Source organism: Ruminococcus sp. 1001713B170207_170306_F1, from assembly GCF_015668065.1.
Lineage (GTDB): Bacteria > Bacillota > Clostridia > Lachnospirales > Lachnospiraceae > Blautia_A > Blautia_A faecis.
Genome location: NZ_JADPEX010000030.1, coordinates 1 through 56,792 on the forward strand (window position 1 = coordinate 1; position 56,792 = coordinate 56,792).

Annotated in this window: 65 protein-coding genes, 6 pseudogenes and 1 riboswitch (1 of these 72 running past the window's edge); of the genes and pseudogenes, 60 read left to right on the top strand and 11 right to left on the bottom strand. The window is 39.6% G+C overall.

The window, feature by feature from the left end; genetic code table 11:
* Positions 1–142 precede the first annotated feature (142 nt).
* Positions 143–709, bottom strand: coding sequence for a flavin reductase family protein (locus tag I4V84_RS16025; protein ID WP_117499816.1), 567 nt, complete (start codon positions 707–709; stop codon positions 143–145).
* A gap of 120 nt (positions 710–829) precedes the next feature.
* On the opposite strand from I4V84_RS16025, the gene I4V84_RS16030 reads away from it, so the two are divergent.
* The 5 genes from I4V84_RS16030 (at position 830) to I4V84_RS16050 (ending at position 5,380) form a co-directional block, all read left to right on the top strand.
* Positions 830–1,171, top strand: a complete 342-nt coding sequence (locus I4V84_RS16030) for a helix-turn-helix domain-containing protein (protein ID WP_117499815.1) — start codon at positions 830–832, stop codon at positions 1,169–1,171.
* 255 nt (positions 1,172–1,426) lie between these two features.
* Positions 1,427–1,603, top strand: coding sequence for a helix-turn-helix domain-containing protein (locus tag I4V84_RS16035; protein ID WP_003864535.1), 177 nt, complete (start codon positions 1,427–1,429; stop codon positions 1,601–1,603).
* 120 nt (positions 1,604–1,723) lie between these two features.
* On the top strand, positions 1,724–2,713 hold the full coding sequence (locus I4V84_RS16040; RefSeq protein ID WP_118565762.1) for a helix-turn-helix domain-containing protein: 990 nt from the start codon (positions 1,724–1,726) through the stop codon (positions 2,711–2,713).
* Between the two features lies 1 nt (position 2,714).
* On the top strand, positions 2,715–4,106 hold the full coding sequence (locus tag I4V84_RS16045; protein ID WP_195992920.1) for a tyrosine-type recombinase/integrase: 1,392 nt from the start codon (positions 2,715–2,717) through the stop codon (positions 4,104–4,106).
* Positions 4,107–5,170: 1,064 nt separating this feature from the next.
* Positions 5,171–5,380, top strand: a complete 210-nt coding sequence (locus tag I4V84_RS16050; protein WP_195478764.1) for a stage 0 sporulation protein J — start codon at positions 5,171–5,173, stop codon at positions 5,378–5,380.
* 386 nt (positions 5,381–5,766) lie between these two features.
* Here the strand turns inward: I4V84_RS16050 and I4V84_RS16055 are convergent, their stop codons facing one another.
* From I4V84_RS16055 to I4V84_RS16080, 6 genes are all read right to left on the bottom strand, one after another.
* Positions 5,767–6,444: an ABC transporter ATP-binding protein gene (locus I4V84_RS16055; RefSeq protein ID WP_117510587.1), complete on the bottom strand. Its 678-nt coding sequence runs from the start codon at positions 6,442–6,444 to the stop codon at positions 5,767–5,769.
* An 11-nt stretch (positions 6,445–6,455) separates the two neighbouring features.
* On the bottom strand, positions 6,456–7,955 hold the full coding sequence (locus tag I4V84_RS16060) for a hypothetical protein (protein ID WP_118577815.1): 1,500 nt from the start codon (positions 7,953–7,955) through the stop codon (positions 6,456–6,458).
* Between the two features lie 9 nt (positions 7,956–7,964).
* Positions 7,965–8,708, bottom strand: a complete 744-nt coding sequence (locus tag I4V84_RS16065) for a hypothetical protein (RefSeq protein WP_272113540.1) — start codon at positions 8,706–8,708, stop codon at positions 7,965–7,967.
* A 146-nt stretch (positions 8,709–8,854) separates the two neighbouring features.
* Entirely contained in the window at positions 8,855–10,177 is a 1,323-nt protein-coding gene (locus tag I4V84_RS16070) for a GHKL domain-containing protein (RefSeq protein WP_226815829.1), read from the bottom strand.
* Positions 10,178–10,179: 2 nt separating this feature from the next.
* Entirely contained in the window at positions 10,180–10,893 is a 714-nt protein-coding gene (locus I4V84_RS16075) for a LytTR family DNA-binding domain-containing protein (RefSeq protein WP_118577817.1), read from the bottom strand.
* A 1-nt stretch (position 10,894) separates the two neighbouring features.
* On the bottom strand, positions 10,895–11,083 hold the full coding sequence (locus I4V84_RS16080; protein WP_117524900.1) for a helix-turn-helix domain-containing protein: 189 nt from the start codon (positions 11,081–11,083) through the stop codon (positions 10,895–10,897).
* Positions 11,084–11,241: 158 nt separating this feature from the next.
* Between I4V84_RS16080 and I4V84_RS16085 the strand changes: the two genes are divergently transcribed.
* The 6 genes and pseudogenes from I4V84_RS16085 (at position 11,242) to I4V84_RS16110 (ending at position 14,575) form a co-directional block, all read left to right on the top strand.
* Entirely contained in the window at positions 11,242–11,598 is a 357-nt protein-coding gene (locus I4V84_RS16085) for a helix-turn-helix transcriptional regulator (protein WP_118577818.1), read from the top strand.
* A 218-nt stretch (positions 11,599–11,816) separates the two neighbouring features.
* Positions 11,817–12,146 (top strand): MobC family plasmid mobilization relaxosome protein, encoded by a 330-nt coding sequence (locus I4V84_RS16090; protein WP_117854901.1) that lies wholly within the window; start codon positions 11,817–11,819, stop codon positions 12,144–12,146.
* Positions 12,107–12,454 (top strand): annotated as a pseudogene (locus I4V84_RS16095) (relaxase/mobilization nuclease domain-containing protein); the annotation flags it as partial. The gene I4V84_RS16090 and the pseudogene I4V84_RS16095, both read left to right, overlap by 40 nt.
* 107 nt (positions 12,455–12,561) lie before the next feature.
* Positions 12,562–12,993, top strand: a complete 432-nt coding sequence (locus I4V84_RS16100) for a radical SAM mobile pair system MarR family transcriptional regulator (protein ID WP_118577819.1) — start codon at positions 12,562–12,564, stop codon at positions 12,991–12,993.
* Complete coding sequence (locus tag I4V84_RS16105; RefSeq protein ID WP_118577820.1) at positions 12,990–13,679, top strand: radical SAM mobile pair protein A; 690 nt, start codon at positions 12,990–12,992, stop codon at positions 13,677–13,679. The genes I4V84_RS16100 and I4V84_RS16105 overlap by 4 nt, the downstream gene beginning before the upstream one ends.
* A complete protein-coding gene (locus I4V84_RS16110) occupies positions 13,667–14,575 on the top strand; it encodes a radical SAM mobile pair protein B (RefSeq protein WP_118577821.1) in 909 nt (302 codons plus the stop codon). Before I4V84_RS16105 ends, I4V84_RS16110 begins: the two co-directional genes overlap by 13 nt.
* A 166-nt stretch (positions 14,576–14,741) precedes the next feature.
* On the opposite strand, the gene I4V84_RS16115 is transcribed toward I4V84_RS16110, so the two are convergent.
* A complete protein-coding gene (locus I4V84_RS16115) occupies positions 14,742–15,095 on the bottom strand; it encodes a cupin domain-containing protein (RefSeq protein WP_195992924.1) in 354 nt (117 codons plus the stop codon).
* A 142-nt stretch (positions 15,096–15,237) separates the two neighbouring features.
* Between I4V84_RS16115 and I4V84_RS16120 the strand changes: the two genes are divergently transcribed.
* Together I4V84_RS16120 and I4V84_RS16125 are read left to right on the top strand one after the other, a co-directional pair.
* Positions 15,238–15,570 carry a helix-turn-helix domain-containing protein gene (locus I4V84_RS16120; RefSeq protein ID WP_195478761.1) on the top strand — a complete coding sequence of 111 codons (333 nt, stop codon included), beginning with the start codon at positions 15,238–15,240 and terminating at the stop codon, positions 15,568–15,570.
* A gap of 55 nt (positions 15,571–15,625) precedes the next feature.
* On the top strand, positions 15,626–16,162 hold the full coding sequence (locus I4V84_RS16125; RefSeq protein WP_107001131.1) for a TIGR00730 family Rossman fold protein: 537 nt from the start codon (positions 15,626–15,628) through the stop codon (positions 16,160–16,162).
* An 80-nt stretch (positions 16,163–16,242) separates the two neighbouring features.
* On the opposite strand, the gene I4V84_RS16130 is transcribed toward I4V84_RS16125, so the two are convergent.
* A complete protein-coding gene (locus tag I4V84_RS16130) occupies positions 16,243–16,680 on the bottom strand; it encodes a MerR family transcriptional regulator (RefSeq protein WP_195992925.1) in 438 nt (145 codons plus the stop codon).
* Positions 16,681–16,798: 118 nt separating this feature from the next.
* Here I4V84_RS16130 and I4V84_RS16135 point away from each other — a divergent pair, with 118 nt between their 5' ends.
* The 18 genes and pseudogenes from I4V84_RS16135 to I4V84_RS16215 all read left to right on the top strand — a co-directional run bounded on the left by I4V84_RS16135 (position 16,799) and on the right by I4V84_RS16215 (position 30,166).
* A complete protein-coding gene (locus tag I4V84_RS16135; RefSeq protein ID WP_195992927.1) occupies positions 16,799–17,797 on the top strand; it encodes an alpha/beta hydrolase in 999 nt (332 codons plus the stop codon).
* 2 nt (positions 17,798–17,799) lie between these two features.
* A complete protein-coding gene (locus I4V84_RS16140) occupies positions 17,800–18,249 on the top strand; it encodes a helix-turn-helix transcriptional regulator (protein ID WP_243284131.1) in 450 nt (149 codons plus the stop codon).
* A gap of 133 nt (positions 18,250–18,382) precedes the next feature.
* Positions 18,383–18,458: riboswitch (cyclic di-GMP riboswitch) on the top strand.
* 163 nt (positions 18,459–18,621) lie between these two features.
* Positions 18,622–21,495 (top strand): transporter substrate-binding domain-containing protein, encoded by a 2,874-nt coding sequence (locus tag I4V84_RS16145; RefSeq protein ID WP_195992929.1) that lies wholly within the window; start codon positions 18,622–18,624, stop codon positions 21,493–21,495.
* An 80-nt stretch (positions 21,496–21,575) separates the two neighbouring features.
* Positions 21,576–22,994, top strand: coding sequence for a histidine kinase dimerization/phospho-acceptor domain-containing protein (locus tag I4V84_RS16150; protein ID WP_195992931.1), 1,419 nt, complete (start codon positions 21,576–21,578; stop codon positions 22,992–22,994).
* Positions 22,979–23,770, top strand: a complete 792-nt coding sequence (locus I4V84_RS16155) for a response regulator (protein ID WP_195992933.1) — start codon at positions 22,979–22,981, stop codon at positions 23,768–23,770. Before I4V84_RS16150 ends, I4V84_RS16155 begins: the two co-directional genes overlap by 16 nt.
* 636 nt (positions 23,771–24,406) lie before the next feature.
* Positions 24,407–24,604 (top strand): hypothetical protein, encoded by a 198-nt coding sequence (locus I4V84_RS16160; protein WP_227199271.1) that lies wholly within the window; start codon positions 24,407–24,409, stop codon positions 24,602–24,604.
* Positions 24,605–24,999: 395 nt separating this feature from the next.
* Positions 25,000–25,626: a GNAT family N-acetyltransferase gene (locus tag I4V84_RS16165; RefSeq protein WP_306797052.1), complete on the top strand. Its 627-nt coding sequence runs from the start codon at positions 25,000–25,002 to the stop codon at positions 25,624–25,626.
* 39 nt (positions 25,627–25,665) lie between these two features.
* Positions 25,666–26,136: an LURP-one-related family protein gene (locus I4V84_RS16170; protein ID WP_173716680.1), complete on the top strand. Its 471-nt coding sequence runs from the start codon at positions 25,666–25,668 to the stop codon at positions 26,134–26,136.
* A gap of 39 nt (positions 26,137–26,175) precedes the next feature.
* On the top strand, positions 26,176–26,394 hold the full coding sequence (locus I4V84_RS16175) for an aspartate dehydrogenase (RefSeq protein WP_118577832.1): 219 nt from the start codon (positions 26,176–26,178) through the stop codon (positions 26,392–26,394).
* A 26-nt stretch (positions 26,395–26,420) separates the two neighbouring features.
* Positions 26,421–26,597 (top strand): YccF domain-containing protein, encoded by a 177-nt coding sequence (locus I4V84_RS16180; protein ID WP_117845440.1) that lies wholly within the window; start codon positions 26,421–26,423, stop codon positions 26,595–26,597.
* A gap of 308 nt (positions 26,598–26,905) precedes the next feature.
* The gene (locus I4V84_RS16185; RefSeq protein ID WP_195379373.1) at positions 26,906–27,199 is read left to right on the top strand and encodes a type II toxin-antitoxin system RelB/DinJ family antitoxin; all 294 of its coding nucleotides are present in this window, start codon (positions 26,906–26,908) and stop codon (positions 27,197–27,199) included.
* Complete coding sequence (locus tag I4V84_RS16190) at positions 27,189–27,503, top strand: type II toxin-antitoxin system RelE/ParE family toxin (protein WP_118577834.1); 315 nt, start codon at positions 27,189–27,191, stop codon at positions 27,501–27,503. Before I4V84_RS16185 ends, I4V84_RS16190 begins: the two co-directional genes overlap by 11 nt.
* 211 nt (positions 27,504–27,714) lie before the next feature.
* Positions 27,715–27,921, top strand: a pseudogene (locus I4V84_RS20870) (AAA family ATPase); the annotation flags it as partial.
* A gap of 70 nt (positions 27,922–27,991) precedes the next feature.
* Positions 27,992–28,403: pseudogene (locus I4V84_RS16200) on the top strand (DUF188 domain-containing protein).
* Position 28,404: 1 nt separating this feature from the next.
* Positions 28,405–28,701, top strand: coding sequence for an ArsC/Spx/MgsR family protein (locus tag I4V84_RS16205; protein WP_195699304.1), 297 nt, complete (start codon positions 28,405–28,407; stop codon positions 28,699–28,701).
* 572 nt (positions 28,702–29,273) lie between these two features.
* A complete protein-coding gene (locus tag I4V84_RS19705) occupies positions 29,274–29,474 on the top strand; it encodes a hypothetical protein (protein ID WP_187565428.1) in 201 nt (66 codons plus the stop codon).
* A gap of 38 nt (positions 29,475–29,512) precedes the next feature.
* Positions 29,513–29,728 carry a hypothetical protein gene (locus I4V84_RS16210; RefSeq protein WP_118577954.1) on the top strand — a complete coding sequence of 72 codons (216 nt, stop codon included), beginning with the start codon at positions 29,513–29,515 and terminating at the stop codon, positions 29,726–29,728.
* Between the two features lie 21 nt (positions 29,729–29,749).
* Positions 29,750–30,166, top strand: a complete 417-nt coding sequence (locus I4V84_RS16215; RefSeq protein WP_118568242.1) for a hypothetical protein — start codon at positions 29,750–29,752, stop codon at positions 30,164–30,166.
* Between the two features lie 52 nt (positions 30,167–30,218).
* Here the strand turns inward: I4V84_RS16215 and I4V84_RS16220 are convergent, their stop codons facing one another.
* Entirely contained in the window at positions 30,219–30,734 is a 516-nt protein-coding gene (locus I4V84_RS16220) for a helix-turn-helix transcriptional regulator (RefSeq protein ID WP_173717405.1), read from the bottom strand.
* 372 nt (positions 30,735–31,106) lie between these two features.
* Between I4V84_RS16220 and I4V84_RS16225 the strand changes: the two genes are divergently transcribed.
* The 25 genes and pseudogenes from I4V84_RS16225 (at position 31,107) to I4V84_RS20190 (ending at position 51,004) form a co-directional block, all read left to right on the top strand.
* The gene (locus I4V84_RS16225; protein ID WP_195992935.1) at positions 31,107–31,358 is read left to right on the top strand and encodes a hypothetical protein; all 252 of its coding nucleotides are present in this window, start codon (positions 31,107–31,109) and stop codon (positions 31,356–31,358) included.
* A 293-nt stretch (positions 31,359–31,651) separates the two neighbouring features.
* Complete coding sequence (locus I4V84_RS16230) at positions 31,652–31,867, top strand: hypothetical protein (RefSeq protein WP_195992937.1); 216 nt, start codon at positions 31,652–31,654, stop codon at positions 31,865–31,867.
* Positions 31,868–31,887: 20 nt separating this feature from the next.
* On the top strand, positions 31,888–32,298 hold the full coding sequence (locus I4V84_RS16235) for a peptide deformylase (protein WP_195992939.1): 411 nt from the start codon (positions 31,888–31,890) through the stop codon (positions 32,296–32,298).
* A gap of 67 nt (positions 32,299–32,365) precedes the next feature.
* Positions 32,366–32,707: an arsenate reductase family protein gene (locus tag I4V84_RS16240; protein ID WP_118577843.1), complete on the top strand. Its 342-nt coding sequence runs from the start codon at positions 32,366–32,368 to the stop codon at positions 32,705–32,707.
* Between the two features lie 98 nt (positions 32,708–32,805).
* Positions 32,806–33,073, top strand: a pseudogene (locus I4V84_RS16245) (SDR family oxidoreductase); the annotation flags it as partial.
* Between the two features lie 168 nt (positions 33,074–33,241).
* Complete coding sequence (locus I4V84_RS16250) at positions 33,242–34,495, top strand: ATP-binding protein (RefSeq protein ID WP_148463136.1); 1,254 nt, start codon at positions 33,242–33,244, stop codon at positions 34,493–34,495.
* Between the two features lie 135 nt (positions 34,496–34,630).
* Positions 34,631–34,900: a metalloregulator ArsR/SmtB family transcription factor gene (locus I4V84_RS16255; RefSeq protein ID WP_148463117.1), complete on the top strand. Its 270-nt coding sequence runs from the start codon at positions 34,631–34,633 to the stop codon at positions 34,898–34,900.
* A gap of 14 nt (positions 34,901–34,914) precedes the next feature.
* On the top strand, positions 34,915–35,640 hold the full coding sequence (locus I4V84_RS16260) for an AraC family transcriptional regulator (RefSeq protein WP_195992941.1): 726 nt from the start codon (positions 34,915–34,917) through the stop codon (positions 35,638–35,640).
* Positions 35,641–35,730: 90 nt separating this feature from the next.
* Positions 35,731–35,940, top strand: coding sequence for a DHHA1 domain-containing protein (locus tag I4V84_RS16265; protein ID WP_195992943.1), 210 nt, complete (start codon positions 35,731–35,733; stop codon positions 35,938–35,940).
* Between the two features lie 42 nt (positions 35,941–35,982).
* Complete coding sequence (locus I4V84_RS16270; protein ID WP_195992975.1) at positions 35,983–37,509, top strand: DNA methylase; 1,527 nt, start codon at positions 35,983–35,985, stop codon at positions 37,507–37,509.
* Between the two features lie 15 nt (positions 37,510–37,524).
* Entirely contained in the window at positions 37,525–37,938 is a 414-nt protein-coding gene (locus I4V84_RS16275; RefSeq protein WP_195992945.1) for a hypothetical protein, read from the top strand.
* Between the two features lie 212 nt (positions 37,939–38,150).
* A pseudogene (locus I4V84_RS20025) lies at positions 38,151–38,255 on the top strand (GNAT family N-acetyltransferase); the annotation flags it as partial.
* A pseudogene (locus tag I4V84_RS16285) lies at positions 38,230–38,415 on the top strand (SDR family oxidoreductase); the annotation flags it as partial. The pseudogenes I4V84_RS20025 and I4V84_RS16285, both read left to right, overlap by 26 nt.
* 210 nt (positions 38,416–38,625) lie before the next feature.
* On the top strand, positions 38,626–39,369 hold the full coding sequence (locus I4V84_RS16290; protein ID WP_334286136.1) for a FadR/GntR family transcriptional regulator: 744 nt from the start codon (positions 38,626–38,628) through the stop codon (positions 39,367–39,369).
* Between the two features lie 134 nt (positions 39,370–39,503).
* Positions 39,504–40,634 (top strand): Ldh family oxidoreductase, encoded by a 1,131-nt coding sequence (locus tag I4V84_RS16295; protein WP_195992947.1) that lies wholly within the window; start codon positions 39,504–39,506, stop codon positions 40,632–40,634.
* Positions 40,635–40,724: 90 nt separating this feature from the next.
* Complete coding sequence (locus I4V84_RS16300; protein ID WP_118577849.1) at positions 40,725–41,900, top strand: malic enzyme-like NAD(P)-binding protein; 1,176 nt, start codon at positions 40,725–40,727, stop codon at positions 41,898–41,900.
* Between the two features lie 295 nt (positions 41,901–42,195).
* Positions 42,196–43,128, top strand: a complete 933-nt coding sequence (locus I4V84_RS16305; RefSeq protein ID WP_195992949.1) for an AEC family transporter — start codon at positions 42,196–42,198, stop codon at positions 43,126–43,128.
* Between the two features lie 704 nt (positions 43,129–43,832).
* A complete protein-coding gene (locus tag I4V84_RS16310; protein ID WP_195992951.1) occupies positions 43,833–44,909 on the top strand; it encodes a M42 family peptidase in 1,077 nt (358 codons plus the stop codon).
* Positions 44,910–45,285: 376 nt separating this feature from the next.
* The gene (locus I4V84_RS16315) at positions 45,286–45,459 is read left to right on the top strand and encodes a hypothetical protein (protein WP_173717180.1); all 174 of its coding nucleotides are present in this window, start codon (positions 45,286–45,288) and stop codon (positions 45,457–45,459) included.
* Between the two features lie 36 nt (positions 45,460–45,495).
* A complete protein-coding gene (locus tag I4V84_RS16320; RefSeq protein ID WP_195992953.1) occupies positions 45,496–47,556 on the top strand; it encodes an ATP-binding protein in 2,061 nt (686 codons plus the stop codon).
* Positions 47,557–47,856: 300 nt separating this feature from the next.
* Positions 47,857–49,179, top strand: coding sequence for an MATE family efflux transporter (locus I4V84_RS16325; RefSeq protein WP_195992955.1), 1,323 nt, complete (start codon positions 47,857–47,859; stop codon positions 49,177–49,179).
* 116 nt (positions 49,180–49,295) lie between these two features.
* Positions 49,296–49,982, top strand: coding sequence for an MBL fold metallo-hydrolase (locus tag I4V84_RS16330; protein ID WP_195992957.1), 687 nt, complete (start codon positions 49,296–49,298; stop codon positions 49,980–49,982).
* Positions 49,979–50,335 (top strand): VOC family protein, encoded by a 357-nt coding sequence (locus I4V84_RS16335; protein ID WP_148463109.1) that lies wholly within the window; start codon positions 49,979–49,981, stop codon positions 50,333–50,335. Before I4V84_RS16330 ends, I4V84_RS16335 begins: the two co-directional genes overlap by 4 nt.
* Before the next feature lie 55 nt (positions 50,336–50,390).
* Positions 50,391–50,849, top strand: a complete 459-nt coding sequence (locus I4V84_RS16340) for an Lrp/AsnC family transcriptional regulator (RefSeq protein ID WP_195992959.1) — start codon at positions 50,391–50,393, stop codon at positions 50,847–50,849.
* Between the two features lie 23 nt (positions 50,850–50,872).
* Entirely contained in the window at positions 50,873–51,004 is a 132-nt protein-coding gene (locus I4V84_RS20190) for a hypothetical protein (RefSeq protein ID WP_264295735.1), read from the top strand.
* A 32-nt stretch (positions 51,005–51,036) separates the two neighbouring features.
* On the opposite strand, the gene I4V84_RS16345 is transcribed toward I4V84_RS20190, so the two are convergent.
* On the bottom strand, positions 51,037–52,179 hold the full coding sequence (locus I4V84_RS16345) for a GntR family transcriptional regulator (protein WP_195589513.1): 1,143 nt from the start codon (positions 52,177–52,179) through the stop codon (positions 51,037–51,039).
* A gap of 292 nt (positions 52,180–52,471) precedes the next feature.
* Here I4V84_RS16345 and I4V84_RS16350 point away from each other — a divergent pair, with 292 nt between their 5' ends.
* The 4 genes from I4V84_RS16350 to I4V84_RS16365 all read left to right on the top strand — a co-directional run.
* Entirely contained in the window at positions 52,472–53,887 is a 1,416-nt protein-coding gene (locus I4V84_RS16350) for an L-fucose/L-arabinose isomerase family protein (RefSeq protein ID WP_195992961.1), read from the top strand.
* Positions 53,888–53,934: 47 nt separating this feature from the next.
* The gene (locus tag I4V84_RS16355; RefSeq protein ID WP_195992963.1) at positions 53,935–54,915 is read left to right on the top strand and encodes an ABC transporter permease; all 981 of its coding nucleotides are present in this window, start codon (positions 53,935–53,937) and stop codon (positions 54,913–54,915) included.
* 83 nt (positions 54,916–54,998) lie between these two features.
* Positions 54,999–56,042 carry a sugar ABC transporter substrate-binding protein gene (locus tag I4V84_RS16360; RefSeq protein ID WP_195992965.1) on the top strand — a complete coding sequence of 348 codons (1,044 nt, stop codon included), beginning with the start codon at positions 54,999–55,001 and terminating at the stop codon, positions 56,040–56,042.
* A gap of 72 nt (positions 56,043–56,114) precedes the next feature.
* Positions 56,115–56,792 carry the 5' end (the start) of a sugar ABC transporter ATP-binding protein gene (locus I4V84_RS16365; RefSeq protein WP_195982857.1) on the top strand. Its footprint extends 834 nt past the window's final position, so 678 of the gene's 1,512 nt are visible here — the first part of the coding sequence; it begins with the start codon at positions 56,115–56,117; its stop codon lies off the right edge, out of view.

Genomic DNA, 56,792 nt, shown 5'->3' on the forward strand with positions numbered 1-56,792 from the left:
CCACTGCTTTTTTAATAAAAATAAAACTGCGCCACAGCCTTGGCAGGCCATCGCGCAGCGATTTTGTTCAATCGGAATTTGTGAAATCCACATATTTTAAGAAGGAGCCTTCGCTTATGCGAAAGCTCCTTTTCTGCATACCTTACTTTTTCAGCTTTAAGCCATCCCGGAATGCTTCGCCCACACGCTCAGTGACTTTATAATAGCCGTGGGTGTAGGGGTCAAATGCGATGGCGTTGACCTTAGACATATCAATTTTTCCATCCACCATAACGCTCTCATCGGCAGTGACATTGACCACCTTGCCGATGACGCCACATCCGTATTCATTGTTCTGATACTCGATAAACCTGCACTCCAGGCAGATCGGGAACTCGTTGATGACAGGGGCATCTACTGTTTCTGCTTTGCTGGCGGTCAGACCGCTGCGGGCAAATTTATCGGCGACTTTATTTCCGGACTCTACGCCGAAATAGTCTGCTTCCACTATGTGGGCAGCATCGGCAATGCTGACGGTGAATGCTCCCCGTGCCTTGATGTTCTGTACAGTCTTGTGTGTCTCGGTAAGGTTCAGAACAACGGTGTCCCGCTCCTGCATAGTGCCCCATGCGGCGTTCATGACATTGACGCTGCCGTCCTCGTTGTAAGTTGCAACCATCAGAACAGGCATGGGGAAAATGCCTTCGGTAATTTTCAGTTTTGTTCTCATGATAACTCCTCCTTGTGATCATATTGACAGGACTATTCATCCTGCTTATAATTATATCCATGCAAATTATAAATTCAAGTACTGATAATTATGATAGGTACTATCTTAGGAGAAAGTGAAATGATAAAAAATTATATTGAGAACGCCAATTTCGAGGACACCGGCTTTGCCTACACACTGTCGCTGATCTCCGGCAAGCACAAGATGGTCATTCTTTACTGCCTGATGGAGTTTGAGACGGTGCGATTCAATGAACTGAAACGGTATCTGAAAACCATTTCCGACAAGACTCTCAGCACGAATCTCAAGGAACTGGAAGCAGATAGACTGATTATCCGTACCGAGTATCCGCAGATTCCACCGAAAGTGGAGTACTCCTTGTCTAAACGTGGAAAGTCGCTGATGAAGGTGCTGGATCAGCTCTGTGTCTGGGGCGAGGAAAATCGACTGACAGAGAGATAACTTCAAGTTTGTTGAATTAAAAATGAAATAAAGTTCCAGTAATCATAGAGTGTATGGATTCAATTCCATATGCTCTTTTTCTTTACTTAATTTCATGAAAAATGTAAAAATCTAATGTTACGAGTTGCATTAAAGAAAACTCGTAAGAAAAAAGTAAAAAAATTTGCTTTTGACCACTGTAAAACATGCTCTGAGCGTTTCGTTATATGAAGGGATAATTTTTCTTTCATATTTCAAAGAAAAGAGGATAAAGAAATGTCAGAAAAAAGATGTTATACAGTTCAAGAGTTACAGGAAATCTTAGGAGTCAGCAGACCTACTATTTATAACCTTTTAAAGAAAAAGGAATTCCGATGGATCCAGTTGGATGGCGGAAAGTATCGCATCTCTAAGAAGAGTTTCGATGACTGGCTCGATAACTTGGAACAATAAAAAACAGGGTGTTGATCAGGCAGATTTTGTCTGCAATCGACATCCTAAATTTTTATCTGGATTTGAGATATGATATAAGAAAAAACACTAACACTAAAAAAGACAGGAAGTGAAGAATAAATGGCAACAGCAATTATGAAACAAAAAGAAGTTCCGGAAATGGACGATGTTGAAGAGATCATTTCAAAGATATCAGAAGACAGTCCTTACAAACGGCGTCCGACACAAAAGAGAACCTGGATGACCGTGCCGGAAATGGGAAAGCTGCTGGGATTAAAAAAGACAGATCGATACTGGCTGGTGCATAAAAATGTTTTTGAATCTAAAGAGATTGCTGGAAAGATACGAATCAATATTGCCAGCTTTGAAAAATGGTACGCCAATCAGATTAAATACCATAAAGTTACCGGAGAAGAACCAGGGAAAGAATTGAAATCCTGGTCCTATTCCGTTAAGGAAGTTGCGGATCTGTTGGGTGTTGATGAGTATCTTGTTTATGATTTACTCAAGAAAAATCAAATGGAAGCTGTTATTGTCGATTACTGGAAACGAATACCAAAAGAATCTTTTCAGAACTGGTATAAAAGCCAGTCCCGGTATCGAACAAAGGAAGACAGAAAAAAAGACGCTCTTCTGGAAGATGCAACAATTACGATGCCTGAGATGGCACAGCTGCTTGGAACAACCAGAAGCGCAGTATATACAATTCTTGATAATCCAAAGTATAATCATTTTTTTGAATTCATTGTGATTGCAGAAAAGAAAAGGATCACAAAAGAGAGTTTTCGAAAATTCCTGGAAGGTCAGGATCGGTATAAGCTGGATCCATCGAATGATTATGAAGAACTTGCACAGGAACAAAATATTGCCCTGGCTAATTTCCGGCGGAAGAAATTATCACAGACCGGAATACGAGGAAGCAATGGAAATATAAAGTATCTTACTTTTGATGAAGCTTCCTATCTGGCAAAGGTCAGCAGAAGCATGATCAACAAGTGGGCGGATAAAGGGAAGTTCACAGTAATAAAAGTTGGCAGTCGAGTTAGGATCCTTCGGGATGAATTTGAGGACTGGATGGAACAAAGAGATTTGGAAAGGAGCATGCAATAATATGGCATCAATAAGAGAACGAAACGGAAAATTCAATGTAATCTATTCCTATACGAATGAAAAAGGCGAGAGAAAACAGAAATGGGAAACCTATGAAACAAAAGCCGAAGCAAAGAGAAGAAAAAAAGAAATTGAATATAAAAAAGAGATGGGATCATTTGTCGTTCGTAAATGCAAAACACTGGATGAGCTTATTACAGAATATGTTGCATTGTATGGAAAAGAAAACTGGGCACTTTCTACATATGAAGGAAATGTCTCTCTTATCAATAACTATATTCTTCCGGTTATTGGTGATGCAAAGCTGTCAGAGATTAATACCAGATTTATCGAAAGATATTATCAGAGTCTTTTAAAGAAGCGTGCTGTTATCAATCCATTAAATAAAACCAGTCGAAATGAATTTGTATCGTCCAGTACGGTCAGGGATGTTAATAAGCTACTTAGGAACTGTTTTGAGCAGGCAGTGAAATGGGAATTGATGGAGAAGAATCCCTGTACTCATGCAACTGTACCAAAACATAAATCACAAAAAAGAGACATCTGGACAGCGGATACATTGATGTATGCGCTCAGTGTCTGTGAAGATGAACGATTAAAGCTCGCAATTAATCTATCTTTCTCATGTTCCCTGCGACTTGGTGAGCTGCTTGGTCTTACCTGGGATTGTGTAGATATTTCTCATGAGGCAATTGAAGAAAACCGTGCATATGTCTTCATCAACAAAGAATCACAGCGTATAAGAAAAGAATCTTTAAATGCATTGGATGGAAAAGATGTGTTGTTGGTATTTCCGACAAATCATAAGAAGAATTCTACGGTCCGTATTCTGAAAACACCGAAGACAGAAAGCAGTGTGCGTAAAATATTCTTACCGAAGAGCGTTGCTAATATGCTGGTAGACTGGAAAGCTGAGCAAGATGAAATGAAAGAAATTCTTGGTGATGAATATATGGACTATAACCTGGTTATGGCAAGTACCTTTGGGCTTCCTCTCGGAGATGGAGCAATCCGTGGTCCTTTAAAAAAACTGATCGAGGACTATAATCTCCCACCGGTTGTATTTCACAGTTTCCGTCATAGCAGCGTTACTTATAAGCTGAAATTGAATGGTGGAGACATCAAGGCGGTACAGGGTGATTCCGGCCATGCTCAGGTCAATATGGTTACGGATGTGTACTCTCATATTCTGGATGATGACCGAAGGAAAAATGCAGAGCTTTTTGAAGAAGCATTTTATGAGAAGAAGAATCTGGATCCACAGATGCATGTACAGCAGGAAAATAATAATGCAACTGTTGCTGATGAAATCGATCCGGAACTTCTGGCAAAAGTGTTGGCAAATCCAGAGATGCGGGCATTGCTCAATTCACTGGCGAAGACGATGAAGTAATGAAAAATAGTGAAAAAATAGTGTAATTTTAGTGAAAAAACGATTCGCAACGATATAAGAAATAAGTATCGGAATAATAATACAAATAAAGCTTCAAATGAATCAATAAATGAATCTTTAAATTCAAATAGTTGGTAGCATACACGAACACAAGGCAGACAGGAATTATTTCTCGAAGCCAATGTAGATGAACAGAAAAGACTTTTAGAAGTTCTTCGATTCCGTTACAGAAAAGGTTACAGAAATTTTTAATGAATAAAATTTGCCAGTCAAAAACGCATGGACAAACCGTCTCGTATGCGGTATATTAATTGTAGACAAGAAAATATCTTGTGCTTTCGATAGGAAGTTTAATTGAATACTGTTTACCATGATCGAACGTACGAAGCATGGTGGTCATATAACAGATGTCGATGGTAATATCAAGGCATTCCCCGATTATTAGCTGGAGCAAACAATCAGCTAACTTTCAGAGCTTTACAGAGCTTGACAGAGGGGGTATTCAGAATAACTCAAATTGAATCGGAAACAGTTTTTAATAGTGTCCCATATGGGTTTACCTTACCTCAGATTGACAGAGAGTGACAATAGGTTGGAGCTCTCCTAAGCGAGGGGTCGGAGGTTCAAATCCTCTTGGCGACGGGCTTCAAAGCGTTCGAAAATGTTAGCTGGATTAGCTGACAACGAACGCTTTTGTTATTTTCAAATCACGTTCGTGACACAAAATTCCATTCAAAATGATCAATTTCCAGCTAACGCAATCCGATTTTTGTTAGCTGACAGCTAATCAAAATTACCGGTTTGCAAACATGGGTTTTAAGAAGTCCAGCTAACATTTGGGTTCCGCTCCGTTATCACCCTTTATTCGGGGATGTAAATCAGAGAAAAGGCGGGAAAAGAAACAATCTCTCCCAAACCTGCAAACATGAATTAGCTGAAACAGTATTCAATTCTATTAGCTACAGCTAATGGTCAAACAGCAATGTCTGTTTGGAACTTTACTATCTATAAAAGTTCCAGGCAGGCATTTTTTATTTCCTGAATCCTGGAGAAAAGGAGTCAAGATGACTGAGCCAAACAGACAATCAGGAGAAAACGAAGAAAGAATCATAGAAATTGAGATTGAGCGTCTTCGTCCATTCAAAGAGCATCCGTTTCAAGTGAAAGATGATAAGGAAATGTTTCTTCTGCAGGAAAGCATTGAGAAGTATGGCATTTTAAATCCGCTAAGGCTTGCGATTTTGGCAACCGCAGAGGGAAGAAAGTTTTTATGAAAGGCTTCCCTACATGGAGAAGGCTCACATAAACAGCAAAAAGCGCCTGCCTGCAAAACGCAGACAGGCGCAGAGGAATTATAAAATCTATTTACATGATTTTTATGTTCATACTCATGCCCAGAATACCCCCATGGAGGATATGAGCTTTTTTTGACCGTAAAATATTAGGCAGATTGTTGAAGGCAAAAATGAACACGGCAATATTACCTCCTATTGGCTACCGTGTCCCTGTAGGTCGTCATTGGTTTGTGCAAGCGCAAAGAAACGGCGGCTCTGAAATTCAAAGCCGCCGTTTCTTATAGGCGTGTTGATAGGACTGCTGGACGACGACTTTTTTTCTTTGCCGCCGTCCGGCAGCTACCTTTCTTATTGCTTTTAACGGGTTATTCCATCTCTCTATAGCGGGCAGCAATTTCCTCCGTAATCGGAATTAGTCTGCAATCTTCAATCGAGTACACCTGATCGCATAGCTGTTCAATGTCTTTGAAATGGTGTGAAGTCAGAAAAATGGTCTTGCCTTCCGCTTTCAGCATACGGATGATGGCCTTTACATCCTCATAGGTTTTGTAGTCCAATGCGTTAAAAGGCTCATCCAAAATCAGAATATCCTGCCCCTCCATAATTGCCTGTGCAATCCCCAGTTTCTGCTTCATACCAAGAGAATAATTGTCTACTTTCGTTTTATTATCAGGGTCAAGCCCCACTTTGCCCATGGCCTGTCGGATTTCTTTTTCTCCAATTTTCCCTTGAATGTCCGCAAGAAATTTCAGATTTTGAAAACCACTGTAAATGCCAATAAACCCGGGGGAATTGATAAATACTCCCAAACTTTCGGGGAAGTCGCGGCCATTTTTACCAAGCTGTTTTCCGCGCACATAAACACTGCCCCGATCAGGCTTCTCGAAACCGCATAAAATCTTGAACAGCACCGACTTTCCGCTGCCGTTAGCGCCAACCAAACCAACAGCTGTTCCCTGTTCTATGGACAGTGAAACGTCTTGAAGAATTGCCTTGCCACCAAAACTTTTTGATACATTTTTCACTTCAATATATGAACTCATATTCTGTCCTCCTAATTCAATATTTTCTTGTAGCCACACATAAGGATTCCTGCAATCATCAGCGTTAAAATAGCGGCCTCTATCCCAAAGGCGGACACAGCGGAAATTCCAATTCCCGGTTCCACAACAGAAATTCTTGTCAGGCTGGAAAGGCCAAAAGGCGAATAAGCTACCCAATTCCCCGGAAGGACACAGAGCAGATTTCCCGCCACTAACACAAGGAAACCGATTGTAACCTGTCTTGTGGCAATGTAGATGCCGAGCATAATCAGATATTGCGCCAATATATCAAGGCACTTCATCAAAACCGCATAGAGCAGGAATCTGAAAGAAACGATTGTTAATCCAGTGCTGAATAGGGATGCCCCTATAAGGCCAGCCATAAGCCAAAAGATTGCATATACCATGAGAAACTTTATGCTGACCAATAAAATGCTCTTCATCAAATGCCTGCGGCCCTTCGAGCGCACAGAAACAAATATAGATTGCCCGTTCACTGTTTGCTCCACAAAAGCGGCAAGCAGGTAAAGGGGCACACCGCCGGTAATCAGCAGTTCAAGAAAAGGTAAAACTTGAAAATATCCGGTTCCATGTCCTGCAAACAGGGCATAAATCCATTCCAATCCTGATAGGGCGGTGCCATTGCCTAAGCCTTTGTAAATCGAAACTCCCAACACAACACCTAAAAGAATCAGCAGATTACGAGGGATCATGAGCGCATGGAAATAGTAGCCAGCTATACCACGGTGGGACAACGGTATATGCGGCAACTGTCCCCGCCACGCAAACCGAATAGATATAGCAATTATCAAAACAATGAGCAGCAAAGTAAAGGCAGTTATCTCTAAACGATGGGGCACGCCCAAATTGTGGTGTAAAATCAGCAAATGATTAAAACTCGTCAGCGGAATATTTTGAATTGCCGGAAGCTTGATCCACACAGCCGAGAGGACATAAAGAACGATTACAATTCGAATCGTCCACTTTCTCCCAGTGAAATGTCCAATCCACATACAGATTCCAAATATGAGCCAACTTCCAATAAGCTGATAGAGGGTAAAACAGACAAACGCCTGCAAGGGACTGGCAAAAAGCTGTTCCAGAGTGGAAAATAACTCGGCTTCCGTTGCACCCGCAGCAAGGTTCCATTCGTTGCCTAAAGGTAATCCTATACCAGACAGAAGAATTGCCCCAGTTTGAACAGCCGTCAGAATGACTGCAATCAAACCGACCCCAATCCATTTTTTCAGAAAATAAGAATGGTAACTTTGAAACCGTAAGATTACTGGCTCTCCGTCGTCATCAATAAAGGAAAAGCAGCTTAACAGTACAATCGGCAGCACAAAATAGGTCAGATAGTAATGGTCTGATACCGCCGACAAGATGTGCCGCTCGTATGCAATACCTCCGTTTAACCTCCCGCTGATGGAAAAAAGTATACATCCGGCAAATAGGGCAAGCGACTTTCCATATCCCCACAAACGGAGATTTTTTCTGATAAGCGCAATCATAACGGACTCCTAAATGGTTACGATAGCATTTTTCTTAGAAAGGAGAAACGCTGTCAGGCCAATCACAATGCTTAAAACGATTGGGCCAAAGAGGAAAGAGGAGATCGATACGACCTTTGGATCGACTGTTGTGGGATCAAAAGCTACGACCAGCCGCAGTCTCTCCAAGCGGAGAATCGCCAGAACGAAGTTTTCTAAAATGGAATACATAAACGGCCCGGTAAGGATCACAAAAATGTTCTTGCAGTATAAAGCGAGGACAAAACCGAAGGTCATTACAAAAAGGCTGACGATGCCTCTCCAAAGGGACAGGACAACTGCATATAACAGCGGGGTCTTTATAAACGCGTTTTCAAATACATGGCGAAACGGATTTTCAACGAAAGGAACCACGGGCGTTTTTACATAGAGGGCAAACACCGCCGATAGTATATAAGGGATTACAATAATACAAAGGGTTCCCAGTGCATACGCAATCCATTTGGCAGTCAGGTACTTCTTAATTTTCACTCGCGGCATGACATAGAGCAGGAAGTTGTTTTTGCGCTCGTAATACAAATTCCAGCATAGCGGCACCACAACAAACAGCGGATAAAGCAGAGAAAACAGCTCTGTTCCAACTTCCCATGCCTCTAAATCGTAGTGTAGTGTATAGTTTTGATAAATTGTGCAGGACAACACACTCATGGCGATTGCCAGAAGAACTGTTGTCAATAGCACCGGCAGAAAAACTTTTTTCCACTCATTTCTCACAAGGCCTATCATATTCATTCATCCCTTTCTTTGTTTTTTCCAGTATATCGAACTCTTTTAGGCGCTTCAATAGCCCGGAAACAAGAGAGGGTTTTAAGGGAACAAGATAAATTTCGTTCCCTTAAAACCCTCGTTCATACCCTTTTTTATGGCATGAGTACGCCAAAGACAACATAATTTTCATTCAAAATGGATTCGTTACGGGTCAGGATTTTTCCATGATACCGTTCCGTCATGCGTAGGATGTTATACAGGCCAAAGCCGTGGCCGTCCCGATTTGCCTTTGTAGTTACACCTTTTCCAAACAAGGCCATAAATTCAGTATTTGACAGCGGCGGAGCCGGATTGGAAACTGTCAACTCCAGAAAGTCCCCCTGTTTCTTACTGGATAAAAAAACCGTACTTCCTTTCGGTGAAGCCTCGATTGCATTGTCCAATAAAATTCCAATGGCCTCGATCCATTCTGTTTCCGGGGTGACGGTTTTCTTGAAAAGACCGTGTAAGGATAATTCTATGTGAAGATTTGCCACTTCTGCCTGCTTTATTTTTCCAAACAGCATCCCGGCAATCATTTTGCTGTCGCATGAGAGCAGTTCCCGATCATTAAGACTGATTCCAATACTTCCTGTAAGATCTGCTACTTCTTTCCGGGCTTCTTCTAAAGTATCAGCAGAGGCAACGGCAGCTTCAATCGCCATCATCCGGTTATTAAATTCATGCTGCCTTGCCCTAACCTGTGAGATCAATTCTTCTACAATAGGCACATACTGCTCAATCATGTGGATTCGCTTTTGCTCCTGCGTCCGACGCTGATGTAGGAACAGCAATATACTGTCCAGCAGCAACACCGCAAGGATCAGAATTATAATCACCCACAGATGGGAAAGAATTCTATCCACATCAAAAGAGAGGATAGAAAGCACTGCCATGAGAAGGACAGAGATATTGGCAGATACGATCAGAACTGTGAAATCGCTTCTTTGGACGAGCTGATGGATCAAGCCGAAAAGTGGCGTGAACTCCAGTACGACTATAAGGCACAACGCCGCTATACGGCTGCCCAACAGGAGTAAAATATCCGTAGCTCCGCAGACAGCAAAAAGAACCGCGCACAGGCATTTGACGAACAGGAAAATGGAGAAGGCCGCCATTGTGCCGCAGAAAACCGTTCCGCTGGATTTGGAGCCGAAGAAAATACTGCTCAACAACAATACTGCAAAAATCAAAAACAGCAATCCAACAATATTGTCTGCTGGTAGTATTTCAAAGCCTTCACTGCGGAAAGATGCCGTCATATTTGCTCCGACAGAAAAATCCACTCTCGGTACAACACAAAGAACAAGAAGAATGGGAAAAATGAGAAAATCTTTTGCCTTTATTTCTGATTTTTGCCGGAAAACGGCTTCACAGCAGAGAGCCAGTATTCCCACATCCAATCCTAACTGTATCAGATTCATTAGAAAGTTCATGTTTACCCCCATAATTCGGCCTGATATTTATTTCCGATGGGGATTGTATCTGTAAATCCTTTCAGAAAAATCTTCCGCTCGGATTTGTCAATTTTCTCAATATGGGATTTGTTCACGACATAACTCTTATGGCACTGAACAAATGCTGGATCATCAAGCAACGCCAATAAACCAGACAAAGTGTACCCGGAAATCGTATCTTCTTTGATGCCGGACAGACGGCTACTGGTATGGATCACAAGTTTTTTTCCAAAGGCTTCGATATAGGCAATATCCTGTGTAACATATTCTAAGATAAATTGCTTTTGCTCAATCTGAATGGTTTTTGCTTGTTGGCTCATCTGTTTAGACAATCCCAACGCGTCACGAAATGCCGTTACAAATTCTTCTTCGCCAAATGGCTTTACAAGAAAACTGTAACACTTCACATCTCGATAAGCTGAAAGTTCTTCTCCTGCCAATGCCGTTTCAAAAATAATCGGCGTATATTTATATTCCGGCAATTCGCGGAGCTGCTTTGCTAAGCTGGTTCCTTTATAGTCCTCTAACTGAATATCAAGGATAAAAAGGGAAACATCGTTCGCTTTTGCATATTGCAAAGCTTCTCCGGCCTCGGAAACAGAATGTACCTCAAGATCGGCAGATATATTGTCAATATAACGCACAATTTTCTTTACTGCACTTGTATTATCTTCTACTAATAGCACCTTACTCATGTTACAATTTCTCGCCGCCTTTCTTTTGTTTTTGCCGTTTATCTACTGGCTTATCTGCTGCCTTTGGTATAAGCCACATATAACCGATTTTTGAAATGCCAGGTATGCGGGCATCCTCACAAAGCCGCTGTACCCGCCTTTCAGAAATGCCCCACTTTTTCGCTGCTTCGGGACAGGACATATACTCCATCTTCATCCGCCCTTTCTCTAAACTCTATCAGTATAATTATGTACGGAAATCCGTATAATATCAAGGCTAAAATATGAATTATTTTAGCTAATAACGGGAACTATAAAGACATATCCAGAAAGAAAGATGAACTGTAAAATGTAGTTTGGTGAATGAATATGGCAAAGAGACCAGTACAGAAAATTGACTTTCGCCCTTATGGGGCAGCAATAAAAGCAGCACGGACGGGGCAAAAAGAGTCCCGCAACAAAGTGGGGGACGAGATATATCTTTCTCCCCGCTATCTCGCCAATATTGAGAACAAGAGGCGACATCCGAGCCTCCAAATCTTTTTTGAGCTCATGTCCCGCTATCACATCTCCGTGGATCAACTTCTCTTTGGGGATACGGCAGATGGGAAATCCACGGCGCGCCGGCAGCTTGACGTCCTGGCAGATGAATTGACCGATCGGGAGATCGGGATCATCATTGCCACCGTACAGGCCGTGTTGGGCGCCAGAGAAAAGGGGGAGTGACCATGCTCCCGGCACAACTGAATAGGAACTAACAGACGCTATGAACGGATAAAGTTTGTAGCGTTTTTTTCTTTGCGTTTTGGTAGCAAAAGTGAAGGTTTTGGTATTACTTAGGTACGAGAAAAGAAACGATAGCAAGCACAGCAAGTGAGTACCCACTTGCGAAATTTCTGCTTGTTGGGATAATCCCAAACCCTTATAAAGAACGGAGGCGGCGCATGGCAAATCGAAAGCGAAATATTCAGATGAAGTTTTATGTCACGGAGGAAGAAAAACGCCTCATTGACAAGAAGATGGCCCAGCTCCCCACCCGGCGCTATGGCGCCTACCTGCGGAAGATGGCGATTGACGGATATATCATCTACACCGACACCACGGAGATCAAAGCGTTTACCTCGGAACTTTCCGCCATCGGCCGGAATATCAACCAGATTGCCAAGCGGATCAATGCCGGAGGCCCTGCGTATCAGGCCGACATGGAGGAGATACGGGAAAGGCTGGATGAGATATGGCAGTTACAAAGACGCATCCTATCAAGTCAACGCTGAAAGCGGCCATTGACTATATCTGCAACCCAGAAAAGACGGATGGAAAGCTGCTTGTATCCGCCCATGGCTGCGCCGCCGAAACCGCGGATATCGAATTTTCCTGGACCCGCCGCCACGCCATCGACAAGGGAACGAACCTGGGCCGCCACCTGATCCAAGCCTTTCAACCTGGGGAGGTCACGCCGGAGCAGGCCCATGAGATCGGCATGGAGCTTGCAAAAGAAATCCTGGGCGGCAAGTATGAGTTTGTGCTTACCACCCATATAGACAAAGAACATGTTCATAACCACCTGATTTTTAATGCGGTTGAGGTGCAAATCGGTATTTACTTCTACTTAGACATACAAACTGTTGACAGTAAAACTCCTATATAGTATTATTTGATAATATACTATATAGGAGTTTTTGTGCGAAAATGAATGGCGGATTTCTTGTTACCAAAATAAAACAACTTGGAGATCGAATCTTTGAGAAGATTCTCAGCGAAAAGAATATTGATGCGTTTAACGGAGCCCAAGGGCGTATTCTTTATGTACTGTGGCAGGAAGATGGAATCTCAATCAGGTCACTCTCGATTAAATGTGGATTAGCGATAACTTCTCTTACTACGATGCTGGAAAGAATGGAAAAACAAGGGCTGATAAGCCGTGTTCAGTCTGAAACGGACAAAAGGAAAACACTCCTGTTTCTGACTGAGAAAGCACATGCCTTAAAGGGCGAGTACGATTCTGTATCTGATGAGATGGGCAGTATTTACTACAAAGGTTTTTCAGAGGAAGAAATTACCCGGTTTGAGGAATGCCTCGACCGCATCAGAAAGAATCTTGAGGAGTGGCAGAAGTCATGAGTATTTGTATCAAAGATCAGATTCAGAACATGAATATCGTCATTGGCTGCACAGTGGGGTGTGCATATTGCTATGCCCGCAACAACGTGAAACGCTGGCATATGATTGATGACTTCGCTGACCCTGAATTCTTTCCGGGTAAGCTCAAGATGATGGAAAAGAAACGTCCGCAGAACTTTCTTCTTACCGGCATGAGCGATCTCTCCGGATGGAAGCCGGAATGGAGAGACGAGGTATTTGCAAAGATCCGTGAAAATCCACAGCATCAGTTCCTGTTCCTTACCAAGCGACCTGATTTGCTGGATTTTGATACCGATCTGGAAAACGCATGGTTTGGCGTTACGGTGACGAGGAAAGCAGAACTGTGGCGTATCGACGCCCTTCGGAAAAACGTCAGAGCAAAACATTACCATGTTACCTTTGAGCCGTTATTCGATGATCCCGGCACAGTTGACCTTTCCGGAATCAATTGGATCGTTGTCGGCACCATGACCGGAGCTCAGAGCAGGAAGATTCATACGGAGCCGGAATGGGCATGGTCTCTGACGGACCAGGCACATAAGCTCGGCATTCCGGTGTTTATGAAGGAAGACCTTGTCCCTATCATAGGGGATGAAAATATGATTCAGGAAATGCCGGAAGAATTTAATAAAGTGTTAGAGGTACAGAAATCATGGAAGAAGTAATGAATGGAATCCTCATTCGTGAGGTGGAAACAAAGAACATCATGACTAAGTCTAGTCTGCCGGTAGGCGGTTACTCGGTCAATCCCTATGTGGGCTGTACACATGCCTGCAAGTATTGCTATGCTTCTTTTATGAAGCGCTTTACCGGGCACAAGGAGGAATGGGGCACTTTCCTTGATGTGAAGCATTGGCCAGAAATTAAAAATCCGAAGAAATATGCCGGACAGCGGGTGGTCATCGGTTCTGTGACAGATGGCTACAATCCACAGGAGGAGCAATTCGGGAATACCAGAAAACTTCTGGAGCAGCTGATCGGCAGTGACGCAGATATTCTGATCTGCACAAAGTCGGATCTTGTGGTACGGGATATTGATCTGTTGAAGAAGCTTGGACGTGTAACCGTTTCATGGTCGATCAACACACTAGATGAAAATTTCAAGAACGATATGGATTCTGCTTCGAGCATTGAGCACCGTATCGCTGCTATGAAGCAGGTATATGAGGCAGGTATCCGTACAGTCTGTTTCGTATCCCCGGTATTCCCCGGTATCACGGATTTTGAAGCAATCTTTGAGCGGGTAAAGGATCAGTGCGATCTGTTCTGGCTCGAAAATCTCAATCTTCGAGGCGGTTTCAAAAAGACAATTATGGATTATATTGCCGGAAAATATCCTGATCTTGTACCCCTTTACGACGAGATCTATAACAAGCATAACCGCAGCTACTTTGAAGCACTTGAAGTAAAAGCTGAGGAAATGGCTAAGAAGTATGATTGCCCATTTGTGGATAATGAAATGCCTTATGGCAGAGTCCCGCAGGGACATCCGGTGATCGTAGATTATTTCTATCATGAGGAAATCCGAGGGACAGAGAATACAGGAAAAAGAAATCGTTAATCTAAATGAAAATTAAACTGATGATGGTGGAGAGATTTATTTATCGCCATTTGAAATCGAGAAATTCTTGTTTGAAAAATAGAGAAATTGTAAAATTGAAGAAAAAAGAAATGCACAGTTCTTAGCTTATCGAGAACTGTGCATTTTTGTAAATAAATACTTTTAATTAGCCGATTACGGCGTCCTCTGCTGTAAAATGTTCCAGAGAATTTTCTTTTACCTGAATGCAGATATAAGTAATTCCGGAAATATCGGATGCAAAAAACTGACGCTTTGCAGCAGGTGCAATCTTTAGCCAGTCTCCAGTTGAAAGGCTGATTTCTTCTCCATCAATTATGGCTTTGCCGTTACCTGAAAGAATTCCATAGATTTCTTCATTTTCTTTATGAGAATGAACAAATGGGACATTTGCTCCTGAAGGTAGTTCGTTTAAACTGATTTCTGCACCTGTTAAAGACAACTTTTCATGTAGCTCAATTCGGTTTTCCTTTCCAATAGTTGTTTTTGTGTAATTTGCCATAATAGTACCTCCATAGTTAATTTGTAGTTTCTGGTTGCTTGGTATTAGTATAGTGTGAGACACATACAAAAACAAGTACGCACCTTTTTGTAACTGTACACTCAAAAATGAATGTGTTACAATAGACTCGGAGGTGAGAATTATGCGAGCAAAAGAAGAATTACCGGAATGCCCAGTTGCAACAGCAGTATCTCTTATCGGAGGAAAATGGAAACTGCTGATTTTGCGTAACTTGAAAGAGCGCCCATGGAGATTCAATGAGCTACAACGAAGTATAGATGGTATTTCACAAAAGGTTTTGACAGATAGTTTAAGGCAAATGATGAATGATGGACTGGCATATCGCCACGATTACCATGAGCAGCCACCGAGAGTTGAATACGGATTAACGGAACTCGGAACAAAAATGCTTCCAATTGTTAATTCACTTGCTGACTTTGGTAACTACTATAAATCACTTATTGAACAGAATTAAGTACGTTAGTATTTGAAAAGCTCGAACAATCGGAAGTTGTAGGAGAAAATTTTTAATGAATATAACAGTTTATCTTGGGGCAAACGAAGGAAATGACCCATGCTTACGAAAAGCAGTTGAGGAATTGGGGGCATGGATTGGAAACAGTGGAAATGCACTTGTTTACGGTGGTTCTAAAGGTGGTTTAATGGGAGCATTGGCAGACAGTGTATTGAAGGCAGGCGGTGATGTTACGGGTGTTGAGCCGAATTTTTTTATTGAAAATGAGTTTCAACATGATGGACTGACAAAACTGATTGTGACTAAGGATATGTCTGAGAGAAAAAACAAAATGATTGAGTTAGGAGAAGCCTTTATTGCCTTCCCGGGCGGCACGGGAACATTGGAGGAAATTGCAGAGGTAATGTCGAAGGTGTCTTTGAAACATCTGGAGGCACCCTGCATTCTCTACAACCTGAACGGTTACTACGATGATTTGAAAGCACTTCTAAATCATATGATTGAAAAAGGATTATCTTCTAACGAGCGACAGGAGGGAATCTTTTTTGTTGAAAATCTGGATGATATAAAGCGAATCTTGAGACGGGCATAACTTATGTTTGCACAGTAAAATGGAGTTGCATTAGCGAAAGACAGAGCACGATCAATTCCAGCTTGAAGAAGAAACAAAAATCATTCATGTCCTTTGTCATATAGTTTCTGTATATTTTTTGGAAGTTTATCAGGTAACATGGCATTTATCGTATCTTCATTACCATCTTTCATTGCTGTTTCATAATACCAGCACTTAAATTTTAAGAGGGAGAGAGTTTTTTGAAGTTCCTGGATTTCAGTTTCAACAGCTGATTTTCTGGCTTCAAATAATTCTTTCCTTTTTTCATAGCTGGCGCTGCCTTCAGATACCCAGATAAAAAATTGCTTTATATCTTTGATCTCAAGCCCAGATTTCTTCAGACATTCAATGATACGAAGCGCTTCCAACTCATTATCGCTGAAATAACGGATGTTTCCTTTACGCTCCAGATTAGGGAAAAAACCTTCCTTGTCATAATATCTTAAGGTAGAAACAGGGAGACCAAACATTGCAGAGACCTGACCGATTGTATACATAAAAAACCTTCTTTCAAAATATGCTTGACCTAAAGTTAACTTTAGGTTGTATGATATTTATATCATATACTATTGTTAGTATAATTACAAGAAATTTTGCATATGGAGGATGTTGAATATGTTAAAAACAGAAGAATTAAAGTTGGTATCTGAATGGGATAAAACTTTTCCACAGAGTGAAAAAGTAGATCATAAGAAAGTGACATTTGTAAATCGTTATGGAATCACACTTGCTGCAGATCTGTATAAGCCGAAAAATGTGTCAGGGAAATATCCTGCGATTGCCGTAAGCGGACCATTTGGTGCAATCAAAGAACAGTGTTCCGGATTATATGCGCAGACGATGGCTGAAAAAGGATATTTAACGATTGCATTTGATCCTTCTTTTACGGGGGAAAGTGGAGGCAATCCAAGATTCATGGCTTCTCCGGATATTAATACAGAAGATTTCATGGCTGCTGTTGATTTTCTTTCTGTTCGGGAAGATGTGGATACGGATAAAATAGGAATCATTGGAATCTGCGGATGGGGTGGAATGGCTCTTAACGCAACTGCATTGGATATAAGAATAAAAGCAACTGTAGCATCTACCATGTATGATATGACAAGGGTAAATGCAAATGGGTACTTTGATTCTGAGGACAGTGAAGAAGCACGTTATGCAAAGAAACAGTCACTGAATGCCCTCAGAACACAAGAATACCGTAAAGGCGAGTATTCCAGAAGCGGTGGTTGTGTTCCACTTCCGGTTCCCGAAGATGCCCCTCTCTTCGTAAAAGATTATAGTGAGTATTATAAAGGCAGATGTTATCATAAAAGGAGCCTGAATTCCAATGGGGGCTGGAACAGTATTGGATGTATGTCATTTATGAATCAGCCAATATTAAAGTACTGTAATGAAATCAGAAGTGCAGTCCTTATCGTTCATGGAGAAAAAGCGCACAGTTATTATTTTGGAAAAGATGCTTATGAAAATATGATCAAGGACAGCAAGTACACATCCAATAAAGAGCTGCTGACAATTCCAGGGGCTGTTCATACAGATCTTTACGATAATCTGGATGTAATCCCATTTGATAAAATCCAGAAATTTTTTAAAGAAAACGGGGTTGGTTAATCATGACATTTGAAGAATATTTGAGTAATATGAAGCCCGGATATACTGTAGACGGTGGAAGTGAAGACCATCTGATCATGCATGAGCTGTCTCAAAGGGCATTAAAAATAACGATGGAGTTGAATAACAAATATCATACAAAAGAAGAAATTGTACAGCTTGCTTTGCCATATGAGATCCTCCTTCAGCATGCCTCTATTGTATCATGCTTATGTGTATTTGGAATTTCCCAGTCATCACTGGGAAGAATCATGGCGCAGGAAAACCTGCCGTCGCTGATCACACTTGAAAAAATATGTACAGCTTTGGGTGTGACATTATCACATTTTTTTCAGGAAGGTAATTCAGAGAATCTGACAGAAAAACAGAAAGAAGTTTTAAGGATATGGAATAATCTGAGTACAAATGAGCAGGAAACAGTGATGTCAATGCTACGTGGTCTTCGGAAGTAGAAGAATAGTTCGAGTATATGTATCGGCTGTTCTTTTTTTATTTTTGTCGTTAAAACGGTAATGTTTTCTTGTGTATACTAGAGCATTAAAGTATAATGAAATCAGTTTTTTTGCATAAGTATTAAAGCTATAATAAGGAAATCGGCAAACCAGATGAAAGTCTGGGACGCAAAGCTACAGGGCCTGTAAAATGGCAGCCAGTTGCATGAAATGAGGTTGCACTGTCTGTTTGGCAGTGCTTTTTTATGGTAGAGCACTTGAATAAGTAATACAGAAGCTGTTTGGAAAAATAGCGGGGAGGTTATTGACAATTAATGAATGTAAAATTAAAATCTGGAAGCAAGCAACTGTAGCCTAGAGGAGGGGAGAAAGATGAAGAAGTGCAAATTAGTACAGAATATAATGAATTTCAAATTTTGTTACATTATATTTTGCACAATTATATGTTTTATTGTTTTATCCGTTCCTACATTTGCCAAAGAAAACTCTGACAATGTTATCCGGGTAGGATCTTTTGAAGAAACTTATAATACCGTCAATGAAAAGGGAGAAAGAAGCGGCTATGGTTATGAGTATCTTCAAGATATTGCAGGTTATGCAGGATGGACATATAAATACATAACAAGTGATTGGAAAAACTGCTTTACACAGTTGGAAAATGGAGAGATTGATATTCTTGGTGACATTTCCTATACAGACGAACGTGCTGAAAATATGCTTTTTTCCGATATGCCTATGGGGGAAGAGAAATATTACATCTATACGGATGCATCCAATATGGATCTTACAGCAGGAAATTTGGATTCTTTTGAGGGAAAAAATATTGGTGTGTCTAAAGATAATATAGTGGAGGATGTGCTTAATGAATGGGAATCAAAATATGGTCTGCATACGAAGCATATCAATGTTTCTACAACCACAGAAATTATGGACAAACTGTCGAAACATGAAATTGACTGCTTCGTTTCGGTAGAAGAATCCCGTTGGGAAGAATCGGATATTTCACCGCTTACAAGTATTGGAGAGACAGAAATCTATTTCGCTATAAATCCAGAACGTCCGGATATCAAAGAAGCACTGGATAGTGCTATGCGCAGAATCAAGGATGACAACCCATTTTACACAGATGATCTCTACAGGCGTTATCTTTCTGCACAGAGCAGCTCGTTTCTTTCAAAAGAAGAAAGTGAGTGGATCGGGCAGCATGGTGCAATCCGGATAGGGTATCTGAATCAGGATGGAGGTATCAGCAGTGTAGATCCATCAACAGGTAAACTGACAGGTGTTATTACAGATTATGTGGATCTTGCAGAAAATTGTCTGCAAGGTCAGACTCTGGAATTTGAATTAAATGGATATGAGACAAGAAGTGAACTGCTTCAGGCATTGCAGGATGGAAAAATAGACCTGATTTTTCATGCAAACCAGAATCCATACTTTGCAGAAACAAATGGATTTGCTTTGTCGGATACGCTGTTGACTCTCAATATGGCAGCAATTACGGCAAAGGATTCTTTTGATGAAAATAAAGAGAATATAGTTGCCGTTGAAAAAGATGATTTTGCATTGAAAGCATATCTTTCATACAATTATCCGCAATGGAAGGTTGTGGAATATGAAACATCAGATGCAGCAGTAAAAGCAATGCAGAAGGGGGAGACGGATTGTATTGTAAGCAATTCAGGTACTGTTTCAGACTATTTGAAAAATAATAAGCTTCATAGTGTTTTCCTGACAAAAGAAGCTGATGTTCCATTTGCTATTCTGCAGGGAGAACCGGTTCTTTTGTCCATTCTGAATAAAACACTGACATCTATACCTACAACTCAATTTTCAGGTGCAGTAGTTTCGTATAATGCTTCCTTACGAAAAGTTACAGCGAAGGATTTTATTCAGGACAATTTACTGACAGTTTCACTTATCGCTGGAATTTCTTTTTTCGTTGTTCTGTGTATAATTCTTAATTCTTTGAAAAAATCAAAACGTGCGGAAGAAAAATCCAAGAAGTCTGCTGAGCAGGCATTGAAGCTGAATCAGGAGCTTGAAGAAAAACAGCAGGAATTACAAAATGCACTTGTAGAAGCACAGAGTGCCAATAAGGCTAAGACTTCCTTTTTAAATAACATGTCTCATGATATCAGAACACCGATCAATGGTATTATTGGCATGCTTACGATTCTTGAGAAAAGCGGAAATGATGCTGAGCGGGCAAAGGATTGCATGAATAAAATACATGAGTCATCGAAACTGCTACTATCATTGATAAATGATGTTTTAGATATGGCAAAGTTAGAATCAGATACAATGGTTTTTGGTGATGAATCCATCAATCTGGATCAGGTATGTCAGGAAATCACGGAGTCACTATCTTTTCAGGCAGAAGAAAAAGGACTTCATGTTATAGGAGAACATGATGATTACAGTGGTATATATGTTTGGAGCAATGCAGTTCATCTGAAAAAAATATTGATGAATCTGTTTACAAACAGTATGAAGTACAATAAGGTGAATGGTTTTATTTACATGAGTATGAGAACGATTGAAAGATTAGAAGATCACATGACATGTGAATTTAAAATAAAAGATAATGGAATTGGAATGTCAGAAGAATTTATAAAAAATGAATTGTTTACTCCATTTGTACAGGCAGATAATTCCCCACGTTCTGATTATAATGGGACAGGTCTGGGAATGCCTATTGTGAAACAACTTGTAGAAAAGATGGGCGGAACCATAACAGTTGAAAGCAAGCTTGGTGAAGGAAGCTGTTTTACTGTAATACTTCCATTTAAAATTGATACGAATGCACGGCCAGAAGAAAAAGAAGATTTTGATGCAGATATATCAGATATCCGGGTATTGCTGGTTGAAGATAATGAGCTGAATGTGGAAATAGCAGAATTTATGCTGACGGAAAATGGGGCTAAAGTAGAAACAGTGAACAATGGGTTAGAAGCTGTTCAGCATTTTGAAGCTTCCGAACCGGGAACATACGATGTTATTTTAATGGATATTATGATGCCGGTGATGGATGGTCTTACTGCTGCAAGAACAATAAGAGACCTGGAACGGCAGGATGCAAAAATAATCCCTATCATTGCTATGACTGCAAATGCATTTAGGGAAGATGCAGAAAAGTGTATGGAAGCAGGAATGAACGCACATCTCGCAAAGCCGCTGGATGCGGAAAAAATTAAGCAGACCATAAGCGAAGAGTTGAGAAAGCAAAATGCCTGTCATAAATGATTATGAGGCAACCGCAGCAATCAGGAGCCTTCCAGATGCATGGGAAAAGCAGACAGGAAACATAGAGAGAGGATTTTGTTATGACAGAAATTAATTTATTTCCGAAGCAACCGCAGTCTGTGACTGTTTTGGTTTTTATAACTGTGCTGATCGTTCTGCTTCTTATCCTGACTGTAATGGTACATATGAGGAACAGAAAACTGAAAAGTACGTTGGAAGAACAGATGGCGGAAAGACGGCTTTTGGATAAGATATGTGCAGATTTTACGGCTGTCTATTATGTTGAATTAAATACCGGTTCCTTTGAAATTCTCCATATAAACGATGGAACCAACGTAAAAAAAATGAATCTGAAACAGGGTGATAATTTCAATTCTTCTGCTGACCAATATGCGGTTCAATATCTGTATGAGAAAGAAAGACAGGAATTTAAGGACTGGATTTCGACAGGGCATCTAAAGGAACAGCTTTCCCGGAAGGAGCGCATTACATACCATTATAGAAGTAAACCGAATCCGAACCAGCATGAATTTTTTGAGGCACAGGCAGCCAAAATATACGAGGATGAGAAACATTTTTTCGCACTGGTGGGTTTTCGGCATATTGATGATATCATGGAAAAAGAAACTACGATCCAGAATCAATTAAAGCAGGCACTGGATGAAGCACGGCTGAGTAATGAAATAATCTCAGCAATTGCTAAGAGTTACTGTTCTATCTACAGGATTGATGTGCAGAAAGATTTTTTTGAAGAGATATCAAATGACTGTGAAATACACAAACTGACAGGAAACAGAGGCAGTGCATCGGAGAAACTGTATCAGCTTTGTGATACAATGGTTGCATCTGAATACCGTTCGCTGATCCGTCCATTTCTGGATGTCTCTACACTTTCAGCAAGATTGAAGACGGAAGAATGTATTTCTACAGAATACAGAATGTGTGATGGCAGTTGGCACAGGATGCTTTTTACTGTAAAAAAACGGGATGGGTCTGGAAATGTAACCCATGTTTTATGTACAGTCCGTAGTATCAGCGATTCCAAGAGACGTGAAGAGGATCTTAACTTTGCTGCGGAAGCAGCAAAGCGGGAAGCCGAAATGAAAACAAGGTTTCTGGCAACGATGAGTCATGATATCCGTACACCACTGAACGGTATTATCGGTATGGTAAATATGGGAAATCAGTACGCAGATGATCCACAGATGCAGCAGAAGATCAGAGAAAAGGTAATGGAATCCCTGAAATATCTGGTGTCTCTGGTAAATGATGTGTTGGATATGAATAAACTACAGAGCGGGGATTTGAAGGACCAGCAGCTTTTATTTGATCTGACAGAGGTACTGCAGGAACTGAATCAGATTTATGATGAGCGGGCTGCCAAGAAAGGCATCGGTATGAGATTGACTGGAAAAATGGTACATACAGTCACAGCACTCTGGTTGGAAACCCGATATATCTTGGAAGGATTCTGTCGAATATTATGGACAATGCCATAAAATTCAGTCAGTCGGGTAGTGTGCTCACGTTCGGGGTTAAGGAAGAAACTCTGGATGATGACAGAGCAAATTTCACTTTCTACTGTAAAGACCAGGGTGTGGGTATGAGTGAAGATTTTATTGCACATGCTTTTGATATGTTCTCTCAGGAAAGCGAAACAAGCAGATCCAGGTATGAAGGCACCGGACTGGGGCTTGCAATTACGAAGCAACTCGTGGACAGAATGGATGGAAGTATTGAACTGAAGAGCAAAGCAGGTGTCGGGACAACAGTTATTGTAAAAATTCCGTTCAAAATTGGCACACAGGATAAAAACAGTAATTTATCAGATAAGCCAGTAAGCCTTGATGATTATTCGGTAGAAGGCATGCGGGCATTGGTTGTGGAAGACAATGAGTTGAACATGGAAATTTCCAGATGTATACTGGAAGACAGCGGTATGGAAGTTACATGTGCAGTAGACGGGCAGGAAGCAGTTGAAATCTTCGAGAAATCTGCACCGGATTATTTTGGGGTAATTTATATGGATATTATGATGCCGAGGATGAATGGTCTGGATGCGGCAAGGACAATCAGGGAAATGAAAAGAAGGGATGCCAGGAGGGTTCCGATCATTGCAATGTCCGCGAATTCTTTTGCAGAAGACATTATCAACAGCCGGCTGGCTGGAATGAATGTTCATCTTGCAAAGCCACTGGATGCGGAAAAAATGATCATTGCCTTAAAACAATGCATGGCAGATAATAGCGATGTAAAACTGCACGAAGATTTGTAGGAATAAAAAGACAGAGCATATAAAGTTGTTATATGGTCTGTTTTTTAATTCCTTAGAAGAAGCAGGCTGTGAAAATTCATATGTCTTTTTGGGACTGAAATAATTACTTAAATGAAAAACTAATTTCCAGCTGTGGACTATCCCTGTCTGACATCATTAGCAAAATCAATGCAAGGGGAACATAATTAGGATAAAAGCAGACCGGTGGAGAGCAAAATCTCTGCTGGTTTTATATATGAGATCAAATCAGAGCATGTGAGAAAAAGTCCAGCTAACATTTGAGTTCTGCTCTGTTGTCACCCCTTATTCGGGGATGTAAATCAGAGAAAAGGCGGGAAAAGAAACAATCTCTCCCAAACCTGCAAACATAAATTGAACAAAATCGCTGCGCGATGGCCTACCAAGGCTATGGCATAGCGATTTTCTTTTTTCTATAACAAAACAGTGGAAAGCAAGTCCTAAAAGTAGTATTGTTAAGTCACCACAACGAAACAATCAAACAGGATCGACCTTCCCACTGCCTATGAAAAGAATACCACCCTTCCGCTTGGTTGGCAAGCGGTTTTATGACCAAAATGCACCTCCATATAAAGCAGTGTTCCGGATAACTACTGATTTTATATGGAGGATTTTATTATGTATGAAAAATATTTAGAACAGCTTGAGGAAGCCGGAAAAATCCGTAACCTTAAAGAACGTTCCATCAACTGCTATAAAAACTATGTCTCTTATTTTCTGAAATATCAGAATAAGAATCCTGAAGAGACACAAAAAGCTCACTTTATGCCGGAATCTCCTCGGATGCAAAAAATATCTTTCAAAGCTCAGGGATAAGGAGATGCCAGAAATATTGAAACAGCTATACGGGATAAACATCTATGTATGTAAATCCTGCGGTGGACATCTTGGAAAACCACAACTGAGAATACCGCAAAGGTGTTAAAATCCAAATCTTTTATATGTTTTCTAAGCCTCAAAATCCTGAGGTTTAATTGTTATACCTATTTATCTGAAAATTCTTGATTTCTGTAGCGTCTGCACAGGAAATCCTGTATAATCATGGATAAGAACAAAAGATTAAAAGTCCATAGGTAGTAGCTACTCGGACGCTCACTTTGTTCAATTAGGTCAAATCGAAAATGGAGTAAACGAAGGGGCAGTTCACTGAAATGTCAAAACTGCTTTTTCGTTTACTCCATCATCGATTCTAACCTAAAGAATTGTCTTAATTGGATAAATCGAAATTGAATACTGAAGGGATATATTTTAAAATGATACTAGAAACTGAAAGATTGATTTTAAGAAAGTGGACGCAAGATGATGCAGAAAGTTTGTTTACTTATGCAAAAAATCCAAAAGTAGGGCCAATTGCCGGATGGCCTCCTCACAAGGATATCGAATCAAGTAAATATGTTATTGACAATATTTTCACCGGAGCAGAATGCTATGCAATCTGTGAAAAAGAGAATAATGTTGCAATAGGAGCTGTTGAACTAAAACTAAACGGACATACAGATATGACAGATAGAGATGATGAATGTGAACTTGGTTACTGGTTGGGAGAACCATTCTGGGGCAGAGGGTATATGCCAGAAGCGGCATATGCGCTTATGAAACGAGGATTTGAAACGCTTGAAATGACTACAATATGGTGTGGCTATTATGACGGAAATAAAAAGTCCAAAAGAGTACAGGAGAAACTTGGATTTATTTATCATCATACTTGCGATGAGGTTCCAGTACCATTGCTTAATGAGGTAAGAGTTGGCCATACAAATGTCATAACAAAAGAACAATGGAAAAGCCATACACAACCTGATGGAAAAATCCACGTAGCCAATATCGAAGAAGTGTAAAGAACCAATTATATCTGTTGGAGAGAGCGGTGAAAAGTTATGAAGTTATTATTTAAACAAAGGCTATTTTCATGGTTTGACAGCTATGATATTTATGATGAAGCAGGCAACACTGTTTATGTAGTAAAAGGTCAGTTGTCCTGGGGACATAAACTTGTAATTTATGATGCCTATGGAAATGAAGTAGGAATGGTTGTTCAGAAAGTACTTACTTTTCTTCCTAAATTTGAGATTTATAAAAATGGCAGTTATATTGGATGCCTGAGCAAAGAATTCTCATTCCTGACGCCACATTATAATATTGATTACAATGGATGGCATATTGATGGAACCATTATGGAATGGAACTATAGCATTCTTGATCGAAGCGGTTATTCAATTGCACGGGTTAGTAAAGAACTGTTTCATATGACTGATACATATGTTATTGATGTGCAGGATCCAGGAAATGCGTTGGATGCGCTGATGTTTGTACTGGCAATCGATGCAGAAAAATGTTCCAGAAATTAATAGTTGATCTTGTTTCTGTAATTATTCGGAGGATGAAGTATGGGATTATTCAAAAAGAAAATCATGAAAAAAACATATGACCGAGAACATATGAAACCAGTTATTCGTGCAAGTATTTGTACCGGAGAAGAAGTAGCAGGGTTCAAAGACATACGGACCGGAAAAATCGAAGAAATCATGCTGATCAGATCGCCGGAGGACTTAGAAAAATTTAAAGAGATATATGAGATAACAGAGGAAATTGCAAAAGAATATTAAACATTGGATAAGGCGGATGTATTGTCATGAGAACTATAGGTAATATTCTTTGGTTTATATTTGGAGGATTACTGGGTGGACTGGCATGGATTTTTGCAGGATGCATATGGTGTATTACAATTATTGGAATTCCATTTGGAAAGCAGTTTTTCAAGATGGCAAGACTCTCTTTCATGCCATTTGGTGCGAGTGTGATAGGATAAAAGAAAAAATAAAAAAGAATTTGTTTAATTGGATAAATCGGAATTGTGCGCCCAGACAAGCTCTCCGGCAATCAGGACACAGACAGGTGGTTATCCTGGCATCCCAATCATTGGACGTCAGGAACTGAATGAGTACAGAAAGAAAAAGTTGTGCCGATTGTATTTTTATTGTACCTACCTCAATTGTAATCTAAGATTCCATACCTACTATCTTAGATAAGTGCAAAGAAATAAGTGAAATATCAATACAATTGTATTGAATTAGTAATGAAATAGCATTATAATGAAGAAAAAAGGAGGTATCTAAAATGGCAAGTACAATTCAGATCAGGGTAGACGATGATTTGAAAAATAAATCAGATCAGCTTTTTAAAGATCTTGGAACTGACACGACATCAGCAATAAGGATGTTTTTAACGCAGGCGGTTGCATATAATGGATTTCCATTTGAAATAAAACGAACTGTGCATAATCCTTATACATCTATGACAGAAGAAGAGATGCTTCAAAGACTGGAACAATCCAGAGAATCTTCAAAAAGGGGAAATTACCGAAATGCAGATGATGTGATTTCAGATATAAGAGGAAAATATGGATTATAAAATAGTTGTAACAGCTGAAGCAGAAGAAGACTTGAATCAGTTTATACAGTATCTGTTTTTCGCTAAGAAAAATAAGCAAGCAGCGAAAAATGTGCTTGATGATTTTGAGAATACTATTAAAAAGTTAAAGTATGTAGCGAGTAGTTTGAAAGTATGCGACAATCCACGTTTACAGAGTCTGGGATATCGTCGAATAAATTTTCAACAGCACAGATATTTTATGTTATATAGAATAGAAAATGATGTTGTATATGTGGATGATATTTTCCATGAGTTACAAGATTATGAAAACAAAATGATATAAATGGAATATTGGCAATAAAAAGATCATTTACCGTAAAACCGTAGATGGTCTTTTTTTATAACAAAAGAAAAATCAATAGTATTTGTAAGGCGTCAGTGGAGTCATTTCACTGGCGTTTTTATTTTTTTTATCTATTTTCATTTCTCCCTAAACTTTCCCAAACTTGGAAGAAGGTGAGGAAGAAGTGCCGGAATTATCAATTAAAGAAAGTATGGAGCTGATCAAGGAGTATATCGCATCTAAAAGCTTCAGCTATGATGGCGAGTTGATTGAAAACTTTTACCTCAGCTTAAAGTCAAAACCATTTGTAATTCTTGCCGGTACTTCCGGAACCGGAAAAACACGCTTGGTGAGATTGTTTGCTGAAGCAATTGGAGCAAATTACAAACTGGTTTCAGTTCGCCCTGATTGGTCAGACTCATCAGATTTATTTGGACACGTAAATCTGAAAGGTGAATTTGTTCCGGGAGCTATCATTGATTATATTAATGAAGCGGCTAAACCAGAGAATATCAACATTCCATATTTTCTTTGTGTGATACCAATCATGTGTTATTTTCTGATTACAGTGAAGTGATCGTAGTTGGAGCCGGAGCAGATGCCGTGGATTATAAACTAATCAGCATTTGCCATAGGGGCGATATTGTCGTATCACAGGACTACGGTGTGGCTGCAATGGCATTAGGGAAAGGTGCTTATGCGATTCATCAGTCTGGGAAATGGTATACCAATGAGAATATTGATCAGATGCTTATGGAGCGTCACTTGAACAAGAAAGCACGAAGGGCATCTGGAAAGAATCATTTAAAAGGACCACGAAAACGAACAGCAGAGGATGATGAGCATTTCAGAGCATCTTTTGAAAAAATGATACGTATGGCGATGGACAAGGAGAATTAATTTGAATATACAGATTTTTGGAACAAAGAAGTGCAATGATACAAAGAAAGCAGAACGTTTCTTTAAGGAACGTGGGATCAAGTTTCAGTTTATTGATATGAAAGAAAAGGGCATGAGCAAGGGTGAATTCAATTCGGTTGCCCAGGCAAATGGTGGACTGGAAAATATGATCAACTGGGAGGGCAAGGATAAGGATTTACTTGCGCTCATTAAGTACATTGCAGAGGAAGATAAACTTGAGAAGGTACTGGAAAACCCGCAGGTGATTAGGACACCGGTGGTCCGTAATGGAAAATAATCCACTCTTGGATATCAGCCGGATATCTGGAAGGCGTGGAAATAAGAAATTGAGGTGACAAGTAACGGCTTCATTTAATCAGAAGCTCCGTACGTTATATGGATATAAGTTCATAGATGGGAATGTAGGAACCAGCGAAGAGGGAATAATCACATTACCGCTCTATATGATCGCTTTCTTTGATAAAGTATCAGAATAACTGTACAGATACAAATCGTTCCCGACTTGGGGATGATTTACAAATCATTTTTAGAATTCCATGGGGACATAACAAAATAATATTTGCATTGCTGATAAGCAGTTCATCTGAATAAAGAAAATAAAATGATCACAATCAATAAAGCAGTTAATAACGCCGATACAGGATTTTTATAATCCTATACCGGCGTTTTGATGGTTACAAGAGAATGTATTTTACGCTTATTTTCCAAATGTATTGCTGGATTTTTCAGTTCATCATTTTCCAATATGACTTTAATCAATTCATCTTCAGGAACAATTCATGCAGAGGAATATAAAGACAGAATTCTCAAATTTCGAGAAATATAAAGATGCAATTCCTCATGGTGGATGTGTATTATGAAAAAGAAATTTGTTATAGTGACAATATCAACAAAAAAGCAGAATATAAATGGGGTGATCAGATGGAAGCGGCACAGAGAATTCGATTAATCCGGATAATAGAAAAGATGGAGAAAAATTCGGCATTCAGTAATAAGCTTGGTATAAAGAACGCATCTGAATATTCAGCAGAAAAAGAACAGAAAAAATGAAAGACACATATTAAAATGAGTTTCAGAAGGAGAAAAAAATGTTATCGTTATTATTTACAATTTGTATAATTTGGTTTGTCGGAAAATTTTTTGTTTTTGGGTTAAGAGCATCCTGGGGAATTATGAAACTACTTTGCACAGTTATTTTCTTCCCGGTGATATTGATTGGCATGGTTGTAGGTGGACTGATGTACATTGCTTTTCCATTATTGATTGTCGGTGGCATTATAGCTTTGGTGACGTCACATTCATAATGGATCAGGAGGAGAAAACCAATGGGATATGATATTGAAAAAGAAAAGAGAGAAGCAATTGAAGCTGGGCGCAGAGCTTTGAACAGTCTTCAGGCAGCAAAAGAAAATTTAAACAGTGCAAAGAACTGGGGCCTGGTAGATATGTTTGGCGGCGGCTTTTTCACTACGATGTTAAAACATTCTAAAATGGATCAGGCCAAACGGAATATGGAACAGGCAAAGTATGATCTTCGTAATTTCAGCAGGGAATTAAATGATGTAAATATGGTATGTAACTTGAATATCGATACTGGAGATTTTCTTTCTTTTGCGGATTATTTCTTTGATGGTTTTGTTGTGGACTGGGTGGTCCAGGATCGAATCAATAATGCAAAAAGACAGGTAGAAGAAGCAATTCGAAGAACAGAAAGTATCGTCAATCAATTACAGCGTATGTAAAGGAAAAGGCAATGAGTCAGAAATGGTTCATTGCCTTTCGTCGATTTATGGCTTATTTTAATTTTTCTTTCTCGGCATTTAAGAGCTCAAGATTAAGCCCCTGTTCTCCGGCTGTCTTATCTACCCAAAGATTCAAAGAGTCTATGGCTAAAGAAATTTCATCAAGTTTTTTACTGATATAAGCAAAATCTTTCATTTCATCATCGCTGATCTTACCGTCACGGGCAATCTGGATCAGACGACCGGTAAGAGGATTGATTTCATTCAGACTGGCAATTGTCTCCAAAATGATATTTGACAGATCGGTCACTTCTACTTCTGGAACATAACGATGGCCGATTTCGCATTTGTGAGAGCAATAATAATTGCAAAGATCTGGTCTTTTATAGGCATCTGCCATCTGGAGGATATCATAAGGCGTAGGTTCTTGTGTTTCATATTCAAATTTTTCAATTTTTGAATCAGATACAGCATCCATTTTTTCACTGGCCTCTGCTCTTGTAAGTCCTGCCGCTTCTCGGTAAAGCTGGTAAATTGTTTTGTTTTCCCTGGTGGATTGTTTACCCATGAGAATTTCCTCCCCGTATATCGCCAAACATGCAGAGCATCTATGTTCCAGGCTGCATGCTGAGCGTGTATTTCTTATATGAATTTTATTATACATAAATTATGAACTAACAACAAGTAATAGACTTTGTAAAATTATCATTTTAGGGTTTATATCAAAGAATGCTCAAGGAAGTTTAGCCGGTTGGTTGTCGGGATTTTTGTACAGCCATTTATTGTAAGATGATAACATCAAAAAAATCCAAGGAGGACTGGCAAATGAAAGGTTATAACACAAGCAACGGATATATGGGATATGTAGAAGGCAAATACATTTTATTTGCCAGTGAGCAAGAGTATTTTGAGTTTATGGAAAATTAAGGGAGGAAAAATTATGTTTGGATTTGATAAGATGTTTGATTTTAACAGAGACGGGAAATTGGATAGCTGGGAACGTGCTACACAGTTTCAGTTCATGGACGAAATGATGAAGGATGAAGAAAAAAGTATTTTTGATGACGATGATGAGATTGATATTTTTGCGGATGCCGGACTTGATTATGATGAGTTGGAATTTATGGATCCGGATGAAAGAAGAGAAGTGTTGGAAGGTGCAGGATTGGATCCGGATGAGTTTGATTTTTGAAACTGAATGATATAGTTTAGAATAGCTGAGGCTGATTAGGGTCTCGGCTATTTGCTTTGGCTGATGGGAAGAAACAAGGAAAGCAACAAAATACGGAAAGTTATTTATGACAATTTATTACATGTAAGGTATAATAATGAACAAGAGGTTTAAACTGTACCTCTTGTCTATTTTATATGGATTTTATAACGATGGCAATGTAAGGATGGCTGTAACGGAAGATGAAGTGGTGGAAAGTTGGAAAAGGTATGTAGAAAACTGATTCTTAATATTATCTCAAGAGGAATTAAAGTATGATGTATACAGTAAAACGAATCGATGAAGACCTGGATTTTGGTTGCGAAGAACGACCGGAGGATGTACCAGTCATGGCACTAGTGACTCTTGTGGATTCTTCTGGAAAAGAAGTGACAGTAAAAGCAGAGGATGCCGAGCTCTATGAGCGTAATATCAATGAAGGAGACAAAGTTTGTCTCGATGTAAATAATAAATTGGAAAAAGCAGAATGAAAGCTACAGGGAGAAAGTAAATGGTAAAGCAAATTGTAAGAGACGTTTTCTTTTTAGGCCAACCATCCGAACCGGCCACGAAAGCAGATATCCAAGTTGGAAAAGACCTGCAGGATACGCTGCAGGCGAACCGGGAGCGTTGTGTGGGTATGGCGGCAAACATGATTGGTGTAAAGAAGAATATCATCATTGTAAATATGGGCTTCATAGATGTTGTGATGTTCAATCCGGTGATCGTTTCAAAGCGTGACATGTATGAGACAGAAGAAGGCTGTTTATCCTTGGATGGTGTTCGTAAGACGACCCGGTACCAGGAAATAGAAGTAGAGTATTATGATTTCAACTGGAAAAAACAGCGGCAGAAGCTGTCCAGATGGACGGCTCAGATCTGCCAGCATGAAATTGATCATTTGTCTGGAAAGATAATATAACTGAATGCGGACCTGGAATGTCCGCTTTACAAAATGATACATATGGCGATGGACAAGGAGAATTAATTTGAATATACAGATTTTTGGAACAAAGAAGTGTAATGATACAAAGAAAGCAGAACGTTTCTTTAAAGAACGTGGGATTAAGTTTCAGTTTATTGATATGAAAGAAAAGGGCATGAGTAAGGGCGAATTCAATTCGGTTGCCCAGGCAAATGGTGGACTGGAAAATATGATCAACTGGGAGGGCAAGGATAAGGATCTGCTTGCGCTCATTAAATACATTGCAGAGGAAGATAAACTTGAGAAGGTACTGGAAAACCCGCAGGTGATTAGAACACCGGTGGTTCGTAATGGAAAACAATCCACTCTTGGATATCAGCCGGATATCTGGAAAGCGTGGAAGTAAGAAATCGGAGGATAGGCAGCTAATGGAAGAATGTAGATTTCATATTGGTGATGTAGTCCAGCATTTTAAACGGGAAATGTAAATTTGGAAACAGCAGAGTATTTGTATCGGTTACGGCACCATTTTATCTGGCAAAACTATTTCAGCCATATTTCTCTGAAGGAGCTGCCATTGTTAATATTTCATCTTCCCGTGACCGTATGAGTCAGCCGCAAACAGAAAATTACACTGCAGCAGCCGGTTCATCGTGTCGGAAATCCTATGGATATTGCCAATATGGTATTGTTCCTTTGCTCTGAAAAAGCAGGCTTTATCATAGGTGAAAACATTTGTATTGACGGTGGTATGACAAAACAAATGATTTAGTAGTCGATTTTGACACTGCAATCAAAAAAATAAAAAGATATTTATCTATATTACATAAAAATGTGCGGATACACATAAGATGGGAATAGATATTGAAGCTCAGATCGTTCTATGATAGAATATTATTACTAAAAAGTGTGCAAAAGCACGGAATTGAGGAATATAATGATAGAAATTAAAAGAGATGCTTATCTACAGCAGTTGACCATGCGAAAAGATAATGGAATGATAAAGGTGATTACCGGTATTCGTAGATGCGGCAAATCTTTTTTGTTGTTTAATATTTTCAAGAGATATTTACAGGAGAATGGTGTTGCTGCCGATCATATTATTGAGATTGCCTTGGATGGTATTGAGAATGAGGAATTAAGAGATCCCAAGGTGTGCTTTAAGTACATCAAAGATGCCATGAAGGATGATGATAAGTATTATCTTCTTCTGGATGAAGTACAGTTCATGCCACGATTTGAGGAAGTGCTGAATAGCCTGCTCCGCATGAGCAACATTGATGTGTATGTCACCGGAAGCAATTCTAAGTTCTTGTCCAGCGACATTGTGACCGAGTTTCGTGGCAGAGGTGATGAGATCAGAATCTATCCCCTCTCTTTTGCAGAGTTTTATTCTGTCTATAAAGGTGATTACGACGATGCATGGGATGACTACATGACCTATGGCGGATTGCCGCAGGTCGTAGGTTTACAGAGCGAACGACAGAAGGCAGATTACCTGAAAAATATCTTTGCAAATGTTTATCTGAAGGACGTAATTGAAAGAAACAAGATCCAAAATGTGGATGAAATTGGCATTCTGGTTGATGTGCTTGCATCTGCAATCGGTGCACTGACCAACCCTTCAAAGATTGCTAATACCTTTGCCAGTGAGCGTCAGATGAGTTATACAAACAAAACGATTTCCAATCATATCGACTATTTGGCAGATGCGTTTTTGATTTCTAAAGCAAGCCGATACGATATTAAGGGCAGAAAGTATATCGGTGCAAATATGAAATACTACTTTACCGATCTGGGTCTGAGAAATGCCCGTTTGAATTTCAGGCAACAGGAGCCTACTCATATTATGGAGAACATTGTTTATAACGAGCTACTGATTCGTGGCTACAATGTTGATGTGGGTGTTGTGCAGATCTTTGATAAAGATAAAGAGGGCAAGCGTGTACGTAAGCAGCTGGAAGTTGATTTTGTAGTTAACCAAGGCAATCAGAGATACTACATCCAGGTTGCTTATGACATGACTTCAGAAGAAAAGCAGACTCAGGAGTTCAATTCTCTGCGTAATATCCCGGACTCTTTCAAGAAGGTTGTTATTGTAAATGGCAGCAAAAAGCCTTGGAGAAATGATGAGGGATTTGTCATCATGGGAATGAAGTATTTCCTTTTGGACGCAGATAGTTTAGAGTTTTGACATTGGATATAGATAAATTAAATCGGAAGTCATGGAGATAGTTTTATTATGATTTTGTGCTTTTCAGGACATTGACAAGCATCTATGCGTATGGTAATTTGATGTATAGATGATTATCTATGTGAGGAGGCGAAAATGGAAGCAAAGGATATGATACTAATATGTAAAGCATTATCAGATACAAATAGACTGGAGATTGTTCAGATGCTGTCAGACGGAGAAAAATGCGGATGTAAGATTCTGGATAAATTCAATATCACGCAGCCTACTTTATCACATCACATGAAAATATTGGTTAACTGTGGGATTGTAAATGACCGTAAGGAAGGCAAGTGGCATTATTATTCTCTGAACAAAAAAGTAATAAGAGCGGCAAGTTCATTTGTTGAAGCTTTGGGAAGGTAGGAAATGAAAGAAGAATGCAAAAGGCAGAATACCGTTATTATGAAATTTCTCAGGATCTTCCTGTTATGGCATTAAGTGGTAAAAAATGGGAATATTTATTTGTGGATGTGGAAGAAATTTTAAAAAGAGGTTTTGTAAATGTTCCAGAAAAATATATTTATGTTGAACAGAATCTATCGAAGAAAATAAGTGTTTTGGAGAATGCTGGAAGTACGAAGGCTGCGGCACTTATGCAGATGATAATAGAAGAAATACAGCTGAGACAAGCAAATTATAGATATACTGTTTCAACGCTTGCGTTTAATCTTGTGCTGTTTTTTGATCGTTTAGATAATGAAAACATAAAGTTTCAGAATAATTCCCGGGAAACTTCAGATTATACACGTAAAATTATAAGTTATATAGAATTACATTATATGGAGGACATCGGGGGAAAGGATTTTGCAAGGGCATGTAATCTGAGTGAGACACATATGCGGAGGATCTTTATAGAGTCTGCTAATATTACACCATCAGAATATCTAAATCTGGTTCGGATTAAGAAGGCCTGTGAAATGCTCGCAAAAGAAAAATGTTCCATAGAAAAAGTGTCTAATTCTGTAGGATACCCGGTGATATCTACATTTATGCGTAATTTTAAGAAAATAACGGGAATTTCACCAAATGCATGGCGGAGAAAAGCGTTGGAGAATCCGGAAAATGTGGCAGCCTACCAAGTATCAGTGTTTAAGGGGTGGTAAAATATATAGGGTGCCACCAGGAACAGTAAAAAAAACAGTTGCCAAAAGGACAAACAGTCACAATCCCTGTATTTTCAGCTAGGTTTTACCATGTATGAGGAAGAAGAAAACCGCTGGCGGTGTTCCTTCCGATCTGATGGAAAATGGATTAATGTAAATGAACTTTTGCAGGCATTTTGCGGAGGTGGACATGCTGCGGCAGCAGGCGTGCGTAAGCGTACAAATGACGTAGATAAATTCAGGCAGGAAATACTTGAGCGGATTGTTATGATGAGAAAGATTTCCGGTCAGAATAAATAAGAATTAGAAACGAAACACAGGAGAACCAGGAGGTGTAGAATGATGGAAAAGAAAAGAACCTATATTGCAATCGATCTTAAGTCATTCTATGCGTCTGTGGAATGTAAAGAGCGAAATCGGGATCCTTTGACGACCAATCTTGTAGTTGCGGATAAAAGCAGAACAGAAAAAACGATCTGTCTTGCAGTATCTCCTGCTTTAAAGTGTTATGGGATACCCGGAAGGGCTCGTTTATTTGAGGTTGTTCAAAAAGTAAAAGAAGCCAACAGTGCCCGCAGGTGGAAAGCACCGAACAGGACATTTACAGGTTCTTCTGATGACAGTGCAGAATTAAATAGTAATCCTGCACTGGAGATTGATTATATTGTTGCGCCTCCCCGGATGGCTCTCTATCTGGAATACAGCACCAGAATTTACAGTATTTATCTGAAATATATTGCGCCGGAAGATATTTTCCCGTATTCGATTGACGAAGTATTTATTGATGTAACGGATTATCTGCATACTTATAATATGACACCAAGAGAACTTGCAATGGCCATGATACAGGATGTGCTGAAAACGACAGGTATAACGGCAACTGCAGGAATCGGAACAAATATGTATTTGTGCAAGATTGCGATGGATATTGTGGCGAAGCATATTAAAGCAGATAAAGATGGTGTACGAATTGCGGAATTGGATGAAATGTCATACCGAAGGAAACTCTGGAGTCACAGACCACTTACGGATTTCTGGAGAGTAGGGAAGGGATATGCAAAGAAGCTGGAAGAATATGGGCTTTATACAATGGGCGATATTGCCAGGTGTTCCATTGGTAAAGAGAATGAATTATACAACGAAGATCTGCTATATAAACTGTTTGGCGTTAATGCAGAGCTGTTGATCGACCATGCCTGGGGGTACGAACCCTGTACCATGGAAATGGTTAAGGCCTACAAACCGGAAATGAACAGTGTTTGCGCCGGACAAGTACTTCATTGTCCTTATGATTTTGAAAAAGCAAAACTGGTCGTAAAAGAGATGACGGATCAGATGGTTTTGGATTTGGTGGATAAGAAGCTTGTAACGGACCAGATCGTGTTGACAGTTGGTTATGATATTGAGAATCTGAACAATGCCGACAGGAGAAAGCAGTATCATGGAGAGGTTACCATTGACCGCTATGGAAGAAGAATTCCGAAACATGCACATGGAACGACCAATCTGAAACGGCAGACTTCCTCAACCAAGATGATAACTGATGCAGTAATAGAGTTATATGACAGGATTGTTGACAGAAACCTGCTTATCAGAAGAATCAATATCACAGCGAACAGGCTTGTGGATGAAAGTTCTGTGAAGAAAGAAGAAGTGTATGAACAGTTGGATCTTTTTACGGATTATGAGGCGCAAAGGAAAAAGCAGGAAGAGGAAGAGGCTGCACTGAATCGTGAAAAACGTATGCAGGAAGCGATGCTCAGTATCAAAAAGAAATTTGGAAAAAATGCTGTACTGAAGGGGATGAATCTTCAGGAAGGTGCAACCGCCAGGGACAGAAATGAACAGATTGGCGGTCATAAGGCGTAAAGGAGTTGAAAGAGGATGAAAAATAATTCTTATGACGATATCATCAATTTACCACATCCGGTCTCTAAGAATCATCCGCAAATGCCACTTCAGGATCGGGCAGCGCAATTTGCTCCTTTTGCAGCTTTGACCGGACATGATGCTGCGATAAAGGAAACAGCAAGATTAACCGATGAAAGATTGGAACTGAGCGAGGAAGTGATTGCTCAGCTGAACGAAAAAATCAACATAATCAGAAATAATATTGGTATAGAACAGAATGTATCGATAACTTATTTTATTCCCGATGCAAAAAAAAACGGTGGATCCTATGTTATGTGCTCTGGTGTTGTAAAAAAGGTAGACGAATACGAGCGTGCTATAATCATGACGGATCAAACGGTCATTCCAATCGAACAGATAAGTGATATTAAATGTGAAGAGTGGTAAATTTGAGAAAAAATACAAAGAAGTTAGAATGTTTTTAAGGAAAAGCTGGAGGTGATGTGCCATGGCTTCATTTGATCAGAAGCTCCGTACGTTATCCGAAAATGATGATTGCCCGAACTAAACATCCAAAATATAGCTATGAAGGAGTCGAGATTCACGATATAACTGATTGGTTGTTACGGAGAAATCAAAGCTGATGGAGGATAATCGTTATGATCAGAAAGATGCAGAACCCAGATATTAATAGAGTTGCTGACATATGGTTAAAGACAAATTTAAAAGCACATGATTTTATTCCTGAGCAATATTGGACAAGTACGAGTCAATTCAATCTCTCCGGGATGGATAGATACTGACTTTATCGAATATACAGGAGCAGATGCAGTGCAGCAGCCGGTTCATCGTGTCGGAAATCCTATGGATATTGCCAATATGGTACTGTTTCTTTGCTCTGAAAAAGGTGGCAGATTCATTTCAGATCCAGAACTCAGAAAGTAAAGAAATTAGAAAAACAGAAACGCAGATTACAGCGTAGTCTCTCTCGTTCTTACGAGAAAAATAAGAAAGGGGTAAGTTACTGTAAAACAAATAATGTAATCAAAAAGGAAAAACTTTTATTAAAACGAAATAACAGATTAACAAACATCCGTAAAAATTATTTGAAGAAGGAATGAAACATAGAGGTTTATGACTTTTTATAAGTTTTCAGTAACGGAATGGATTATGTTTAGAGAAATTGGGGATGAGCGGGCTTTCGATGGGATTTTAAATCAGATTATAGAGAACATTCAGAATGGCAGTCTCAAAGCGGGAGCTGCCCTTCCGGCGGAGCGGACAATGGCGGAGACCATGGGAGTGTCCAGACCGGCAGTCAGAGAAGTTTTGAGAGCACTGGAACTGCTGGGAATAGTTAAGCCAGTGCCGGGAGGCGGGAATTATATTACAGAGGATCTGGATACCTGGCTAATCGGCCCCTTATCCATACTTTTTAAATTAAATAATGGATATCTGCGCCAGAATCAGCAGTTTCGTGCGGCACTGGAAAGAGAATCAGCAATTCTTGCAGCGAGGAAGTGCACACCGCTGAACGCAGCAGAATTATGGATGATTCTTGCACGGCTGGACGCCGCAGAAGATGAAAAGATACGGGGTAAACTGGATCGCGAACTTCACCAGAAGATTGCAAAGATCGCAGATAACCCGATGATTTACAGTGTCCTTGCGGCAGCGGATCAGCTTACGGAGAATATTGTTTCCGGGACGAGAGACTACATTATGAAAAAGAATAATTCTGCCAGAGAGGTTGATGACCAGCATCATCGGCTTGTTGAGGCAATCATCAACGGAGATGCAGAACAGGCGGAACGATGTATGTCCGAACATATGGATACGATTGAACGTTATATGGAAGAAATGCAAAAAAAATCCTAAGAAATTTTGGGCATTTTTACAGAGTTAATTGATATGACCTCTATTGTGTTTTGGTAATACCAGTGATATAATTAAAATGAAAATTGGTAATACCAATAAATAAAACTGGCAATACCAGAAAGAGGTGCGAAACAATGGGATATGTGAAATGGTCATATGAGACACTGAATCATTTTTGCGGAGACGTATTCAAGGCGTTTGGATTTACAGAGGAAGAAAGCAATCAGATCAAGGATGTGCTTCTTACGGCTGACCTTTATGGAATAGAAAGTCATGGTATGCAGAGAATGGTGCGTTATCATAAGGGAATCGAAAAGGGAACCATCCATCCGCAGGCAAAGCCTGAAGTTGTATTTGAAACACCGATATCTGCAGTGATTGATGGTCATAATGGAATGGGACAGCTTATTTCTGTTTACGCAATGAAAAAAGCCATCGAAAAAGCCAAAAAAACCGGAGTTGGAATCGTAACCGTCCGTGAGTCCAATCATTTTGGTATTGCCGGATATTATGCAAAGATGGCGTGCGATGAAGGACTTCTGGGAATGGCTTGCACTAATTCAGAGGCTATTATGGTTCCTACGTTTGGCAAAAAAGCCATGCTTGGATCAAACCCAATCGCAGTAGCTATGCCGGCAGACCCGTATCCGTTTTTCTTTGACTGTTCTACCACAGTGGTTACAAGAGGAAAACTAGAAATGTACAACAAAATGGAGAAACCGCTTCCTAATGGATGGGCGTTGGACAAAGATGGTCATGCAAGCACAGACGCACCGGATGTCCTTGCCAATATTGTTGCAAAGAAGGGCGGCGGAATCATGCCCCTTGGTGGAAATGAAGAGGTTACAGGAAGCCACAAGGGATATGGATATGGTATGTTATGTGAACTGTTCAGTTCCATTCTTTCCATGGGTGTTACTTCGGATCATTGCTGCACATTCCCGGATAAAACTGGAATCTGTCATGGATTCATGGCAATCGATCCGGCTGCATTTGGTGATCCTCAGGCAATCCGCAGACATTTTTCAGAATACCTGGAAGCTTTGAGAGAAAGTCCGAAGGCAGAAGGCAAAGAACGTATTTATACACATGGTGAAAAAGAAATTTTGGCAGAAAAAGAAAGAAGAGAACATGGATTACCTGTAAACGATAATACGATGGTCGAACTTGCTAATCTGTGTGGATATCTCAAACTTGACTTTGATAAATATTTTGACGGATATGAGCTTCCAAAAGATAGCAAATTCTTTACAGGAAATTATTAATAGATTAGAAGGCAACTGTTCACAGTAACAATAGAGGCAGCCGAATCATACGGTTTCACATAATTTAAGATACCAGGGAGGACAATAGAAATGGATTATGCAAAAGAATCTTTAAGACTGCATGGAGAATGGAAAGGTAAGATTGAAGTTGTAACAAGAGTACCTGTAGAAAATAAGGATGATCTGTCACTTGCTTATACACCTGGAGTTGCACAGCCTTGTCTGGAAATCCAGAAGGATGTAAACAAATCTTACGAACTCACAAGAAGATGGAACATGTGTCTGGTAGTTACAGACGGTTCTGCTGTTCTTGGACTTGGAAACATTGGACCAGAAGCCGGAATGCCGGTTATGGAAGGTAAATGTGTCCTTTTCAAGGCATTTGGTGATGTAGATGCATTTCCACTCTGCATTAAAAGCAACGATGTGGACGAAATTGTAAATACAATCTATATGATCTCCGGTTCCTTTGGTGGAGTAAACCTGGAAGATATTTCCGCACCGAGATGTTTCGAAATTGAAAAGAAACTGAAAGAAAAATGTGATATTCCGATCTTCCATGATGACCAGCATGGTACTGCGATCATCACACTGGCAGGTCTTACCAATGCACTTAAAGTTGTTGGCAAGAAGAAAGAGGATGTCCATGTTGTAATGAACGGAGCAGGAGCAGCAGCAATCTCTATCGCTCGTCTGCTTCTCACAGCCGGATTTAAGAACATCACACTCTGTGACAGAAAGGGTGCGATTTATGAGGGACGTCCGGAAGGAATGAATCCAGTCAAAGATGAAATGAGCAAGGTGACCAATCTGGATAAGAAAGCAGGTTCTCTGGCAGATATGCTGGTCGGCGCAGATGTATTTATCGGTGTTTCCGCACCTGGTGCCGTTACAACAGAGATGGTTAAGACCATGAATAAGGATGCAATTGTTTTTGCATGTGCAAACCCGACTCCGGAGATTTTCCCGGATGACGCAAAGGCTGGCGGAGCAAAAGTTGTTTCCACAGGAAGAAGTGATTTCCCGAACCAGATCAACAACGTACTTGCTTTTCCAGGAATCTTTCGTGGCGCATTTGATGTGAGAGCAAAAGAGATCAATGATGAAATGAAGCTGGCAGCGTCTGAAGCACTTGCAAATCTGATCGCAGATGAGGAACTTTCTCCGGAATATATCATTCCGAAGGCATTCGATAAGAGAGTAGGACCGGCGGTAGCCAAAGCAGTTGCGGAGGCAGCAAAGAGAACCGGCGTAGCCCGTATTTAAAAATACAATTTAATAAGATAGACAATTCTCCCCGGCATAACTTATTATAGGGATAGCAAGGACGTGTGACAACAATAGACTTTACTTCAAGGAAACGTCCGCAGTATGCCGGGGATTTTCTTATAATTTTTTACGAATGAGTAGAGATTTATAGCTGGAAATAAGAAACCAACTATGGAAGGGAGAGCTGTGGTATAAACAGCTTCCGTCACAGACAGCGTAGGAGACCTGCAAGTAGCTGGACAAAGCATGCTATAATTAAAAATAACAGACATCAGAAAAGAAGGGACAAAATATGCAAATCAGTTTATTACTAATGGAAGAGATTGCAAAGCTTTTTGCAATCATGCTTATGGGATATGCGGTTGTAAAAGCCGGCCTTATGAAGTCATCGGAGAGTAAAAGCATATCTGTAGTCATGGTTTATCTGGTTATTCCATGCGTAATTATCGACGCATTTCAGGTGGACTATACGCCAGATGTAAAAAAAGGACTGCTCCTGGCATGTGCGGCAGCAGTTCTGGTACATGTTTTATTTCTGATACTTACCACAATATTAAAACAAGTATTACAGCTGGATACGATTGAGCGTGCAACTGTTATTTATTCAAATGCCGGGATACTGGTAATTCCGCTGGTACAGGATTTGCTTGGACAGGAGTACGTTATTTATTCCAGTGCTTATATTGCGGTACAGCTGATTCTGATCTGGACACACTGCAAAAATATGCTTTGCGAAGAAGATAGATTAGAGTGGAAAAAAGTATTTCTGAACGTAAATATTATTTCAATCATAGTAGGAGTGATATTGTTTATCTGCAGAATCCAGATGCCTTCGGGAGTGCAGGATGTCATGGATATGATGAATAATATGATTGGTCCGATCGGTATGCTGCTTGCCGGAATGGTTATTGCGGACGTACCTCTTAAGATTGTATTTACTAAAAAAAGAAACTATCTTTCAACAGTATTGCGATTGATTGTTTATCCAATATTTGTACTGATTCTAATGAAACTGATTCATACATTTGCAGGAATAAATGATTCCAAACAGATTCTCCTGACTGTATATATTGCATCCATAACACCTGCTTGTGCAACTGTGACATCCATGGCGCAACTATATGATAAAGATGCGGCATATGCGAGCTCATTGTATGTACTTACGACACTGCTGTCAATTGTGACCATGCCAGTGATGGTGGGAATGTATGAGATGTTTGTGTGAGAGAATAGAAAGATTGAAGAAATGACACTGACTTCGGTTGGTGTCTTTTATTTTCATGGTCCAGTCATGTCCAGACTGATCGAATACTTTGTGAAGATCACGTTCCAGATGTTAAAGGCATTCTACATTGCAGAATACAAATCCATCATGATAATTGATAGACGAGAAAAAAGATATGGATCCGAGTATGCATGCTCATGCTGCCATTTCTGATTGTATATTTGGGGATAAAAGATGGACTGAGCCTAAAAAGCACATTATTTTATTTCCGAACAATATTGGACAAGCAATTATGAATTAGTGAAAGAAATGATGTCACAAGCGGAAATCCAATAAATGTCGTGTCAAGTCTATAGTATCTGACACAATAGGTTATAAAAAATCTGTAATAATGAGATAATTACACTCAATAACGCCGATACGGGATTATAATAAATCCTACTCGGCGTTATTGATTTTTGCATAGCATTCTTTGCTCTATAAGAAGTTCACGAAATTTACCACATCGAGTTGGATTTGTTGACAATCATATTGGCCTGGAATATACTTGGTTTATCAAGCGCGGCTCGAAAAAATCTTTATTGTCAGAAAAAAGTCAATCCAAAAGGGGAACTGGAGATTATTGACAGTTAAATATAACATATGAAATCATATAAGTAGATGTTGAGCTCAAGAAGCTAAAACTTTCATAAAGAGGTGTCGGAATGGATAAAAAAACAACGTTGGAAATGATTGCAGCAATTTCAAATGCAAACGGTACATCAGGCTTCGAAGATGAAGTGGTTGCAGCGATTCGTCCTTATGCAGAAGGACTCGGAGAAATTACAGAAGATCGCATGCGCAACCTATATATCCGCCGTAAAGAAAATAACGGCAAACGTCCGGTTGTTCAGCTTGATGCACATAGTGATGAGGTTGGCTTTATGGTGCAGGCTATCTGCCCGAACGGAACTCTCCGCATCATTCAGATTGGAGGTTGGGTGAACCACAATATTCCCGCTCATAAAGTCCTGGTTCGCAACCGATTCGGAGAATATATTCCAGGTATTACTGCCAGTAAGCCTCCGCATTTCATGACAGAGCAGGAGCGTAAAGCACCTCTGGATATGAAAGATATCACGGTAGATGTTGGCGCTGTTTCTAAAGAAGAGGCGGTTGAAAAGTTCGGCATTCGTATCGGTGAACCGGTAGTGCCAGATGTGACATTTACATATTCAGAAACCACAGATCTGATGGTGGGCAAGAGCTTTGACTGTCGTTTGGGATGTGCGGCAATTCTTAAGACCATGCATACTCTGGCTGGTCAGGATTTGAATGTGGATATTGTTGGCGCTTGTGCAGCACAGGAAGAAGTTGGTGTACGTGGTGCCACTGTGACAGCACAGGTAATTAAGCCGGATATCGCAATTGTTTTTGAAGGCTGCCCGGCAGATGATACGTGCGTTGAGCAGTATATGGTTCAGACTGCTATTAAGCGTGGCCCGATGCTTCGTCACATTGATTCACGCATGATCACCAATCCACGTTACCAGAGATATGCGCTTGATCTGGCAGAAAAGCTTGGCATCCCGGTTCAGGATGCAGTTCGCAGTGCTGGTTCAACCAATGGTGCAGTTATACATCTGAATGAAAAAGCAGTTCCGGTCATTGTTATTGGTGTTCCGGTTCGCTATGCGCACACACATTACGGGATTTCAGCTTATGCTGATTTTGATAATGCGGTTAAGTTGGCATGCGAAATTCTTAAAAGACTTGACGAAGAGCAGATTATGAGTTTTTAAAAAAATATAATGATGTGCTGAAAGCGACAGGTATAACGGCAACTGCCGGAAAAGGATATGCAAAGAAGCAGCAAAGAAGCGCATCACAGTTATTTAAACTTTTATGTGACAAACGTAACTGTCTGTGATATTATGAAAGTGATATAAGCGGAAATGACTTTTGCAGAAACGAAAGTATCTTCAAATTTTATTTAAAAATATACTTCTTCTAATAGATTAGAAAGAAGTTATATAGATACGGAACGGTATGAGTACAAAGAACATTACCAGCGAACAGTAATGTAGGAGAACAGTTCGAACATATGTATCGGCTGTTCTCCTTTTGTTTTCAGGCATTAATGGGGGAATATTTTCTATATAAGTGTTGGGAGATTTTATGGAAAAGTTTAAGGCAAATGATAATAAGAATGAAGAACATGAGATTAGCTACAGACAATTTAACAAAAAGCTGGAACTTCTGAATCAGATTCTGTCTCTGATATCAGACATTAATCAGGCATCGGATGAGAAAGTGATAGATACCATTCGATTTTATTGCACAGCCCGCTGAAAAACAGTTGGAAGAAAACATAATGAGGAAAATTCAATGAAAATAAATGGTACAGCTGCTAAACATATTAAGAAATATTGTTATATTGTTGGCCTTCTCTCTTTCCTGCTTGCATTTTTTGTGTGTAGCCAGATGATCCGATATCAGGAAAAAGAAAAAAAAGCAGTGGGAACTTATATGGCACAAAGCACGATAAGGAGAGTCAAGGAAAAGCTGGACAATTATATAACGATTTCTGATCTTCTGGGAAATTATATCATTGATGGATCGGATATGGATGAAAACACTTTTTCAGAACTGGAAGAAAAGATTCCCAATGAGGATGGTGTGGTAAAGGCGTTTGAGCTGGCACCGGAAGGGATCATAACCGAAATCTATCCTATGCAGGGAAATTCAGAGGCTCTTGGCCTGGATCTACTGAGGGAACATGAACGGAAAAAAGATGCAGTTCTGGCTAAGGAAACCAGAGAGTATACACTTGGTGGTCCCTATCAGTTAAAGCAGGGAGGATCCGGAGCTTTACTTTTTAAACCGGTTTATCAAAACGATGATTCTGGAAAGAGTAGTTTCTGGGGATTTGTACTCCAGGTAATCGACTGGGATTGTTTCATGAGTGACATAAATCTGAAATCTTTAAGTGAGGCGGATTTCAGCTATAAGATCTGGTCTTATGACAGAAGCAGTGAGGATAAGAATATTCTTGCCCAGAGTCAAGAGGATATGCCGGAAGACTGCCTGACGATAGAATGTGAAATCCCGAATAACACATGGTATTTTGATATTGCGCCTTCGAATGGGTGGATTCCGGTTTCATACTGGCTCCTCGCTATTGCCGCTTCTTATATATTTTCATTATTGGTCGCTACAATTTATTATCAGATATCCAGCAAAAAGCACAGAGAAAAACAATATGCTGCTGATCTTAAGAAAGCGGCGGAGCTGGCGAAAAGTGCAAATGAAGCAAAAACGCGATTTCTGTTTAATATGAGCCATGATATACGGACGCCGATGAATGCGATTATAGGTTTTTCCGGATTACTGGAAAAGAATCTTCAGAACGAGGAAAAAGCAAAGGAATATCTGGGAAAAATCTGTTCTTCCGGAAATTTGCTGATGACGATTATTAACCAGATCCTGGAGATAGCCCGTATTGAAAGCGGTACTATAGCGCTGCAGTTGAAAGCTGAGGATATAAACGCAGTGTTTCATACGGTAAACACAGTATTTGAGGAAGATATAAGGAAGAAGAACCTGCAGTATTCGGCAGATTTGGATGTATATCATACGTTTATCTTTTGTGACAGAGTGAAGCTTCAGGAGATAATGCTGAATATTATCAGCAATGCAATAAAGTATACATCCGATGGGCATGCGGTCCATGTAAAGATATATGAGAAAGATTCAGAGAATCCCCGGAAAGCCCGGTTTATTTTTACTTGTGAAGATACAGGCATTGGCATGAGTGAGGAATATCTTCCACATATCTTTGAGGAATTTTCCAGAGAACATACAACCACAGAGAACAAGGTCGCTGGTACAGGACTGGGCCTTCCTATTGTAAAATCCATGATTGAGCTGATGGGCGGAAGCATCCAGGTAGAAAGCACGCAAGGTGTCGGGACAAAATTCACGGTAGATATTTCTTTTGATATGGCATCAGAAGCGGATGTATATAGGGATCAGATATCTGAACAGCCAGATGTATTAGAAAAGCTGGAAGGAAAACGTATTCTTCTTGCAGAGGATAATGATCTGAATGCAGAGATCGCGATAGAACTGCTTGCGGAACAAAAGATCATTACAGACCGTGCGGAAGATGGAGCAGAGTGTCTGGATAAGCTGGAGAAAGCAGATTCCGGATATTATGATATGATTCTTATGGACATTCAGATGCCGGTGATGGATGGATATGATGCTGCAGCCAGGATACGCAGAATGAAAGATGAGAAGAAAGCCTCCATCCCCATTATTGCAATGACAGCAAACGCCTTCGCAGAGGACAGACAGAAGGCGATATCCATGGGAATGAATGATCATGTGGCAAAACCAATTGATATGAATGTACTTTTACCGGTGATAGCAAAATATATAAGGTGAAATATCGGTGTTACTGTTCACTGGTAACGTTCCGCGAGGTGTTTTTTGTGAACAAGGTTCACAGAAAACCCGAGAATCTCAGCGCGAAATCATGCGAATGCATGATTTCTGTGCATCGCGAAGTGAGTTACTGGTCACGGAGTGACCAGTAACTCAGAGTAAACGGCGACTTGACTTATTAGTTGCAACCACATATAATTGCTTCGGAACGTAACTTAAAACTTACATTTCGAATAAACAAATAAATTCTTATGAAGGGAAGAATAAATGAAATTATGAAACCTGTGGAGGCATATGATAATGTCAAAAGATGAGTATTTAATCACAGATGCGCCGCTTAAAGCGCTGACAGTTTTCGCAATGCCGATGATTCTCGGCAGCTTTTTTCAGCAGATATACAATATGGCTGACTCTATTATCGTCGGTCAGTTTGTGGGTTCCTCTGCACTTGCAGCTGTCGGTGCCTGTGCGGCGCTGACTAATGTTTTCATTTGTGTGGCACTGGGTGCCGGTGTGGGTGCCGGTGTGCTCGTGAGTCGTTATTTCGGTGCCAGGGAGTATGGAAAAATGAAAACCATTGTGTCAACGTCCTTGCTTAGCTTTTTAATTCTAAGCATAGTCCTTGGGATTTTTGGCTTTTGCTTCTCCCGTTGGATGATGGGCACGTTACAAACCCCTGCCGATATACTGGACGATGCAGTGCTGTATTTGCGAGTCTATTTCGTGGGTTTTCCTTTTTTGTTTATGTACAACATTCTTTCTACGATGTTTACTTCCATAGGCGAATCAAAAATTCCACTGGGACTTCTGATATTTTCGTCAGTCTTAAATATTTTTATGGATCTTTGGATGGTGGCTGGTCTTGATCTCGGCGTGTTCGGTGCGGCGCTTGCAACCTTAATTGCACAAGGAATTTCCGCCGTGTTTTCGCTTCTGATTTTCTTATATCGGATGCGACGATATAAGAGCTCTTTTCAACGATTTGACTGGCGGGAGCTGCATTCCATGCTTCAGATTGCGGTTCCATCAGTTCTCCAGCAGTCTACAGTGTCTATCGGCATGATGATCGTACAGGCTGTTGTAAATCCCTTCGGCACACAGGCGCTTGCGGGATATGCGGCGACGATGCGGGTTGAGAATGTTTTTTCCCTGATTTTTGTATCCATCGGCAATGCAGTTTCGCCATATGTTTCACAGAATCTCGGCGCAAACAAACCCCAGCGTATCAAAAAAGGCTACCAGGCTGCATTGGTGCTGGATGTGTGCTTTGCAGCCATTGCTTTCATCGTTATTGAAACGCTGCATACGCAAATTTCCTCGTTGTTTCTTGGTAAAGACGGAACCGCTCTGGCCTATCAGGTATCCGGGGATTATATGAGATGGCTTGGTTATTTCTTCATTTTTATGGGAATCAAAATGGCAACGGATGGAGTCCTTCGTGGTCTGGGAATCATGCGCCCGTTCCTCATTGCAAATATGGTGAATTTGGCGATTCGCCTGTCTGTTGCTTTGATTTTTGCACCGCGTTTTGGCATTGAATTCGTCTGGATTGCTGTACCAGCAGGTTGGTTTGCGAACTTTTTAATATCCTATGTGGCGCTCAGGAGATCATCAAGTCTATAGTATCTGGCTGTATTTTGCAGAAAGTTTTTTTTAAACATGCTATAGAAAAATGTTTTTCATTGGACGTGCTGCTTCAGAAATAGCTGAAAGAGAACGCGGGAAATGAAGGAGGTATCATGAAAATTACTTACATTAATCACAGTGGATTTTTAATTGAGACCAGAGACTGCTACTATATTTTTGATTATTACAAGGGTGAATTGCCGCATCTTGACAAGGAAAAAGAAGTAATCGTCTTTTGCAGTCATTTCCACGAGGATCATTTTAACCCACAAATCTTTGGGATTCTTGAAGATATGGGGATGACTTATCAGGCAGTCCTGGCGAATGATATACGAAAAAGGAATCATTTATCGGATCTGAAGATCACATATGTTTATCATGATCAGACTTATAATCTGGATAATGATACCAAAGTTGATACCTTGCTGTCTAACGATAGTGGTGTCGCATTTATTGTCAAAACAAAGGAAGGCACCATTTATCATGCCGGCGACTTAAACGACTGGTACTGGGATGGTGAGCTGAAAGCTGACAACCAGAGACTTACTTCTGCATATCGTGCAGAGATCAGGAAAATTAAGGGTATGCATTTTGATGCTGCATTTGTTCCCTTAGATCCGAGGCAGGGAGATCACTATGCCGACGGGATCCTGTATTTCCTTAAAAATGTAGATTGCAATGTCATTTTTCCAATGCATTACTGGAATGATGCCAGTGTAATTAAGCGGTTTATTACGGAATATCCGCAATATAAGTCACGCATTAAAAACACAGAATGTACAAAAGGAGAAGAAGTATGAAATTTAAGATGATTCACGAAAACTACAATGTGTCAGACCTGGACCGATCTATTAAATTTTACAATGAGGCCCTTGATCTGCACGAGGTGAGAAGAAAGACTACCGATGATTTTATCATCGTGTATCTGAGCAACGATGTAAGTGATTTTGAGCTGGAACTTACCTGGCTTAAGGATCATCCACAGCCATATAATCTGGGTGAATGCGAATTCCATCTGGCATTTCAGGCGGAGGATTACGAGGCTGCGCACAAGAAGCACAAAGAGATGGGGTGCATTTGCTTCGAAAATGAAGCAATGGGAATTTATTTCATCGTAGATCCAGATGGCTACTGGCTTGAGATTGTGCCGTAAAGCTGGTTGGGAAATCGAATAAAGCTGACGGATATTATTTTACAGGAGGGCACTTATGTACCTGGATAATTTAGATGAACTGGATCAGAAGATTATCCAGTTACTTATAGAAAATGCACGTATCTCCTACTCGGATATCGGTGAAGAAACCGGCATTTCCAGAGTGGCAGTAAAATCCCGGATTCAGGCTATGGAGAAAAAGGGGATAATTGAAGAATATACAACAATAATAAATCCTCAAAAAATCAGTGGTGCTGTATCCAGTTATTTTGAAATTGAAATAAAACCAGATCATTTGTCACAGGTGACGGATATCTTATACAAAGATGATACAGTCACACAGATTTACCGTGTCACAGGAAGAGACAAATTGCATGTACATGCTGTTGCTTCATCAAGTGATGAAATGGAGCACTTCCTGCACAACGTCATTGATACACTGCCCGGCATTATCAGCTGTAGCTGCAATACGATCTTATCACGGATTAAAGATATTAAAGGGTTACGGCTGTAGAGGTCAAATTGAGGTGGAGCATTATGGCTCCTTTTGAGGAGAAGGAGAAAAATTTTATTGTTATTATTTACAATTACAGTGTAGGTAAAATAAAAGGCAATGAACCAGAAATGGTTCATTGCCTTTTGTGCGGTATGGGTTATTTTAACTTTTAAAATATAATTTTGAAATTTTAAAACGAAAGATGTTATAAAAAATCAGAGTTTATTGTTCCGTTTAAAATTGTAAGTTCTTGTTCTTTGGAAACTGGAAAAATAATTTGCGGATGTCCGGAAGGAATAGATGTAGGAGCTTCAATATATTGAAGCAATAAATTTGCAGCCATTTCTCCAAGCTTCTCTTTCGGGTGGTTAATACTAGGAACTCGGGTTGAATCATACAATTTGGTTACATTGGAATTATCAAAGCTTATAACAGTTAAATCTTCTGGAACAGAAATGTTTTTTGAAGCAAGATAAGGAACTACATGACAAGCAATATGATCATTATAGCAAATCAGCGCACTACATTGTATTGAAATGTCATCAATAAATAAATCAATATTTTTAAATTGTCGTTTAGACTCTTCTTTTTGTCCTGATAAACCGTACCAAGAAATAAAATCTTCTTGGATTGGAATATTAAAATCTTTTAATGCTTTGATATATCCAAGATAACGATTTAATCCTTGCGTTTCATCAAAGCGAAATAATCCAGCTATTTTCGTGTGTCCTTTTTGAATTAAGCGTTTAGTCATCAAATAAGATGCTTTTTCATCATCCCACATAACACTAGGAGCATCTACGTTGCATAGGCGGTTATTAATAAACACAAAAGGAATGTGGTGTAATCTTAATTGTTCATATAAATCTGTATATGGAGATGGAAGGCTGCTTTTTACGCTTTCGATAATTAATCCTGAAACCTTACTATTAAGCATTTTCTTTAAAAAAAGTGATTCGTTTTCAAGGCGATTATGACTTTGTTCTAAAAGCAAACTATACCCTTTTGGATAAAAAACTGTTTCAAAGCCAGTGAGGATTTTAGAACTAATGTAATTGCCAACATTGGTAAAAAGAATGCCAATTATTTTTTCTTTTTGAAATACTTCTACTTCTTTTGCAACGAAACTTCCGCTTCCTTTGGATCTGGAAATGAGGCCATCTGTTTCCAATTCTTGAAAGGCGTTTCGTACTGTTTGTCTACTTATTTGAAATTGATTACATAGTTCAGATTCAGACGGTAACTTTTCCATGTATTTAAATGTACCATTATAAATTTGGTCGGTAATCCACTTATAGAGAATTTTGTATTTAGGCAGTTTGCCGTATTCTGTTTGTGTCTTATTCATGAGAAATGCTCCTTTATGAGAATAAATGCCTTACGTTTACTATAGCAATTAATTGGAAAAAAAGCAAGTAAAAATACATAAAAAAATACATGTTGAATCAAAAAAAGACAACAAAAAGAACAGAAATATTTTGTTGAAATCTACAAAAATAGAAAAAAAGACCAAAATGTATTTACAATCATGATAATATGTGGTATAAAAAATACAAGAAAACCACAAAGAGTGAGTTTAAAAATACAAATTAAAAACATGAAAGGATATTTAAAAAAGAACACAAAAGGAAGGTGAAAGTGTGAAAATAGGGTATATTCCAACTCGAAGAAATAATTTCAGCGTGGAAGCTGCACTGTTTTATAAAAAAAAGATAAGACAAATTATAGAAGTAATCTCTCCGGAAATTGTAGATTTGGAAGATATTAATTCTGAAGGTTTACTATGGAAACAAGCAGATGTCCCTAAAGTGATAGAAAAAATGCGCCGGGAACAAGTAGATGCGTTGTTTTTTCCACATTGTAACTTCGGAAGTGAAGGTGTTGTTGGCCAAGTAGCAGCTGCTTTGAATGTTCCGGTATTGTTATATGGACCGCGCGATGATGCACCGGCGTTGGATGGAATGAGGGATCGAGATTCACAGTGTGGGTTGTTCGCGACAGGTAAGGTTTTGCGACATCATAATGTAACGTTTACATATATTACAAATGTTGCGCCAGATGACAGGGTTTTTATATCAGGATATGAAAAGTTTTTAAGAGTGGTACAAGTAGTAAAAACAGTAAGAAACATCCGCATTCTTCAGATTGGTCCAAGACCAACAGATTTTCTTAGCGTAATGGCTAACGAGGCTGAACTAATGGAATTGTTTGGAGTAGAAGTTTACCCATTGACTCTTTCAGAATTGAAATCAGAGATGGAGAGATGCTGGACAGAGGAGAGAAAAAATGTAGAAGATGTGTGCACTTGGATTGAGAAGAATTATCAAGGAGTAGGAGCCAAAGAGGAAGTGCCGCGTAGGACATTTGCGAAGATGAAAGTTGCAATTCAAAATTTGGCAAAAAAATTTCAGTGTAACTGTGCTTGTATCCAGTGTTGGAGTGCAATGCAGGATGAATTAGATATTTTTCCCTGTGCAGTTAATTCAATGCTAGCTGACGAAGGATTTCCAGTAGCATGTGAAACAGATATATGCGGTGCAATTTCTGCTCTTTTAATTCAAGCAGCAACAGGAAATAAGAAAGTACATTTTTTAGCTGATGTAACTATACGTCATCCAGAAAAGGAGAATACAGAGCTTTTATGGCATTGTGGTGCTTTCCCATCAAAATTTGCAAAACATAGAGAATACTGCAGAATTGACACTGCATGGGATGGAAAAAGTCAGTGTGGAAATTGTAGTTGGGAACTTGAAAACGGCGATATTACGCTTTGCAGATTTGATGGAGATCATGGTAGGTATTCTTTGTTTCTTGGAGAAGGAAAAGGAATTAATGGTCCAATGACGAAGGGAACATATGTTTGGTTTGAGACTGAAAATTGGCCAAAATGGGAGCATAAGCTTGTGCAGGGCCCATACATTCATCATGTGGCCGGAACTTATGGAAAAGTTGCAGATGTTTTATTAGAGGCATGTAGATATATTAAAAATTTAACACCAGACCCTGCAACTCCGTCAAGGGAACAGTTAGAGGAAAGATATAGAATGGGGCTTTAAAAAAGCTATATTAAAAAAGTATATTGAGCAAATAGGAGAGAGATATTATGAGTCAGAAGAAAACGGGTGGAAAAACATCACTTTGGAAGCGATTCTTTTTACAGAGTTATTCGAGTGCAATTGTGGCAATAATTTTATTAATATTTATTTTTTCTGTCTTTACAGATGCATTTTTAACCCCATTTAATCTTTTTAACTTATCAAGAACCGCTGCTGTTTATGCTTTTATAGGTGCTTCCCAGTTGATTTTGATGGTAATTGGAGACATGAATCTTGGTATTGGGGCTTGTGGAGCCTTGTCTACGGTTGTAATGGGAACATTGATTACCAAATTTGGGTTGCCAATTCTTCCAGCTGTATTGATGGCAGTTTTAGTATCTGTATTATGTGGTCTTATGATTGGTCTTCTGGTGGTTAAGATGAAACTTAATCCTTGGATCATTACACTGGCAATGTCTTTTGTTTTTAATGGTTTAGCAATTGGATATTCGCATGGGTATTCATATGAAATGCCAGAAACATTGACTTGGATAGGAAGAACCAAGCTAGGGATTTTTTCATTTTTGTTTATCTTGATGGTAGTTATGATAGTAATTTTATATGTAATGTTTCGACATATGAAATATGGAAGAGATATTTTAGCCGTTGGAGGAAATCGAACAGCAGCAAGACTTTCTGGTATTAATGTAGATTGGATTATTATTTCTTGTAATATTCTTTCTTGTGTGTTTGCTTGTTTGGCAGCAATTTTGTGGGCCTCTAGAACTGGAACAGCATCTCCGAATACAGGATCAGATTGGATGATGTATTCTATAGCGGTTTGTGCAATTGGAGGAATTCCACTTTTAGGAGGAAGTTTTACGGCACTTGGATTTTTTTGCGGAGCGTGGATTCTGACGATGGTGCGTAATGGTCTGACAATGTTAAATGTGGATGTTTATTATGAACAGGTTTTTCTTGGAATTATTATTTTGTTTGCTGTTTCTGTGGAATCTATAAGAGCGCGGGTGGCAGAAAGAATGAACTAGGATAAAAATTTGTACTTCGGAGAGGAAAGTACAGATATTTATAAAAAACTATTAAAAAACTATATTATTAGGAGGGTAACTTTATGAAGAAAAAAGCAGTTAGTATTTTATGTATGGTAGCAATGAGTATTGGAAGCTTAGGAACAGAAGTTGTATGTGCAGCAGAGTCTGACTTTGTTCTGGCAAAAGACCCAGAAGATTATAAGCTAACAATTTATTGGCCGGCACCAGATACTTATTTTGAGGAAAATATTCAGCCAGGATATCAGGCTGTGGAAGAAAAATATGGGGTTTCTTTTGATTATGCAATTGGAACAGAATGGACACAGGATATCGAAAATCAAATTGTGGAAGCAAAAGCAGCTGATGGATATGATTTATTTATGATTTACGGTGCAGATACATCCGGAGCAAATGCGCTTTATAAAGAACTTTATGAGGCAGGCGGAAAAGTTGTTAATTATGGAGGAGTAATGGATGATCCTCAGGAATCGGCACTTACTGTTTGCGGTGATGTGTATCAGTATTCTTATGAAGCTACTTGCAAAATGATTGAATCAATTGATGGAGATGCTAAAATTATAAATGTTTTGGAGAATCTTGGTGATGTAAACACCTTGGAACGTCAGAAGGGTGTAGAAGCAGCTGTTGCAGAATATGAAGGGGCAGAAATTGTTCAGACGATTGGTGACATTACAACCGAGGATGAAGGATATGAGAAGACATTTAATGCGTTAGCAGCGAATCCGGGGGCAAACGGAATTATTGCAACTGGTGGTACAGCTTCTAGAGGATTAGCGAATGCTTTGAAAGATTACTATGCATCAAACAGCGAAGCAGAACATCTCTTTGCAGTTGCAACAGATCCATCTGAAGAAGTTATGAATGGAATTGAAAATGGAACAATTGATATAGGAGTAGCTCAGAACGGATATGGACAAGGATATATTGGTGCACTTGCATTACTTCATCTTGCTGATGGATGGGAGCCAGTAGAATGGGGCGAACATATAGTGTCTGGTTTTGTGTTAATTACAAAGGATAATATGGATACATATAGTTCAGAAATTGAGCAACTTAGTATTGACATTGCAAATGATTTGGAAACAGTTTATATGAAGAAGTAGTAAGCTGAAAATAGGAAGAATTTCTGCCCTCTGTTACAAATAGAGGGCAGAATAAAACCGGAGGAATAGATTATGCTGGAAATAAAAAATGTTTCAAAATCATTTCCGGGAGTGAAAGCACTAAATAATGTTTCTGTACAATTTCAGAACGGAGAAATTCATGCGCTTCTTGGAGAAAATGGAGCGGGAAAAAGTACACTTATGAAGATCATCTGTGGAATTTACAAAGCAGATGAAGGGAATATCCTGATGGACGGAAATGAACTTCATTTATCAGGATATGGTGATGCTGTTCGCCATGGGATTAGCATGGTACATCAGGAAATTCAGATGATCCCGGAAAGTAGTATCGCTGAAAATATTGTAAATGATAAAATGAGTCAGTTTGCTAAAATGGGTTTTGTAAATTGGAAGAAGATTTATGAGTTTGCGGAGATCTATATGAAAGAAGTAGGTCTTGAGTTTCCTCCGGAAAAGAAGGTGCGATTCTTAAGTGCTGCACATAAGCAATTAATTCAAATTGCAAAAGCATTAAGCGCAGATACAAAAATACTGCTTTTGGATGAACCAACATCTTCTTTAACGAGGCATGAAGCAAATTTGCTTTTTGAACTTGTAAAAAAATTAAGAGATAAGGGATTAGTTATAATTTTTGTGTCTCATAAACTTGAAGAAGTTCAGTTGATTGCGGATAAAGTTACAGTTTTTCGTGATGGAGAATTAGTTGGTACTGGTGAGATTAGTAAAATG

Coding starts and splice junctions, on each gene's coding strand:
- I4V84_RS16160 (WP_227199271.1), top strand. CDS start 24,407: ATGTATGAAAAATATTTAGAACAGCTTGAGGAAGCCGGAAAAATCCGT.
- I4V84_RS16130 (WP_195992925.1), bottom strand. CDS start 16,680: ATGTATACAATCGGTCAGGTCTCTGCAATGTTTGGTCTCCCTGTTTCT.
- I4V84_RS16070 (WP_226815829.1), bottom strand. CDS start 10,177: ATGAACTTTCTAATGAATCTGATACAGTTAGGATTGGATGTGGGAATA.
- I4V84_RS16270 (WP_195992975.1), top strand. CDS start 35,983: ATGGAAAAGAAAAGAACCTATATTGCAATCGATCTTAAGTCATTCTAT.
- I4V84_RS16355 (WP_195992963.1), top strand. CDS start 53,935: ATGAGTCAGAAGAAAACGGGTGGAAAAACATCACTTTGGAAGCGATTC.
- I4V84_RS16080 (WP_117524900.1), bottom strand. CDS start 11,083: ATGGAGTATATGTCCTGTCCCGAAGCAGCGAAAAAGTGGGGCATTTCT.
- I4V84_RS16105 (WP_118577820.1), top strand. CDS start 12,990: ATGAGTATTTGTATCAAAGATCAGATTCAGAACATGAATATCGTCATT.
- I4V84_RS16220 (WP_173717405.1), bottom strand. CDS start 30,734: ATGGGTAAACAATCCACCAGGGAAAACAAAACAATTTACCAGCTTTAC.
- I4V84_RS16175 (WP_118577832.1), top strand. CDS start 26,176: ATGGGATTATTCAAAAAGAAAATCATGAAAAAAACATATGACCGAGAA.
- I4V84_RS16115 (WP_195992924.1), bottom strand. CDS start 15,095: ATGGCAAATTACACAAAAACAACTATTGGAAAGGAAAACCGAATTGAG.
- I4V84_RS16075 (WP_118577817.1), bottom strand. CDS start 10,893: ATGAGTAAGGTGCTATTAGTAGAAGATAATACAAGTGCAGTAAAGAAA.
- I4V84_RS16210 (WP_118577954.1), top strand. CDS start 29,513: ATGTTATCGTTATTATTTACAATTTGTATAATTTGGTTTGTCGGAAAA.
- I4V84_RS16305 (WP_195992949.1), top strand. CDS start 42,196: ATGCAAATCAGTTTATTACTAATGGAAGAGATTGCAAAGCTTTTTGCA.
- I4V84_RS16170 (WP_173716680.1), top strand. CDS start 25,666: ATGAAGTTATTATTTAAACAAAGGCTATTTTCATGGTTTGACAGCTAT.
- I4V84_RS16260 (WP_195992941.1), top strand. CDS start 34,915: ATGCAAAAGGCAGAATACCGTTATTATGAAATTTCTCAGGATCTTCCT.
- I4V84_RS16320 (WP_195992953.1), top strand. CDS start 45,496: ATGAAAATAAATGGTACAGCTGCTAAACATATTAAGAAATATTGTTAT.
- I4V84_RS16060 (WP_118577815.1), bottom strand. CDS start 7,955: ATGATTGCGCTTATCAGAAAAAATCTCCGTTTGTGGGGATATGGAAAG.
- I4V84_RS16050 (WP_195478764.1), top strand. CDS start 5,171: ATGACTGAGCCAAACAGACAATCAGGAGAAAACGAAGAAAGAATCATA.
- I4V84_RS16315 (WP_173717180.1), top strand. CDS start 45,286: ATGGAAAAGTTTAAGGCAAATGATAATAAGAATGAAGAACATGAGATT.
- I4V84_RS16085 (WP_118577818.1), top strand. CDS start 11,242: ATGGCAAAGAGACCAGTACAGAAAATTGACTTTCGCCCTTATGGGGCA.
- I4V84_RS16025 (WP_117499816.1), bottom strand. CDS start 709: ATGAGAACAAAACTGAAAATTACCGAAGGCATTTTCCCCATGCCTGTT.
- I4V84_RS16295 (WP_195992947.1), top strand. CDS start 39,504: ATGGGATATGTGAAATGGTCATATGAGACACTGAATCATTTTTGCGGA.
- I4V84_RS16325 (WP_195992955.1), top strand. CDS start 47,857: ATGTCAAAAGATGAGTATTTAATCACAGATGCGCCGCTTAAAGCGCTG.
- I4V84_RS16055 (WP_117510587.1), bottom strand. CDS start 6,444: ATGAGTTCATATATTGAAGTGAAAAATGTATCAAAAAGTTTTGGTGGC.
- I4V84_RS16140 (WP_243284131.1), top strand. CDS start 17,800: ATGACATTTGAAGAATATTTGAGTAATATGAAGCCCGGATATACTGTA.
- I4V84_RS16215 (WP_118568242.1), top strand. CDS start 29,750: ATGGGATATGATATTGAAAAAGAAAAGAGAGAAGCAATTGAAGCTGGG.
- I4V84_RS16360 (WP_195992965.1), top strand. CDS start 54,999: ATGAAGAAAAAAGCAGTTAGTATTTTATGTATGGTAGCAATGAGTATT.
- I4V84_RS20190 (WP_264295735.1), top strand. CDS start 50,873: ATGGCTCCTTTTGAGGAGAAGGAGAAAAATTTTATTGTTATTATTTAC.
- I4V84_RS16310 (WP_195992951.1), top strand. CDS start 43,833: ATGGATAAAAAAACAACGTTGGAAATGATTGCAGCAATTTCAAATGCA.
- I4V84_RS16110 (WP_118577821.1), top strand. CDS start 13,667: ATGGAAGAAGTAATGAATGGAATCCTCATTCGTGAGGTGGAAACAAAG.
- I4V84_RS16335 (WP_148463109.1), top strand. CDS start 49,979: ATGAAATTTAAGATGATTCACGAAAACTACAATGTGTCAGACCTGGAC.
- I4V84_RS16330 (WP_195992957.1), top strand. CDS start 49,296: ATGAAAATTACTTACATTAATCACAGTGGATTTTTAATTGAGACCAGA.
- I4V84_RS16045 (WP_195992920.1), top strand. CDS start 2,715: ATGGCATCAATAAGAGAACGAAACGGAAAATTCAATGTAATCTATTCC.
- I4V84_RS16300 (WP_118577849.1), top strand. CDS start 40,725: ATGGATTATGCAAAAGAATCTTTAAGACTGCATGGAGAATGGAAAGGT.
- I4V84_RS16225 (WP_195992935.1), top strand. CDS start 31,107: ATGTTTGGATTTGATAAGATGTTTGATTTTAACAGAGACGGGAAATTG.
- I4V84_RS16180 (WP_117845440.1), top strand. CDS start 26,421: ATGAGAACTATAGGTAATATTCTTTGGTTTATATTTGGAGGATTACTG.
- I4V84_RS16040 (WP_118565762.1), top strand. CDS start 1,724: ATGGCAACAGCAATTATGAAACAAAAAGAAGTTCCGGAAATGGACGAT.
- I4V84_RS16150 (WP_195992931.1), top strand. CDS start 21,576: ATGACAGAAATTAATTTATTTCCGAAGCAACCGCAGTCTGTGACTGTT.
- I4V84_RS16235 (WP_195992939.1), top strand. CDS start 31,888: ATGGTAAAGCAAATTGTAAGAGACGTTTTCTTTTTAGGCCAACCATCC.
- I4V84_RS16290 (WP_334286136.1), top strand. CDS start 38,626: ATGACTTTTTATAAGTTTTCAGTAACGGAATGGATTATGTTTAGAGAA.
- I4V84_RS16265 (WP_195992943.1), top strand. CDS start 35,731: ATGTATGAGGAAGAAGAAAACCGCTGGCGGTGTTCCTTCCGATCTGAT.
- I4V84_RS16135 (WP_195992927.1), top strand. CDS start 16,799: ATGTTAAAAACAGAAGAATTAAAGTTGGTATCTGAATGGGATAAAACT.
- I4V84_RS16340 (WP_195992959.1), top strand. CDS start 50,391: ATGTACCTGGATAATTTAGATGAACTGGATCAGAAGATTATCCAGTTA.
- I4V84_RS16275 (WP_195992945.1), top strand. CDS start 37,525: ATGAAAAATAATTCTTATGACGATATCATCAATTTACCACATCCGGTC.
- I4V84_RS16100 (WP_118577819.1), top strand. CDS start 12,562: ATGAATGGCGGATTTCTTGTTACCAAAATAAAACAACTTGGAGATCGA.
- I4V84_RS16345 (WP_195589513.1), bottom strand. CDS start 52,179: ATGAATAAGACACAAACAGAATACGGCAAACTGCCTAAATACAAAATT.
- I4V84_RS16125 (WP_107001131.1), top strand. CDS start 15,626: ATGAATATAACAGTTTATCTTGGGGCAAACGAAGGAAATGACCCATGC.
- I4V84_RS16155 (WP_195992933.1), top strand. CDS start 22,979: ATGGACAATGCCATAAAATTCAGTCAGTCGGGTAGTGTGCTCACGTTC.
- I4V84_RS16185 (WP_195379373.1), top strand. CDS start 26,906: ATGGCAAGTACAATTCAGATCAGGGTAGACGATGATTTGAAAAATAAA.
- I4V84_RS16145 (WP_195992929.1), top strand. CDS start 18,622: ATGAAGAAGTGCAAATTAGTACAGAATATAATGAATTTCAAATTTTGT.
- I4V84_RS16035 (WP_003864535.1), top strand. CDS start 1,427: ATGTCAGAAAAAAGATGTTATACAGTTCAAGAGTTACAGGAAATCTTA.
- I4V84_RS16190 (WP_118577834.1), top strand. CDS start 27,189: ATGGATTATAAAATAGTTGTAACAGCTGAAGCAGAAGAAGACTTGAAT.
- I4V84_RS16030 (WP_117499815.1), top strand. CDS start 830: ATGATAAAAAATTATATTGAGAACGCCAATTTCGAGGACACCGGCTTT.
- I4V84_RS16120 (WP_195478761.1), top strand. CDS start 15,238: ATGCGAGCAAAAGAAGAATTACCGGAATGCCCAGTTGCAACAGCAGTA.
- I4V84_RS16090 (WP_117854901.1), top strand. CDS start 11,817: ATGGCAAATCGAAAGCGAAATATTCAGATGAAGTTTTATGTCACGGAG.
- I4V84_RS16230 (WP_195992937.1), top strand. CDS start 31,652: ATGATGTATACAGTAAAACGAATCGATGAAGACCTGGATTTTGGTTGC.
- I4V84_RS16255 (WP_148463117.1), top strand. CDS start 34,631: ATGGAAGCAAAGGATATGATACTAATATGTAAAGCATTATCAGATACA.